The 57,671-nt window shown below is 70.4% G+C and carries 48 protein-coding genes, 2 tRNA genes and 1 pseudogene (2 of these 51 running past the window's edge); 44 read left to right on the top strand and 7 right to left on the bottom strand.

Translation table 11 applies throughout. The features are described from left to right. The 10 genes from IE277_RS03930 to IE277_RS03885 all read left to right on the top strand — a co-directional run. Positions 1–186, top strand: partial view of a DUF4233 domain-containing protein gene (locus IE277_RS03930; protein ID WP_189948489.1) — the 3' portion only. Its footprint begins 177 nt before the window's first position; the window shows 186 of its 363 coding nt (coding positions 178–363); the start codon falls outside the window, past its left edge; the stop codon is at positions 184–186. 67 nt (positions 187–253) lie between these two features. Continuing rightward, positions 254–667: a nucleoside-diphosphate kinase gene (gene ndk / locus IE277_RS03925; RefSeq protein ID WP_189948487.1), complete on the top strand. Its 414-nt coding sequence runs from the start codon at positions 254–256 to the stop codon at positions 665–667. Between the two features lie 323 nt (positions 668–990). Then, entirely contained in the window at positions 991–2,010 is a 1,020-nt protein-coding gene (locus tag IE277_RS03920) for a rod shape-determining protein (protein ID WP_014672705.1), read from the top strand. Positions 2,011–2,174: 164 nt separating this feature from the next. Beyond that, positions 2,175–3,116 carry a rod shape-determining protein MreC gene (mreC, locus tag IE277_RS03915; RefSeq protein ID WP_189948485.1) on the top strand — a complete coding sequence of 314 codons (942 nt, stop codon included), beginning with the start codon at positions 2,175–2,177 and terminating at the stop codon, positions 3,114–3,116. Positions 3,117–3,130: 14 nt separating this feature from the next. Continuing rightward, complete coding sequence (gene mreD, locus IE277_RS03910; RefSeq protein ID WP_189948484.1) at positions 3,131–3,808, top strand: rod shape-determining protein MreD; 678 nt, start codon at positions 3,131–3,133, stop codon at positions 3,806–3,808. A 167-nt stretch (positions 3,809–3,975) separates the two neighbouring features. Continuing rightward, positions 3,976–6,225, top strand: coding sequence for a penicillin-binding protein 2 (gene mrdA, locus IE277_RS03905; protein WP_189948482.1), 2,250 nt, complete (start codon positions 3,976–3,978; stop codon positions 6,223–6,225). Next, positions 6,222–7,421: a rod shape-determining protein RodA gene (gene rodA / locus IE277_RS03900; RefSeq protein WP_189948479.1), complete on the top strand. Its 1,200-nt coding sequence runs from the start codon at positions 6,222–6,224 to the stop codon at positions 7,419–7,421. Before mrdA ends, rodA begins: the two co-directional genes overlap by 4 nt. 103 nt (positions 7,422–7,524) lie before the next feature. After that, positions 7,525–9,033, top strand: a complete 1,509-nt coding sequence (locus tag IE277_RS03895; RefSeq protein WP_189948477.1) for a CYTH and CHAD domain-containing protein — start codon at positions 7,525–7,527, stop codon at positions 9,031–9,033. 70 nt (positions 9,034–9,103) lie between these two features. Then, the gene (locus tag IE277_RS03890) at positions 9,104–11,059 is read left to right on the top strand and encodes a TIGR03960 family B12-binding radical SAM protein (RefSeq protein WP_189948475.1); all 1,956 of its coding nucleotides are present in this window, start codon (positions 9,104–9,106) and stop codon (positions 11,057–11,059) included. Beyond that, positions 11,056–11,241 carry a hypothetical protein gene (locus tag IE277_RS03885; protein ID WP_189948474.1) on the top strand — a complete coding sequence of 62 codons (186 nt, stop codon included), beginning with the start codon at positions 11,056–11,058 and terminating at the stop codon, positions 11,239–11,241. The genes IE277_RS03890 and IE277_RS03885 overlap by 4 nt, the downstream gene beginning before the upstream one ends. Positions 11,242–11,315: 74 nt before the next feature. On the opposite strand, the gene IE277_RS03880 is transcribed toward IE277_RS03885, so the two are convergent. Then, complete coding sequence (locus IE277_RS03880; protein ID WP_189948473.1) at positions 11,316–12,470, bottom strand: helix-turn-helix domain-containing protein; 1,155 nt, start codon at positions 12,468–12,470, stop codon at positions 11,316–11,318. Positions 12,471–12,890: 420 nt separating this feature from the next. On the opposite strand from IE277_RS03880, the gene IE277_RS03875 reads away from it, so the two are divergent. Continuing rightward, entirely contained in the window at positions 12,891–13,172 is a 282-nt protein-coding gene (locus IE277_RS03875) for a hypothetical protein (RefSeq protein ID WP_189948472.1), read from the top strand. Between the two features lie 589 nt (positions 13,173–13,761). Here the strand turns inward: IE277_RS03875 and IE277_RS03870 are convergent. Then, a complete protein-coding gene (locus tag IE277_RS03870; RefSeq protein WP_189948471.1) occupies positions 13,762–14,235 on the bottom strand; it encodes a hypothetical protein in 474 nt (157 codons plus the stop codon). 252 nt (positions 14,236–14,487) lie between these two features. Between IE277_RS03870 and IE277_RS03865 the strand changes: the two genes are divergently transcribed. The 6 genes from IE277_RS03865 to IE277_RS03840 all read left to right on the top strand — a co-directional run bounded on the left by IE277_RS03865 (position 14,488) and on the right by IE277_RS03840 (position 19,875). Beyond that, positions 14,488–15,021 (top strand): hypothetical protein, encoded by a 534-nt coding sequence (locus IE277_RS03865; protein WP_189948470.1) that lies wholly within the window; start codon positions 14,488–14,490, stop codon positions 15,019–15,021. A gap of 182 nt (positions 15,022–15,203) precedes the next feature. Then, positions 15,204–15,692 carry a hypothetical protein gene (locus IE277_RS03860; RefSeq protein ID WP_189948468.1) on the top strand — a complete coding sequence of 163 codons (489 nt, stop codon included), beginning with the start codon at positions 15,204–15,206 and terminating at the stop codon, positions 15,690–15,692. Between the two features lie 24 nt (positions 15,693–15,716). Continuing rightward, positions 15,717–16,874, top strand: a complete 1,158-nt coding sequence (locus tag IE277_RS03855; RefSeq protein WP_189948466.1) for a DUF4331 family protein — start codon at positions 15,717–15,719, stop codon at positions 16,872–16,874. Next, positions 16,871–17,953: a hypothetical protein gene (locus IE277_RS03850; RefSeq protein WP_229880573.1), complete on the top strand. Its 1,083-nt coding sequence runs from the start codon at positions 16,871–16,873 to the stop codon at positions 17,951–17,953. Before IE277_RS03855 ends, IE277_RS03850 begins: the two co-directional genes overlap by 4 nt. A 38-nt stretch (positions 17,954–17,991) precedes the next feature. After that, positions 17,992–19,326, top strand: a complete 1,335-nt coding sequence (locus IE277_RS03845) for a Dyp-type peroxidase (RefSeq protein WP_189948464.1) — start codon at positions 17,992–17,994, stop codon at positions 19,324–19,326. Positions 19,327–19,353: 27 nt separating this feature from the next. Further along, complete coding sequence (locus tag IE277_RS03840; protein WP_189948462.1) at positions 19,354–19,875, top strand: hypothetical protein; 522 nt, start codon at positions 19,354–19,356, stop codon at positions 19,873–19,875. On the opposite strand, the pseudogene IE277_RS03835 reads toward IE277_RS03840, so the two are convergent. Further along, a pseudogene (locus tag IE277_RS03835) lies at positions 19,808–20,164 on the bottom strand (FAD-dependent oxidoreductase); the annotation flags it as partial. The gene IE277_RS03840 and the pseudogene IE277_RS03835 overlap by 68 nt on opposite strands. 381 nt (positions 20,165–20,545) lie before the next feature. On the opposite strand from IE277_RS03835, the gene IE277_RS03830 reads away from it, so the two are divergent. The 15 genes from IE277_RS03830 (at position 20,546) to IE277_RS03760 (ending at position 41,965) form a co-directional block, all read left to right on the top strand. After that, positions 20,546–21,604 carry a hypothetical protein gene (locus tag IE277_RS03830; protein WP_189948460.1) on the top strand — a complete coding sequence of 353 codons (1,059 nt, stop codon included), beginning with the start codon at positions 20,546–20,548 and terminating at the stop codon, positions 21,602–21,604. 46 nt (positions 21,605–21,650) lie between these two features. After that, a complete protein-coding gene (locus IE277_RS03825) occupies positions 21,651–22,427 on the top strand; it encodes a TIGR03936 family radical SAM-associated protein (RefSeq protein WP_189948458.1) in 777 nt (258 codons plus the stop codon). A gap of 262 nt (positions 22,428–22,689) precedes the next feature. Further along, entirely contained in the window at positions 22,690–27,099 is a 4,410-nt protein-coding gene (locus IE277_RS03820; RefSeq protein ID WP_189948457.1) for an Rne/Rng family ribonuclease, read from the top strand. Positions 27,100–27,331: 232 nt separating this feature from the next. Next, positions 27,332–27,652: a 50S ribosomal protein L21 gene (gene rplU, locus IE277_RS03815; protein WP_189948455.1), complete on the top strand. Its 321-nt coding sequence runs from the start codon at positions 27,332–27,334 to the stop codon at positions 27,650–27,652. A 14-nt stretch (positions 27,653–27,666) separates the two neighbouring features. Beyond that, a complete protein-coding gene (gene rpmA / locus IE277_RS03810; RefSeq protein ID WP_020940020.1) occupies positions 27,667–27,921 on the top strand; it encodes a 50S ribosomal protein L27 in 255 nt (84 codons plus the stop codon). 131 nt (positions 27,922–28,052) lie between these two features. Continuing rightward, positions 28,053–29,501 carry a GTPase ObgE gene (gene obgE / locus IE277_RS03805; RefSeq protein WP_189948453.1) on the top strand — a complete coding sequence of 483 codons (1,449 nt, stop codon included), beginning with the start codon at positions 28,053–28,055 and terminating at the stop codon, positions 29,499–29,501. A gap of 217 nt (positions 29,502–29,718) precedes the next feature. Further along, on the top strand, positions 29,719–31,266 hold the full coding sequence (locus IE277_RS03800; protein WP_189948451.1) for an alkaline phosphatase D family protein: 1,548 nt from the start codon (positions 29,719–29,721) through the stop codon (positions 31,264–31,266). A 408-nt stretch (positions 31,267–31,674) separates the two neighbouring features. Then, the gene (locus IE277_RS03795) at positions 31,675–33,171 is read left to right on the top strand and encodes a bifunctional cytidylyltransferase/SDR family oxidoreductase (protein ID WP_189948449.1); all 1,497 of its coding nucleotides are present in this window, start codon (positions 31,675–31,677) and stop codon (positions 33,169–33,171) included. 155 nt (positions 33,172–33,326) lie between these two features. Then, positions 33,327–35,450, top strand: coding sequence for a CDP-glycerol glycerophosphotransferase family protein (locus IE277_RS03790; RefSeq protein WP_229880569.1), 2,124 nt, complete (start codon positions 33,327–33,329; stop codon positions 35,448–35,450). A 220-nt stretch (positions 35,451–35,670) separates the two neighbouring features. Next, entirely contained in the window at positions 35,671–36,882 is a 1,212-nt protein-coding gene (locus IE277_RS03785) for a glycosyltransferase family 2 protein (RefSeq protein ID WP_189948447.1), read from the top strand. A 169-nt stretch (positions 36,883–37,051) separates the two neighbouring features. Next, a complete protein-coding gene (gene proB, locus IE277_RS03780) occupies positions 37,052–38,179 on the top strand; it encodes a glutamate 5-kinase (protein WP_189949200.1) in 1,128 nt (375 codons plus the stop codon). Positions 38,180–38,327: 148 nt separating this feature from the next. Further along, a complete protein-coding gene (locus IE277_RS03775) occupies positions 38,328–38,753 on the top strand; it encodes a DUF8830 family protein (RefSeq protein ID WP_189948445.1) in 426 nt (141 codons plus the stop codon). A 72-nt stretch (positions 38,754–38,825) separates the two neighbouring features. Next, positions 38,826–40,112 (top strand): glutamate-5-semialdehyde dehydrogenase, encoded by a 1,287-nt coding sequence (locus tag IE277_RS03770; RefSeq protein ID WP_189948442.1) that lies wholly within the window; start codon positions 38,826–38,828, stop codon positions 40,110–40,112. 120 nt (positions 40,113–40,232) lie between these two features. Beyond that, positions 40,233–40,802, top strand: coding sequence for an SCO2584 family spore wall biosynthesis protein (locus IE277_RS03765; RefSeq protein ID WP_444544837.1), 570 nt, complete (start codon positions 40,233–40,235; stop codon positions 40,800–40,802). 89 nt (positions 40,803–40,891) lie between these two features. After that, complete coding sequence (locus IE277_RS03760) at positions 40,892–41,965, top strand: SCO2583 family membrane protein (protein WP_189948438.1); 1,074 nt, start codon at positions 40,892–40,894, stop codon at positions 41,963–41,965. A 75-nt stretch (positions 41,966–42,040) separates the two neighbouring features. Here the strand turns inward: IE277_RS03760 and IE277_RS03755 are convergent, their stop codons facing one another. Further along, a complete protein-coding gene (locus tag IE277_RS03755) occupies positions 42,041–43,147 on the bottom strand; it encodes a M48 family metallopeptidase (RefSeq protein WP_189948436.1) in 1,107 nt (368 codons plus the stop codon). A gap of 102 nt (positions 43,148–43,249) precedes the next feature. Here IE277_RS03755 and IE277_RS03750 point away from each other — a divergent pair, with 102 nt between their 5' ends. The 8 genes from IE277_RS03750 (at position 43,250) to IE277_RS03715 (ending at position 48,400) form a co-directional block, all read left to right on the top strand. Then, positions 43,250–43,414 (top strand): hypothetical protein, encoded by a 165-nt coding sequence (locus IE277_RS03750; RefSeq protein WP_189948434.1) that lies wholly within the window; start codon positions 43,250–43,252, stop codon positions 43,412–43,414. Between the two features lie 121 nt (positions 43,415–43,535). Beyond that, positions 43,536–43,691, top strand: a complete 156-nt coding sequence (locus tag IE277_RS03745; RefSeq protein ID WP_189948432.1) for a hypothetical protein — start codon at positions 43,536–43,538, stop codon at positions 43,689–43,691. A gap of 55 nt (positions 43,692–43,746) precedes the next feature. After that, positions 43,747–44,433 carry a nicotinate-nucleotide adenylyltransferase gene (nadD, locus tag IE277_RS03740; RefSeq protein WP_189948430.1) on the top strand — a complete coding sequence of 229 codons (687 nt, stop codon included), beginning with the start codon at positions 43,747–43,749 and terminating at the stop codon, positions 44,431–44,433. Positions 44,434–44,449: 16 nt separating this feature from the next. Next, a complete protein-coding gene (locus IE277_RS03735; RefSeq protein WP_189948428.1) occupies positions 44,450–46,168 on the top strand; it encodes an LCP family protein in 1,719 nt (572 codons plus the stop codon). 102 nt (positions 46,169–46,270) lie between these two features. Next, the gene (gene rsfS / locus IE277_RS03730; RefSeq protein ID WP_189948426.1) at positions 46,271–46,714 is read left to right on the top strand and encodes a ribosome silencing factor; all 444 of its coding nucleotides are present in this window, start codon (positions 46,271–46,273) and stop codon (positions 46,712–46,714) included. Further along, entirely contained in the window at positions 46,714–47,382 is a 669-nt protein-coding gene (locus IE277_RS03725; protein WP_189948425.1) for a histidine phosphatase family protein, read from the top strand. Before rsfS ends, IE277_RS03725 begins: the two co-directional genes overlap by 1 nt. Before the next feature lie 117 nt (positions 47,383–47,499). Beyond that, positions 47,500–47,572 (top strand) — tRNA-Ala (locus tag IE277_RS03720). Positions 47,573–48,166: 594 nt separating this feature from the next. Then, a complete protein-coding gene (locus tag IE277_RS03715) occupies positions 48,167–48,400 on the top strand; it encodes a hypothetical protein (protein WP_004931461.1) in 234 nt (77 codons plus the stop codon). Here the strand turns inward: IE277_RS03715 and IE277_RS03710 are convergent. Then, entirely contained in the window at positions 48,369–49,565 is a 1,197-nt protein-coding gene (locus IE277_RS03710) for a glycosyltransferase 87 family protein (protein ID WP_229880566.1), read from the bottom strand. The genes IE277_RS03715 and IE277_RS03710 overlap by 32 nt on opposite strands. A gap of 151 nt (positions 49,566–49,716) precedes the next feature. Between IE277_RS03710 and IE277_RS03705 the strand changes: the two genes are divergently transcribed. Further along, positions 49,717–49,789: transfer RNA gene (locus tag IE277_RS03705), tRNA-Ala, on the top strand. A 130-nt stretch (positions 49,790–49,919) separates the two neighbouring features. On the opposite strand, the gene IE277_RS03700 is transcribed toward IE277_RS03705, so the two are convergent. Together IE277_RS03700 and IE277_RS03695 are read right to left on the bottom strand one after the other, a co-directional pair. After that, positions 49,920–51,530: an NADH-quinone oxidoreductase subunit NuoF family protein gene (locus tag IE277_RS03700; protein WP_189948421.1), complete on the bottom strand. Its 1,611-nt coding sequence runs from the start codon at positions 51,528–51,530 to the stop codon at positions 49,920–49,922. Continuing rightward, a complete protein-coding gene (locus IE277_RS03695; protein WP_189948419.1) occupies positions 51,527–52,819 on the bottom strand; it encodes a cytochrome b/b6 domain-containing protein in 1,293 nt (430 codons plus the stop codon). The genes IE277_RS03700 and IE277_RS03695 overlap by 4 nt, the downstream gene beginning before the upstream one ends. Positions 52,820–53,289: 470 nt before the next feature. Between IE277_RS03695 and leuS the strand changes: the two genes are divergently transcribed. The 3 genes from leuS to IE277_RS03680 form a co-directional block, all read left to right on the top strand. Next, positions 53,290–56,172, top strand: a complete 2,883-nt coding sequence (leuS, locus tag IE277_RS03690) for a leucine--tRNA ligase (RefSeq protein ID WP_189948416.1) — start codon at positions 53,290–53,292, stop codon at positions 56,170–56,172. A gap of 162 nt (positions 56,173–56,334) precedes the next feature. Further along, positions 56,335–57,072, top strand: coding sequence for a hypothetical protein (locus IE277_RS03685; protein WP_189948413.1), 738 nt, complete (start codon positions 56,335–56,337; stop codon positions 57,070–57,072). A gap of 71 nt (positions 57,073–57,143) precedes the next feature. Next, positions 57,144–57,671, top strand: the 5' portion of a protein-coding gene (locus IE277_RS03680) for a DegV family protein (RefSeq protein ID WP_189948412.1). The gene runs 318 nt beyond the window's last position; only the first 528 of its 846 coding nucleotides appear in the window; it begins with the start codon at positions 57,144–57,146; its stop codon lies beyond the right edge, outside the window.

The following is a 57,671-nucleotide window of genomic DNA, read 5'->3' as shown; positions in this document are numbered from 1 at the left end:
CTCGGCTGGGCCCTGCAGATCGCGCTGGTCGCCTCCGGGATCTTCGTCCCGACCATGTACTTCATGGGCGTGGTGTTCGCGGCGCTGTGGTGGGCGTCGGTGCACTTCGGCAGAAAGGTGGACGAGGCGAAGGCCCGCTTCGCGGCGCAGGCGGAGTCCGGCTCCTCCACAGCTGACGCTGCGTAACAACCGCGGGGCACGCTCTTGTAACCTCGTCCCACCACCGCAGACGTCCCCCAGAAGGAGTCCCCCCGTGAGCCAGCGCACCCTCGTCCTCCTCAAGCCCGACGCCGTCCGTCGGGGCCTGACCGGCGAGATCATCAGCCGTCTCGAGCACAAGGCCGGCTGGCGGATCAGCGCGCTGGAGCTGCGCACCCTGGACCGGGCCACGCTGGAGCAGCACTACGCCGAGCACGTCGGCAAGCCGTTCTACGAGCCGCTGGTGGAGTTCATGGCCTCCGGCCCGGTCGTGGTGCTGATCGTCGAGGGCGAGCGGGTCATCGAGGGCGTGCGCGCGCTCGCCGGCCCGACCGACCCGATCGCCGCCGCGCCGGGCTCCATCCGCGGTGACTACGGCGTGATCGTCCGCGAGAACCTGATCCACGCGTCCGACTCCGAGGAGTCCGCCGAGCGCGAGGTGAAGATCTTCTTCCCGGGCCGCGCCTGAACCGGGCGTGAGCCCCGCGCGGAGTTTTCGCTAATTTTTCTGAGTGGGCGTCAGCTCTGTCCGGTGGGGGTCTGACCAGGGACGGCCGCACATTTCCGGCCGTCCCTTGGCATATGCCTCGCCGATCGGGGGAACGCGTGCCTCCGTTGGACCGTCTCCACAAGCGGGGCGGGCCGCCATCTGGTGACAATGGCGGAGACCCTCGCGCAGTGTCCGTGCAGGCGCGTTTACGATGGAAGCCTTCACGTCACAGCACCCGCCTCGCCGACCTGATATGCCCTCAAAAGCTCAGGAAGGCCAGATGAATCCGGATGGGGAACTCAATGTCGTTCATCGGCCGTGACATGGCTGTCGACCTCGGGACCGCCAACACGCTGGTGTACGTCAGGGGCCGCGGAATCGTACTCAACGAACCGTCCGTCGTCGCGATCAACACCAATACGGGTGGGATCCTCGCGGTCGGTGCCGAAGCCAAGAAGATGATCGGCCGGACGCCGGGCAACATCGTCGCCGTCCGCCCGCTGAAGGACGGCGTGATCGCCGACTTCGAGATCACCGAGCGGATGCTCCGCTACTTCATCCTGAAGATCCACAAGCGGCGCTATCTCGCCCGGCCGCGGGTCGTCGTCTGTGTGCCCTCCGGCATCACGGGCGTCGAGCGCCGCGCCGTGATCGAGGCGTCCTCCCAGGCCGGCGCCCGTCAGGTGCACATCATCGAAGAGCCCATGGCGGCCGCGATCGGCTCCGGCCTGCCGGTCCACGAGGCCACGGGCAACATGGTGGTGGACATCGGCGGCGGCACGACGGAGGTCGCGGTCATCTCGCTCGGCGGCATCGTCACCGCCCAGTCCATCCGCGTCGCGGGCGACGAACTGGACAACGCGATCATCCAGTACATCAAGAAGGAGTACAGCCTTCTGCTGGGCGAGCGCACGGCCGAGCAGATCAAGATCACGATCGGTTCCGCGTACGACCTGGACACCGACGAGCACACCGAGGTCCGCGGCCGGGACCTGGTCTCGGGCCTGCCGAAGACCGTGGTCATCTCGGCCGCCGAGGTCCGCAAGGCGATCGAGGAGCCCGTCAACGCGATCGTGGACGCGGTCAAGACGACCCTCGACAAGTGCCCGCCGGAGCTGTCCGGCGACATCATGGACCGAGGAATCGTTCTGACCGGCGGTGGAGCCCTGCTGCGCGGGCTCGACGAGCGACTGCGCCGGGAGACCGGGATGCCGATCCACATCGCCGAGGATCCGCTGGACAGCGTCGCGCTCGGCTCCGGCAAGTGCGTCGAGGAGTTCGAGGCGCTGCAGCAGGTCCTGGACGCCCAGCCGCGCAGATGACATAAGTCCTCGATTCCGCCGTACGAGACGTTCTCCTCTCGTGCGGCGGATCGTTGATGAGAGGCATAAGCTCCCACAAATGGCCCCCTCGGGTTGCGTTTCGCGTATCGCGCCGGCGAAGGGGCTCCCGAATTCCTATTAGAGGAAGGGCACGGCCGCCGCACGTGAGGGACACGAAAGAGAGCCGGTTGCTCCTGGTCCTGCTGGTTGCCATCGCATTCGCGCTGATCACGGTGGACATCCGCGGGGGCAGGAACTCCCCGGTCGACGGCGCCCGGCAGGCCGCGGCCGCCGTGTTCGGCCCGGTCGAGAACGGACTGTCCTCAGCGGTCCAACCGGTCGGCAACGCCGTCTCCGCGATCCGTGACTCCGGCAGCCGGCACGACCGGCTCGCCGCGCTGGAGAAGGAGAACGCGGCTCTCAAGGCGAAGCTGGGCAGCGACGACCGCAACCGCAGCAGACTCAACCAGCTCGACAAGATGCTGAAGATCGCCGGCGAGGGCCAGTACGGCATCAAGGGCGCCCAGGTCGTCGCCATAGGGGCGGCGCAGGGCTTCTCCTGGACCATCACCATCGACGCCGGCGCCAACGACGGCATCAAGCGCGACATGACCGTCCTCAACGGCGACGGACTGGTCGGCCGGGTCACCACGGTCGGTCCCGACACCTCCACCGTGCTGCTCGCCAACGACCCCGACTTCACCGTCGGCACCCGCATGGAAGGCGGCGACGAACTCGGCTTCGCCTCCGGGCAGGGCGACCGCCCGCTGCGCGTGGAACTCCTCAACGGCAAGGCGGAGGTGAAGAAGGGCGACCGGCTCGTCACCTTCGGCTCGGAGGCCGACCGGCCGTTCGTCCCCGGCGTCCCGGTCGGCGTGGTCTCCCGCGTCGATCCCTCCAACGGCGGTCTGACCCGCACGATCTACGTCACCCCGTACGTCGGCTTCAGCAAGCTCGACATCGTCGGCGTGGTCGTCCAGGCCCCCAAGAAGGACCCGCGCGACGAAGTCCTGCCGGCCAAGCCCAAGCCGACCCCGACGCCGACGGTGACCGTCACGGTGACCCCCTCGGCGGACGCGAACGACACGACCGGCCAGCAGCAGTAGGAGCTGACTCTGCCATGCGCCCCAACCGGATCCTGCTCTCCACCGCGCTGGTCGTCGTGGCCCTGGTGATCCAGGTGAGCGTGCTCGCCCGCCTGCATCTGCCGGGCGCCGTGCCCGACCTGCTGCTGCTCACCGTCCTGGGCCTCGCCATGGTCTACGGCCATGTGGGCGGCGCCCTCGTCGGCTTCGGCGCCGGTCTGCTCGCCGACCTCGCCCCGCCCGCCGACCACGCGGCCGGCCGCTACGCACTCGTGCTGTGCGTCATCGGCTACTTCGCCGGGCTGATCAAGCCGGAGACCGGCCGCCTGAAGTCGGCGACCGGCCCGATGGCCGTCGTGGTCGCCGCCGCGATCGGCTCCACGCTGCTGTACGCGTGCGTCGGCGCCCTGGTCGGCGACACCGCCGCCCGCCATGTCGGCCTGCCCGGGCTGCTGTTCTCGGCGGCCCTGTACGACCTGCTGCTCGCCCCGTTCGTGGTGCCCGGCATCATGTGGCTGGCCCGCCGCGCGGACAACGACCCGCTCGCCGAGGCCGGCCCCGCCGCCAAGGCCGGCGACATCTCCACCGGCTGGCTCTCCTCCGGCACCGGGCTGCGCATCGGCAGCCAGCGCGGCGGTCTCGGCGCGCTGAAGGCCAAGGCCCGCACCCGCTCCGCCCGGGTCGGCCGGATCAAGGGGGTCAAGCGGCTGTGAGGCGAGGACAAGCGCCCGTGGGTCCCCGGGAGTTCACCCGAACGGGGCAGTCTTCGCGGAACGCGGGCTCACAGGCTGGTCGTTCATCATTCGTACGCACGCGGCCGCTTCGCACACCTGCGCCGCACGCGCAGAAGTCCGCGCACTGAGAGGGGGAGACAGCCGCAGTGACCAACATCCCCGAGACCGGTCGGACCCCACGGGTCCAGATCCGGCTCGTCGTGATCCAGATCCTTGTCCTCTCCCTCCTCGGCACGCTCGGCGGCCGGCTGTGGTACCTGCAGATCCGCCAGGGTGCCCAGTATCAGAAGGAGGCGTCCGGCAACCACGTCCAGCAGGTCGTCGACCCCGCCGTGCGCGGAGACATCCTGGACGCCCGCGGCGTGCCCCTCGCCGACAACGAGACGCGCCTGGTCGTCTCGGCCTCCCGCACCGACCTGCTCAAGCAGAAGGACGACGGCAAGGCCGTCCTGACCAAGCTGGCCGGCATCCTCGGCGCGAAGCCCGAGGACATCATCCAGAAGGTCCGGCTGTGCGACGCCAAGACCCCCCAGCCGTGCTGGAACGGCTCGCCGTACCAGCCGATCCCGATCACCGACAAGGCCACCCCGAAGCAGGCCCTGCAGATCCGCGAGCGCTCCGAGGACTTCCCCGGCATCACCGCCGAGCCCGAGGCCGTGCGCCGCTACCCCGGGCCGGGCAAGTCCAACACCGCGCAGGTGCTCGGCTATCTCTCGCCCGTCACCGACGACGAGATCCAGAAGGCCAAGGACACCGACTCGCCCTATCTGCGCTCCGACATGGTCGGCCGCTCCGGCCTGGAGCGGGAGTACGACAAGGAGCTGCGCGGCAAGGCCGGCGTCACCCGCTACGAGGTCGACAACCTCGGCCGGGTCATCGGCAAGGCCAAGGCAGACCCCGCCGAGTCCGGCTCCAACCTGGTCACCAGCATCGACTCCCGGGTGCAGCGCGTCGCGGAGTACGAACTGGACAAGGCGATGAAGGCCGCCCGCACGCAGGTCGACAAGAACACCGGCGAGAACTACAAGGCCGACTCCGGCGCCGTCATCGTCATGGAGGCCAAGACCGGCCGGATCGTCGCCATGGCCTCGGCCCCCAACTACGACCCGAATGTGTGGGTGGGCGGCATCTCCGCCAAGGACTACAAGGCCCTCACCGGCAAGGACTCCGACTACCCGCTGCTCAACCGGGCCATACAGGGTCAGGCGGCCCCCGGTTCGACGTTCAAGGTGGTCTCCACGGCCGCCGCGGTCCAGGCCGGCTACGTCTGGAACGGCGGCTACCCCTGCACCAGCTCCTACTCGGTGGGCGGCCAGGTCTTCAGGAACTTCGAGGGCGAGAACTTCGGCCCGATCTCCCTGGGCCGCGCCCTGGAGGTCTCCTGCGACACCGTCTTCTACGGCCTCGGTGACCGGGAGTGGAAGAAGGACGGCGGCATCAACCCCAAGAAGGGCCAGCCGAAGGACTGGTTCTTCAAGACGGCCCACCAGTTCGGCCTCGGCAAGGAGACCGGCATCGACCTGCCCAACGAGGTCACCGGCCGCGTCCCCGACCGCCAGTGGAAGCTGGACTACTGGAAGGCCAACAAGGACGCCTGGTGCAAGTCCGGCAAGAGGAACGGCAGCTACGTAGAGAAGATCGCCTACGAGAACTGCCTCGAAGGCAACAAGATGCGCGAGGGTGACGAGATCAACTACTCCATCGGCCAGGGCGACACGCTCGTCACGCCGATCCAGGAGGCGATGATCTACGGCGCCGTAGCCAACGGCGGCACCGAGTACGCCCCGACCATCGGCAAGGCGATCATCAGCCCCGACGGCAAGAGTGTCCAGGAGATCAAGCCCAGGGTGCAGCGCAAGCTGCCCGTCAGCCAGGCCACCCTCAAGGGCATGGACGACGCCTTCGCGGGTGTCATCACCCGCGGTACGGCGGCGTGGAAGTTCAACGGCTGGCCCCAGAACAAGATCACCCTGCACGGCAAGACCGGTACCGCCGAGGTCTACGGCAAGCAGACCACCGGCTGGCTGGCCACGTACTCCAAGGACTACTCGGTGATCATGACGATCGCCCAGGCCGGTACGGGTTCCGGCTCCTCCGGTGAGGCCGTGCGCAACATCTACAGCGCGCTCTACGGCGTCCAGGGCGACGGCTCCGTCGACAACAAGAAGGCGCTGCTGCCCCAGCCGCAGAAGGGCCTGCCCAAGGTCCGCACGGACGGCACGATCGACTCCCCGAAGGTCACCGGCGACCCGGCGAAGGACGCCGAGGCGTCCCAGAAGGACAACCCGAGCAACGGCGACAGCCAGCAGCCCGCCGCCACGGCGTCGCCCACCACGGGCAACCGCAACACCCGCAGGCGGCCTCGCAGGAGGGGAAGCCGGAGGATGCCCTCATGACCGGCGCGAACAGCTTCTCCGTCTCCGGGTACGGCCCGGAGCGGGCCGGCTGGACCAGGATCTTCGCCCGTGACTCGGTCGCCCGCAGGCTCGACTGGCCGATGCTGCTGGCCGCCCTCGTGCTGTCGCTGATCGGCTCGATGCTGGTGTACTCCGCGACCCGCAACCGCACCGAGATCAACCAGGGCGACCAGTACTACTTCCTGGTCCGCCATCTGATGAACCTCGGCATCGGGTTCGCCCTGATGATCGGCACGCTCTGGCTCGGCCACCGCGCCCTGCGCAACGCCGTGCCGATCCTCTACGGCGTCTCGCTGCTCGGGGTGCTGCTGGTGCTCACCCCGCTCGGCGCCACGATCAACGGCAGCCGCAACTGGATCGTGTTCGGCGGCGGATTCTCGCTCCAGCCCGCCGAGTTCGTGAAGGTCTCGATCATCCTGGGCATGGCGATGATACTGGCGGCCCGGGTCGACGCCGGGGACAAGCCGTACCCCGACCACCGCACCGTCGTGCAGGCGCTCGGCCTGGCCACCGTGCCGATCCTGATCGTGCTGCTCATGCCCGACCTCGGCACGGTCCTGGTCCTGGTGACCATCATCCTGGGGGTGCTGCTCGCCTCCGGCGCCTCCAACCGCTGGATCTTCGGCCTGCTCGTGGCCGGCGTGCTCGGCTGCGTCGCCATCTGGCAGCTGCACATCCTGGACGAGTACCAGATCAACCGCTTCGCCGCGTTCGCCAACCCGGCGCTGGACCCGGCGGGCGTCGGCTACAACACCAACCAGGCCCGTATCGCCATCGGCTCCGGCGGACTGACCGGCGCCGGCCTCTTCCACGGCTCGCAGACCACCGGCCAGTTCGTGCCCGAGCAGCAGACGGACTTCGTCTTCACGGTCGCGGGGGAGGAGCTGGGCTTCCTCGGCGCGGGCCTGATCATCTTCCTGCTGGGCGTGGTGCTGTGGCGCGCCTGCCGTATCGCCCGCGACTCCACGGAGCTGTACGGGACGATCGTGGCCGCCGGGATCGTCGCCTGGTTCTCCTTCCAGGCCTTCGAGAACATCGGCATGACACTCGGCATCATGCCGGTCACCGGTCTGCCCCTGCCGTTCGTGTCGTACGGCGGCTCGTCGATGTTCGCGGTCTGGATCGCCGTGGGACTGCTGCAGTCGATCAAGGTGCAGAGACCGATGTCGGCGTAGGCGGCCACGGAGGGGCGTTCAACGGGTGGATGTGTGGAATTTTCCTGCCATTCACCCAGGGCTGCCTCTGCCATGCCGCCCCGCGGGCCACTAGATTCAGTTCATGGCGGATGAGAAACGCGAGATCGAGCGCAAGTACGAGTCCGACGACAGCGGGCTGCCCGACCTGACGGGCGTCGGCGGGGTGGCCGCGGTCCTGGACAAGGGCCTGGTGGAACTCGACGCCACCTATTACGACACCGCCGACGAACGCCTGGCGGGCGCCGCCCTCACCCTGCGCCGCCGCACCGGGGGCTCGGACGAAGGCTGGCATCTGAAGTTCCCGGTCGGACCGGGCGTGCGCGATGAGATCCGGGCTCCGCTCTCCGACACCGTCCCGGCGGAGATCGCCGCCCTCGTCCGCTCCCGGGTCCGGGACGGCGAACTGATCCCGCTGGTCCGGCTGCGCTCCGCCCGCGATGTACGCCACCTGGTCGACGCCGACGGCGCCCTGCTGGCCGAGGCGAGCGTCGACACCGTCACCGCCGAGCGGATCGGCGGCGGGGGCGGGACCGTCCAGTGGACCGAGATCGAGGTGGAGCTGGCCGACGACGGCGACCCCGCCTTCCTCGACCAGGTGGACAAACGCCTGCGCAAGGCGGGCGTGCGCCCCTCGAAGTCGCCGTCGAAGCTGGCCCGCGCCCTGGAGCAGACAGGAGGGCGGCGCCGTAGGAGCCGCAAGAAGGACGGGCCCGCGCCGGCGGTGACGGCCGGCGACCACGTACTCGCCTATCTGCGGGTCCAGCGGGACGTGCTGGTCGAGCTCGATCCGGCCGTCCGCCGGGACGTGCCCGACTCCGTGCACCGGATGCGGGTCGCCACCCGCCGCGCCCGCAGCACCCTGCGCAGCTTCCGCTCCGTCCTCGACCGCACCGTCACGGACGCCATCGGCGTCGAGCTGAAGTGGCTCGCCGGTGAGCTGGGCCTCGACCGCGACCAGGAGGTGATGGCCGAACGCCTGACGGACGCCCTCGACGCCGTGCCGTCCGAGCTGGTCACCGGCCCGGTCCCGGAGCGTCTGGCGGCCTGGTCGAAGGCCCGGCACGGCGGCGCCCACGGCCATCTGACCGAGGTGCTGGACTCCCGCCGCTATCTGACGCTGCTGGACACCCTGGACGGCCTCCTCACCGACCCGCCGCTGCGGCAGGCCGCCGGGAAACAGCCGGGCAAGGTGCTCACCAAGGCCGTGGACAAGGACCTGGCGACGCTGTCCGCCCTGGTCGAGCAGGCGCTCGCGGTGCCGCCCGGCGAGGAGCGCGATGTCGCCGTGCACGAGGCCCGCAAGAAGGCAAAGCGCACCCGGTACGCGGCCGAGGCGGCCACCTCCGCCCTCGGCAGGCCGGCCCGGTCCCTGACCAAGGCCATGAAGTCCCTGACCACCCTCCTCGGCGAGCACCAGGACAGCGTCATGACCCGGCTGACCCTGCGCGAGCTGTCCACGGCGGCGCACACGGCGGGGGAGAGCGCGTTCACATACGGGCTGCTGTACGGGCGCGAGGAGGCGCGGGCGGCGCGTGCGGAGGCGGAGCTGCCCGGACTGTGGAAGGAGATCAAGTCCACGGCGGCCGGCTGAGCGTACGGGGGACGCCGCCGGGCGGGTTACGCTTGATGGTCACCCCTGTCAGCTCATGAAGGTTCGCGAGATGCCTGTCGAGTCGGTTTTCCCGCAGCTCGAAGCTCTGCTCCCCCACGTGCAGAAGCCGATCCAGTACGTCGGCGGAGAGCTCAACTCCACCGTCAAGGACTGGGACGAGTGCGACGTCCGCTGGGCGCTCATGTACCCGGACGCCTATGAGGTGGGTCTGCCCAACCAGGGCGTCATGATCCTCTACGAGGTCCTCAACGAGCAGGAGGGCGTCCTCGCCGAGCGCACGTACAGCGTGTGGCCGGACCTGGAGGCGCTGATGCGCGAGCATCGCGTCCCGCAGTTCACGGTCGACAGCCACCGCCCGGTGAAGGCCTTCGACGTGTTCGGCCTGTCCTTCTCCACGGAGCTGGGCTACACGAACATGCTGACGGCGCTGGACCTGGCCGGCATCCCCCTGGAGTCCAAGGACCGCACGGTCGACGACCCGATCGTCCTGGCCGGCGGCCACGCGGCCTTCAACCCGGAGCCGATCGCCGACTTCATCGACGCCGCGGTCATCGGCGACGGCGAGCAGGCCGTGCTCGACATGACGCGGATCATCCGCGAGTGGAAGGCCGAGGGCCGCCCCGGCGGCCGCGAGGAGGTCCTCTTCCGCCTGGCGAGGACGGGCGCGGTGTACATCCCGGCGTTCTACGACGTCGAGTACCTCCCGGACGGCCGCATCGCCCGTGTCGTGCCGAACAAGTCGGGTGTCCCGTGGCGCGTGTCCAAGCACACGGTCATGGACCTGGACGAGTGGCCGTACCCCAAGCAGCCCCTGGTCCCGCTGGCCGAGACGGTCCACGAGCGCATGTCGGTGGAGATCTTCCGCGGCTGCACCCGCGGCTGCCGCTTCTGCCAGGCGGGCATGATCACCCGCCCGGTGCGCGAGCGCTCGATCACCGGCATCGGCGAGATGGTCGACAAGGGCCTGAAGGCGACGGGCTTCGAGGAGGTCGGCCTGCTCTCCCTCTCCTCGGCGGACCACTCCGAGATCGGCGACATCGCCAAGGGCCTGGCGGACCGCTACACGGACGACAAGATCGGCCTGTCGCTCCCCTCCACCCGCGTCGACGCGTTCAACATCGACCTGGCGAACGAGCTGACGAGGAATGGCCGCCGGTCCGGCCTCACCTTCGCCCCGGAAGGCGGCTCCGAGCGCATCCGCAAGGTCATCAACAAGATGGTCTCGGAAGAGGACCTGATCAGGACCGTCGCGACGGCCTACGGCAATGGCTGGCGTCAGGTGAAGCTGTACTTCATGTGCGGCCTGCCGACGGAGACCGACGACGACGTTCTGCAGATCGCCGACATGGCGACGCACGTCATCCAGAAGGGCCGCGAGGTCTCGGGCTCGAACGACATCCGCTGCACGGTCTCGATCGGCGGCTTCGTCCCCAAGCCTCACACCCCGTTCCAGTGGGCGCCCCAGCTCTCCGCCGAGGAGACGGACCGGCGCCTGGAGAAGCTCCGCGACAAGATCCGAGGCGACAAGAAGTACGGCCGCTCGATCGGCTTCCGCTACCACGACGGCAAGCCGGGCATCGTCGAGGGCCTGCTGTCCCGCGGTGACCGCCGTATCGGCGCGGTCATCCGCGCGGTGTACGACGACGGCGGCCGCTTCGACGGCTGGCGCGAACACTTCTCCTACGACCGCTGGATGGCCTGCGCCGACAAGGCCCTCGTCCCCTTCGGCGTGGACGTCGACTGGTACACCACCCGCGAGCGCACCTACGAGGAGGTCCTGCCCTGGGACCACCTCGACTCCGGCCTGGACAAGGACTGGCTGTGGGAGGACTGGCAGGACTCCCTCGACGAGACGGAGGTCGAGGACTGCCGCTGGACCCCGTGCTTCGACTGCGGCGTCTGTCCTCAGATGGATACGGCCATCCAAATCGGCCCGACCGGCAAGAAGTTGCTGCCTCTGACGGTCAAGAAGCCTGCGACCAGCGGAAACGCGAGCCAGTCATGAGCGAGGCGTTACGGCGCATCGCCGATGCTGTGACGGATGTCACTGAAGGTGAAGTGGATGCGCTGCTGAGCGCACTGGGTCTCGCGGGCAGGAAGCAACAGCCTGTCCGCGAGGTGCGCCGGACGCCGCTGCCGTCGCCCAGGAGCGCGCCGGATATTCACTCGGAGGTTGAGTGGGTATGACGACGCGGTCGTCGCCGTACGAAGCTGCCCCCGGTTCCTGTCGAACCGGGGGCAGCTTCGTCTCTGTGCGCGATTCAGACGGCGATACCGGCTCGCTTGGCCAACTTGGTGAGCCGCTCGTTGCTCCGCTTGTGCTTGGATACCAGGACGCGCGTCAGCTCCAGACTGGTCGGGTGAACCGCAGCCATCTCCGGGGCGACAGACCAAGCCTTCTCCAGGCTTTCCAAGGTCCCGTCCTGGTCCCCGAGCGCGAGTTGGGAACGGCCAAGATTCATGTACAGGGGTCCCACGCGGGTCGCCGGGAGAGACATTCCGGCCTTGATTAGGTCGTCCGCCGTGACGATGGCTTGGCGGTGCTGATCCATATCGGACGCGGTGGAGATCACATGAGTGGCCGTATTTTCGGGGCCAAAATGAATCCCGTGCTCGGCGATGTCTTCCGGGAATTCCTCGGCTGCCCGCCATGCCGCTTCAATGTGCCGACCAGTCGTTTGCTTGTCCCTGAGTCGTCCGGCGAGGGTCAAGCCTCTTAGGTGCAGAATGCCGAGACCGTAGGCGCGGTCTCGGCCGGTGAGGGTCGACTCGGCTTCAACGACGGCACGGTCAATGATGGCCAGTCCACCCGCGAAGTCACCCGAGTTGAGGAAGGTGCCTGCGTCGTCCCGTGCGGCGACGATGGCCGCGATGGGGTCTGCTCGCTCTGCTGCTACGCGCTGCTTCATGGTGGCCAACTCGGCAAGGTGCATCCACCTGTGGCGTGCGGCTAGCCAGTAGGCGACGCCGTACACGTCGGCTACCAGAGTCCAAGCCGTGGGCTCTCCGGTCAGGTGGGCATGGTTGGTCACCCGAGTGAGAAGGCTTGGAAGCCGTAGAAGAACCTTGGACAGCTCCGTATTCCATCGGAGCTGGTTCAGCTCGTCTACTTCCCGTTGTAGCGTCTCGGGGTGTTCCGGTGGGTCTCCGGGGACATTGAATCGACGGATAGCCCAATCGAGATCATTGAGGTTCTGCTCAGGTGCGCTTCCCAAGAGTTCATCAAGGGTGAGATTCATAGCCTGGGCGAGAGCGGCGCCTACGCCCTGGGAGAGCGCTCGGTCTCCCACCTCAATCTTGCTGAGAAGGGATACCGACACACCCGCCCTACGGGCAAGGGCCACCTGGCTCAGTCCGAGTTCCTTCCGGCGTGCCGCGACGTTGGAGCCGGGTCCGGGTACCTGTGCAGCGCTCATGCCTAGCGTCTTCCCTGCTCGGTGACGTCCTCACAACCCATAGTGGCAAAGCGACCGTGCAAGCGCCCGGCAACTGTGCAAGCAGTGTGCAAGTCAGCTGGTCATGTAGGGCGTTGACTCATAAGGACAGAGACCCCCGCGACGGTGCGAACGTCCGGGGGCGTGGTCACCAACCCGTAGGAGGTTGACGACAGTGCCCAAAGCTACAACCAGACTCGGCAGGGTGCGACAGGGGACACTGGACACCGACGCGCGCCAGTGGGAGTACACGACCTATGCCCCCGCTGGTGAGACTTGCCCGGCGTGCGGGAGGCTGATCAAGAGCCTTGAGAGCTGTCGTCGGGGGATGCTGGCGCGCCGGGACTCGTCTCCGGTCGTGGCCTACTGGCACACGGCTTGCGTGCCGAAGGGGGCGGGGCAGTGATTCCCAGGGATGTCTACAAGAGCAGCAAGACGGCCGCTGTTGACGCGCATGAGGCGCTGCGGGCGGCGCTGCTGGCCATCGGGATTCCGAAGCGGGACCTTGGCTGGCTGGCGCCGCGTGTAGCGCCGGACGGCCGTCCGATGGTGGCCATGGGGACGTGGAACGCCGACGTGGTGCAGAAGGTGGCGGCGCATCTGATGGCGTCACCCGCGTACGTCAAGACGTTGCCGGACGGCCGTGTCGTAGCCGATCACGCCAACGTGACGCGAGACGAGTAGCCCCCCCGGCGCGCTGACTGGCGGCGAATCAGGAATCAGCGCGTCGGCTGCCCCGTCTGTGACTCTGCCCCCCGGCGGGTCATGGACGGGGCTCTTTGCTGTTTGAGCCTGTGGTGCCGTGATGTCGCGCCTGGGCACGCCGCCGGCTGTAGAGGCTTTTGGGCGGGAGCTGCCATGGGGCGAGTGAACAGGGGGCCGTACGCTCGCCGGCGGATCGGGCAGTCTTTGGGACCTGCTGAGCTGCTGGAGGCGGTGAGCCTCGGGCCACGGTCCTCGGGGTCGGGGTGGGCAAGGTGGGCCGTGCTGGATCTGGTGTACGTCTTCGGGGTTGCCTGGTGTGCGCCGGGGCGCGGCAAGCCGTCCCGGCGGCGCGCCGAGGCGCGCCCTGGAAGAAGTAAATCCAGATTCCGCCACGCCCCGAACCACTGACCGCTCCCGGCTCCCGATGGGCACATGGCACGTTGCACAACCGGCCCGACAGACCTGCTCCGGGTCGGGGTGGCACGGGCTGGTGTGACGCCTTGGCAGTTTCCCAAGCTGATGGCCCCGGGCTGACTTACCCGCTGCACGGCGGCAAGGACGGACGGCCCTATCCTGCTGTCCCGTTTCCGGGGTCCCAAGCGGACTCCACGCCGTGCCAGGCTGACGGTCCGCCCAGTGCGTGGACGAGATGTTCCTGAGTCGGATCGAGCGAGCGACGGGCCGCGTTGACGAACCTCAGGTGCGCCTCGTACAACCCGCCGTGAATCGGCCGGAGCTCTTCCAGATCCGACGGTTGCCCGCCATGGAACAGGATCGTGAACTCTTCGATGAAGTAGCAGATCCGCTCGGCCGCCGTCATGGCCTCCTGGCTTGCCACCAGGGACATCGACTGCAGGGCGGCATTGAACGGTCCCCAGGCGACGGCGGGTGTGCGTCTGTCGACGAATGCCTCGCGAAGCTCCATCTCCACGGCGCCGAACGCCTGGAGGAACTTCTCGTAGGCAGCGGTTCGCGACTCCTGGAGCCACTGGCGGGTCTGGCTGCGCCTTCCCACGACGCCACCCGCGATCACACCGACCACGGTGGCGGCGATGCCTCCGGCGGTGGATATCAGGAGTCCCCAGGGGACAGCCACGCTACGTCTCCCTCCAGTCCGGTCCGGTCAGAATCCCGCATGCGGACCGGCAAGATCAACGAGTAGATCGGTCCGTTCCGGTGCGCCGTGTGCGTGTGGTGGGGGCGACGTGCCGGTGCGGTGGTTGCGCCCTTGGCGGGTGATGGCCACGGTGAACGGGTGATTCTCGTTCCGGGCTGGATGTGGCACCGTGGGCCGGTGAGCCGGGCTGTGGGCGCCGGCCTCGCCGCCGGCGTCTTCTTCGGGGCTTTCGTTCTCGTCGAGGCGAACTCATGGGCGGCCGCCGGGGTGGTCTTCGTGGTGCTGAGCCTGTTCTACGGGACCCGGGTGCCGCGCCGCATGGACAGGATCTGGCCCGCGGCCAAGGACATGAACCGCGCCGACCGCGCGACCGTGGTACGCGCCACCCGGAGCGGCGAGGCCATCGGTGATCCTCGGCTGGCGCCCTCGGTCGTCGCGTACGCCGGCGCCCTGCGCCGCGCCGCCGAGGAGGACCGGCTGCGCCGCTGGGTCGTCCTGCTCGTCACCGCGTTCGCTCTCGCTCTCGCCGTGTACGACACCGTGCTGGGCTCCACCGGCGAGAGCGTCGCCTCGTGGCTGGTGGCCGTGCTCCTCCTGGCCGACCTGATGTGGTGGCCCCGCAGCCGAGCCCGCCTGCTGGTCCGAGCCGATCGGGCAGAGGCGTCGGCCCGCCGTGTGATGGACGCGGGCTGCGCGACGGGCGACTCCTGACCACGTACGACAGGTCCGGCATGGGTGATCGTCTTGCCGATGCCCTGCGGGGCGACAAAGCTGGCCTTGAGAAGAATTCGAACAACCCTGGAACAGAGAAGGAGTCCGCAGACCGGCCCATACGAAGATCAGAGGGAGAGGCAGTCATGACGACGCAGAGGTCCGAGACGTCGGGGACTGCGATGGACGCCGCACCGACCGTGTCCAGGCAGCCGGACGGTCTCGGGAAGCGGGTCGGGGAGGTGGCGGAGATCACGGTTCTCCTCGATGCGAAGCCGGGCGGGGCGGAGAGGTTCCGCCAGAATGCCGCCAAGATCCAGGAAGATGCCTTTCACTACGAAAAGCTCGTCGGTACTGTCCACGACTTCCGTGTCACGTTCATCAACAATGACACCCAGGTCGTGGGCGCGGTCACCTATGACGGTGATTTCAAGCCGTACATGGCCGACATCTTCGCCAATGCCGGGCCGTGGTTCGACGAGATGTTCGACGGGGTCATCGAGGGCTACCCCGGCGCCGGCGATCCCGGCATCGTCGACTGGCTGGCGCCGAAGATCGTGGAGGCCGACATGTGGTACGCCTCCAACCCGAGCATGACGGTCGAGGACACCACCAAGGCGCAGAAGGTGTCGGAGGCGTTCAACTCGTTGCTGGACGCGGCGGCCGGCTAGCGGCCTGGCTCCCTGGCACCCGTCATGTCCGACCATCTCTCCGGCAGCCGTGCCGAGGTCGATCCGGCCATTGACCTCGCCGACCTCTACGCCTTTCCCAGCCCCTCCACGGCGGGCCGGCTCGTCCTCGTCATGGATGTCTTTCCCAATGCCCGCCCAGGGGCCCTGTTCTCCGACGCCGCCAGCTATCGGTTTCGTGCCCGCCCTGCGGCCGTCGCGGTGGGTCACCCGGGTTCGTTCTTCGAAGTGGGCGCCGATGAGTATGCGTTCACGTGCACGTTCTCAGGCCCGGTCGAGTCGGACACCGGCGGGGAGGTGACGCAGTGGGGAACGTGCGCGCTCCCGGACGGGGAGGCGGTCGCGTTCCAGGTGGACGACGAGCGGGGCGGCGAGGGCCATGGCGTACGCGTCTACGCCGGGTTGCGGCTGGATCCCTTCTTCATGGACGTCGGCAAGGAGGTGGAGACGCGGGCGCAGCGGCGGCTCGCCTTCCTCCCGGACGGCACCAACACGCTGCAGGATGTCGACGTACTCAGCATCGTCGTCGAGTTCGACGCTGCCGGGCTGTCCGGGCCGGCCCCGGGCGCCGTGTTCGCCGTTGCCGCGGAGACCGTCACGGCCGGGCCCTATCCGATACGCCTTGAGAGGCTCGGCCGCCCGGAGGTGAAGAACGTTCTGATGTCGCAGAACGGGGTCGACACCGCGAACACGGTCGTGGATCTGCGCGATCTCTACAACGAGGAAGACCCCTTCCGGCCGGGGCCGCGCCACATGGGCGCCTATCGCTCGCGGCTGAACGCCAACCTGGCCTTCTTCGACGGTCTGGACGGCAGGCTCGACTGGCGGACCAGCCCGGACGGGACGCATCCGCTCACCGAGCTGCTGCTCGCCGACTTCCTGGTCGTGGACGCGGCGAAGCCTTACGCCGAGGACAGCTACTTCGAGATCGAGCGCGCCCTGTTGGAGGGCCGGTCGCCCGCGACCTGCGGCGGCCGCTCGCTCAACGATGATGTCATCGACACGCTGTACACGCTGATCGTCAACGGCTTCCACGGCCCGCGGGTCAGCGACGGCGTCGATCGGGCGACCGAGCCGGCCTCTCGGGAGTTCCCGTATCTGGCGCCTCCCAACCCCAGCCCGCCTGGACCCGTTTCCGTTCCGACGGCCTCGGCCAGCCGATGAGGAGCAGCTCCACGACGGCCGGCCAGGTGGGCGAGGGACGGCGGCTCGATCTTGCCCACGGTCCGGTGACAACGGCCGGCGTGATCGCGATGGGCAACCTCGACGCGCGCATCGAAGGGCTCACAGGCCAGGCGGCCCGGGGAAGCCTGACCGGTGACGGGTGGGGCGAGCTGGTGGAGCTGACTGCCCTGCGCGGGCATGTGCGGGGGCGTATCGACGAGGCCGAGCGCGCCGCGTCGCTGGCCGAGGTGTTCGTCGGCCAGGCACCGGGCGATCCGCGGTCCCGTGTGGCCCGCGCCAGGCTGGCTGCCCATTTCCACCGGTTCCCGGCGGCGCTGGCCGATCTCGACGCGGCGGCCGCGCTGGGGCTCGATGGGCGAAGCCTGGACGAGGAGCGGGCCGCCGTCCATCAGGCGGTCGGGCGGTACGACGAGGCGCTCGTCCTCCATCGGCACGCGCTGTCGCGGCGGCACGACTTCACCGCCCTGAGCGCTTTGGGCGCCTGCCACGCCGAGCGCGGCGAGGCGGCCGCGGCCGAGAGATGGTTTCTCGCGGCGAGACGCTGCTACCGCGGGGTCAGTCCGTTCCCGCTCGCCGTACTCGAATTCCAGTGCGGGCAGGCATGGCTGGCCCATGACAACCTCGCACGCGCGCGCCTCTGGCTGGAGTCGGCGACACGCAGACTGCCCCCCTATGTGCCCGCGCAGGGCCGTCTCGTCGGTATCGACGCCGCCCAGGGCAGGGCCGCCGCGGCGATCGCGCACATGCGCCGGCTCGCGCTCGACAGTGACGATCCGCAATACGAGGCCCAGCTCGCCGGCATCCTGGGCGAGAGGCAGGCGTGGGACGAGGCGCGGTTCTGGCGCGCCCGGGCCGCCGCTCATTACGAGAGGCTGATGGCGCGCCACCCTGAGGCGTACGCCGATCATGCGGCGGAGTTCTGGCTGACAGCCGGCGGCGATCCTCAGCGGGCCCTTCGGCTGTCGCTGCAGAACCTCGCGCTTCGGCCGACTCCGCGGGCCCGCGCACTCGTGGATCGCGCGAGGCGCCGTGTCGGAGAGTGTCAGGAGTACCGGTAATTGGTACAAATCGGCCGAAGCCTCACCGAGGGGACGACATGGCGACGGCTGAAGGCCCGGCTCTGCAGCTTGAGGACATTCAAGGCATCGTGCTGCGTACGCGGCCGTCACCGTACGTCGGCACCTACATCCTGCTCCGGGTGGACGACCCCGGTGCCGGCCGTGAGTTGATGGGCCGCCTGGCCGGACTCGTCGACTCCGCCGCGAACTGGTGGCAGCCGCCCCTGCCCGCGCTCCTCAACGTCGCGGTGACGTACCGGGGGCTCGAAGCGCTCCAGGTGCCGCAGACCGCTCTGAACAGCTTTCCCGAGGAGTTCCGGCAGGGCATGGCGGCACGGGCCGAGTTCCTGGGTGACACCGGAGAGAGCGCGCCCGCGCACTGGGAGCCGCCCTTCGGTACCGGCCAGGTGCACGTCGTGCTGTCCCTTCTCGCCGCCGACCAGGAGTCGCTGGCCGTCGTCCTCGAACGGGCGCGGCAGGCGCGCGCGCAGCTCCCCGGCGTGCAGGTGGTGTACCGGCAGGAGCTGTACCAACTGGCCTCGGGACGCACCAGCTTCGGCTACAAGGACGGCATCAGCAACCCCGCGGTGGAGGGCAGTGGTGCGCAGTACCCGCCGGGTGGCGGTCCCACGCTCAAGGCGGGCGAGTTCGTGCTGGGCTATCCCGACCAGACGGGCAACCTGCCGCCGATGCCGGAGCCGGAGGTGCTGGGCCGTAACGGCACGTTCGTCGTCTGGCGGAAGCTGCACACGCGCGTCGCCGCCTTCCGGCGGTATCTCCGCGACAATGCCGGCGGCCCGGAGAAGGAGTCGCTGCTCGCCGCGAAGATCGTGGGCCGCTGGCCGAGCGGAGCCCCCTTGATCCTGGCGCCCGAGCACGACGATCCGGATCTGGGGGCGGACGAGCGGCGCAACAACGACTTCCTCTACGCGTCCGATCCGCAGGGCACGGTCTGCCCCCACGGTGCCCATGCCAGGCGCGCCAATCCGCGCGACTCGGAGATCATCGGTGACGTCGACCTCCACCGCCTGATCCGGCGGAGCACCAGCTACGGGCCGCCGCTGCCGGTCGGCACCCTGGACGACGACGGTGCCGACCGCGGCATCGTGTTCATCGCCGTCAACGCACACCTCGACCGGCAGTTTGAGTTCGTGAAGTCGCAGTGGTTCAACGACGGCAACTTCACCGGCCTCGACGTGGAGAAGGACCTGCTCACGGGCGACAACGACGGCTCGGGCATCTTCACGATCCCGCAGCACCCCGTCCGGCACCGCCTGCACGGCGTCGAGCGCTTCGTCACCACGCGCGGCGGCGAATACTTCTTCCTGCCGAGCCTCACCGCCCTGCGCTGGCTCGCCGACCTCGGCTCCTGAAGCCCGTTGATCTCGAGGGTTGCCGCGGTGTGGGATGAACTGATGGTGCTGGCGGCCGTGCCCGGGAGCATGCTGCGGGTCGGCATCGCGGACGGACGGGTGGAGACCCTGGCCGAGGACGCGGGTCCCTTTCCGGACGGGATCGTGATCGAGTCCTCGGCCGTGTACTGGACGACCATGGGCACGCCGACCCTCGATCCCGCCAAGGGCACCGGGGAGGCGGCGGAGGACTTCTCCCCGTGCGACGGCGGCGTGCACGCGATGAACCTGGACGGCACCGGCCGGCGCGACCTGGTCCGGCCCGGCACGGTCACCACCGGCAAGCAGCTGGTGTCGGACGGCGACGGATCCCTGTACTGGAGCGACCGGGAGGGCCGCCGGGTCAGCCGGGTGCGGACGGACGGCAGCGGCCTGACCGACCTGGTGGTCAACCCGCCCGGCGACATCTCGCAGGAGTGCGTGGGCGTCGCGGTCGATCCGGGCCGCGTTCGGCGACCGTCACGTCGTGGCCCAGCTCCCGGCAGGCCGAGGCCACTTCGGAGCCAGTGAAACCGGCGCCGATCACCAGCACCTGGGACACAGCGCCGGTCAGCTTGCGACGCAGGCGTGCCGAGTCGTCACGGGTGCGCAGCACGAACACCCCGTCCAGCGCGGCCTCTTCCGGGTGGATCCAGGGCCGCGACCGGGTCCCGGTGGTGATCAGCAGCCGGTCGTAGGGGACGCTGTCGCCGTTCGCCAGGCGTACCCGCTTGGCGTCCCGGTCCAGGCCCTCGGCGGCGACGCCCAGCCGCCATTCGGCGTCGATGTCGCGTCGCCGCGGCAGCGCGGTGTCCTCGGGCGGCCCTGGCGCCGCAGCACCGCGACGTCCGTGTCAGCCGACATGGGGCTCGACCCGCTTCGTCGGCTCGTCGGAGTAATCGACCAGGATGGCCTGGACCGGGCAGGCCCTGGCACCGGTTGAGATCGACGACAAGCCTCATCTGGAACACGCTCTCTGAGCAGGCCGCGGTCCACCGGCGCACCGACGGCCGGCGCCGCGAACTCCGCGGCCCTTACGCTCGGTCCACACGATCGGTTGGCATGCCCTCCTTCAGCAGCGGCTTCTCCGAAGCCGCTGGCAAACCGAGTTCCAGCCGGGCGGAGCGGGCGCTCGCGTGAACCGGGACCGGCAGGGATCCGGACGGGGATCCGGACGGGCGGTACCGGCGTCTACCCCGTCATGGAACCGCACAAGCCGCCTCCCCCGTCCCGGCAGTCCGAAGGGTGCCTCACCGTCGCGATCCGCGTCCCGCTGCGGATCGTCGTCCTGGTGCTGGTGGTGCCCGTGCGGATGGTGTGGGACGCGCTCGTCGCCGCCGGCAGGCTGGTGCGGGACACCGTGCTCAGGCCGCTCGGCCGGGCGCTGCTGTGGCTCGGAAAGGCCCTGTTCGTCTGGCCGTTCGTGGGCCTGTGGCGGTATGTCCTGGTCCCCGTCGGCAAGGCGCTCGCCTGGCTCGGCACCGTCCTCGTCCTGGTACCGGCCGGGTGGCTCCACCGGTACGTCCTCGCCCCCGTCGGGCACGCGGTCGCCTGGCTCGCGCACGGGGCGGGCGCCGGCCTCGCCTGGGTGTACGCGCGCGTGCTCCGCCCGATCGGACGCGCCGTCGGACGCGCCGTCGTCTGGCTGCTGCGCTGTCTGTTCGTCGTCCCCGCGCGCTGGCTGTACACCTGGATCCTCGCGCCCGTCGGACGTGCCCTCGCCTGGTGCGCGAGAGGGCTGGGGCGGCTGCTGGAGCGGACCGCCACCGGCATCGGGCTCGCCCTGTACTGGACCCTGCGCGTCCTCCTCGTCCTGCCCGCCCTCGCGCTGTGGCGCTGGGTCCTCGCGCCCGTCGGCCGGCTCCTCGCCGTCGTGGTGCACGAGGTGGGGGACGCCCTCGGGCACGCGTGGCGGATCGCCGGACGGATCTCGCGGGCCGTCGGCCGGGCGCTCGGGACCCTCTTCCGGTGGATCTTCGTGGAGCCGGTGCGCTGGGTCTACCGGAGCGTCCTCACTCCGGTCGGCCATGCCGTCCGTGCCGCCGTCCTGCGGCCCGTCGCCCAGGGCGCGCGTGTGATCGGCCTGGCGGTACGGGAGGCGCTGGCCGGGGCCCGCGACTCCGTACGGCAGGCCCGGGCCGACGTCCGGCGGATGCTGTTCGGTGAGCCCGCGCGGCCGGCCGCGGTGGACCGGCGGGAACCTCAGGGCCCCGCGGCACGTACTCTTGGTAGCAGTACGACCGCACTCACGAAGGACTAGAACACTGGGCAAGCGACAGCCCGAAGGCCCGCCGCCCGCACCCGCGGTGCAGCGCATCCGACTGCGCTACACCAAGCGCGGCCGCCTGAGGTTCACCAGCCACCGAGACTTCCAGCGCGCTTTCGAGCGGGCGCTGCGCCGCGCCGAGGTGCCCATGGCGTACTCGGCCGGGTTCACGCCGCACCCGAAGGTGTCGTACGCCAATGCCGCACCCACCGGCACGGGCAGTGAGGCGGAGTATCTGGAGATCGCGCTCACCGCATCGCGCGACCCGGAGACGCTGCGCGTCCTCCTCGACGAGTCGCTGCCCACCGGGCTGGACATCGTCGACGCGGTCGAGGCACGGACCTCGGGTCTCGCCGACCGGCTGACGGCCTCCGTCTGGGAGTTGCGGCTGGACGGGGTCGCCCCGGCCGACGCCGAGCGCGCGGCCCGGGCCTTCAATGCGGCCGAGTCCGTCGAGGTCCAGCGGATGACCAAGAACGGCGTCCGCACCTTCGACGCCCGCCCGGCCGTGGTGAGCCTGGAAACGCACGGTTCACCGGCTGATAGGCCGACCGACCAGCCCTGTGCGATACTGCGGCTGGTTGTTCGGCACGTGACGCCTGCCGTACGACCCGACGACGTCCTGTCCGGTCTCCGCGCCGTGGCCGACCTGGCGCCGCCGGTCCCCGCAGCGGTGACCAGGCTGGCGCAGGGGCTGTTCGATGAAGAGACCGGCACGGTGACCGACCCGCTCGCGCCCGACCGCGAGGCAGCCGGGGCCCTGACGGCCACGCCGGCCGCCGCCGCGACTGCGCCGACGCCGGAAGGTCCCGCGTAGGGACGGACGTCGTAGCGCCGCCCTTGTACTCGGGAGCCACCTGGGTCGGGCAGCGCACCGACCAGAAGACTTTCGCCAGGCCGTACCGACAAGGCGTACGGAACCGGCGAGACAGGACACAGAGTGCTCCCGTGCGGCGCCCGCGCCCCGGACGGCGGCCATCGCGGATCACGCGGGCCGTGGACGTCAACGGCGGTCGGTCTTTGCGGACCGACGCCGGACCAGGCGCGGCGCCCGGGAGCCTGACGGGAGAAACGCCCGCATGCTCGAACCGACAGAGCCCGCCGAGGGTTCCGAACTGAACACTCCGAGCGACACCCTGCCGCCGCGCAGGCGTCGCCGTGCCGCCTCCCGCCCGGCCGGCCCCCCGGCCGCGGGCGAGGCTCATGCCGAGGTGACCGTGCCGGCCATACCGGCCGCGGAGTCCGACGAGGTCATCGAGACCGCCGAGGCCGAAGAGGCCGAAGCGACGGTCGAGACCGAAGAGAGCGTCCAGGCCGTCCCGGCGCCTGCCGCCGAGGAGGCCGCCGCCACCGGCCGTCCGCGCCGCCGGGCCACGCGTCGCGCCTCCGCGCCCGCGGGCTCGCCGTCGGCCGCCGAGCCCGCCGAGACCGTCGTACCGGCCGCGTCCGCCGCCGAGACCGCGCAGCCCGCTGCCCAAGCCGAGGGCGGCGAGGTCGTCGTCGGCGAGGAGGCCGCGCCGCGCCGCACCCGCCGTCGCGCCACACGCAGCGTCTCCGCGCCGTCCGCCGAAGCTTCCGCTGCGGCCCCCGCCGGGGCTGCCGGTGCCGTTGAGGCCCCCGTGACCGAGGAGGCCGCTGTGACCGAGGAGCCCGCCGAGGCCGCACCCGCCGCGCGTCCGCGCCGTCGGGCCACCCGCCGGGCGTCCGCGCCGGCCGGTACGCCGGCCGCCGCCTCCGCTACGGCCGCTGCCGCCGGCGCCGACAAGAGCGCTGGCAAGAGCGCCGACGAGACCGCCGACAAGACCCAGGAGCAGGCGGCCGCCGAGCCGCTCGCCGCCGCGGTCGCGGAGGAAGCCGCGCCCGCCGCGCGTCCGCGCCGTCGGGCGACCCGCCGCGCCTCCGCGCCGGCCGGAGCGCCGAACGCCGCGGAGTCCGCCGCCGCGCAGACCCCGGCCGTCGCCGCCGAGGCTCCCGCCGCCGAGGCCCCCGTGGCCGAGGCCGCCGCTTCCGCCGAGGCGAGCGGTGACGGCGAGGAGGCCGCGCCGCGTCGTACCCGCCGTCGCGCCACGCGCCGGGCGTCCGCGCCCACCGGTGCGCCGGAGGCCGCGGAAGCCGCGCCCGTCGCCGAACAGCCCGCCGAGGCCGCCGCCCGGGCGACCACCCCGGAGGTCATCGTGAGCACGCCCGCCGACGAGCCCGCCACCGCCGCCCAGGAGCCGCAGGACACGGCCGCGCAGGCGCCCGCCGAGGAGCCCGCGCCGCGCCGTGCCCGGCGCCGGGCCGCGCGTCCGGCGTTCGGGTTCTCCGAGCCCTCGCGGCAGTCGGCGCGGTCCGCGCAGCCCGAGCAGGCTGCCGAGACCGAGGCCGCCGAGGCCGAGTCCCCGCGTCGGCCGGCCCGCCCCGCCGTCGCCGTCTTCCAGGCGCCGGTGTTCGCCGAGCCGAAGTTCCAGACCCCGGAGCGCGCCGCCGCCGAGGCCGCCGCGGAGGCCGCCGAGGCCGAGGAGCCCGAGGAACTCGGCCAGGAGCCCGCCGAGCCCGCCGAGGCCGGCGCGCGCCGCCGCCGTCGCCGCCGGGGTGCCGAGGAGCCGCAGGCCGTCGAGACCGCCGCCGTGGCCGAGGAGCCGGAGGCCGAGGAGGCCGCCGAGGACCTCGCCGAGGACGAGGAGACCGAGGAGGCGGAGGGCGCCGAGGGCTTCGAGGAGTCCGGCTCCCGTCGCCGCCGCCGGCGTGGCGGCCGCCGCCGCCGTCGCGGTGAGGCCGCCGACGGCGAGGCCGGGGACGAGGGCGAGGCCGAGGAACTGGCGGCCGAGCAGGTCGCTCAGGACGCCGAGGACACCGCCGAGCAGGAGGAAGAGGACGCCGAGGACGCGCGCGACGACGACTCCGCCGGGTCCAGCTCCAGCAGCCGTCGCCGCCGTCGCCGTCGTCGTCGCGCCGGGGACACCGGCCCGGAAACCGAGCCCGGCGAGGGCGACCCGGAGCGTACGGTCGTCAAGGTCCGCGAGCCGCGCAAGCCCAGCGAGCCGTCCGACGAGGTGCAGTCCATCAAGGGCTCCACGCGTCTGGAGGCCAAGAAGCAGCGCCGTCGGGAAGGCCGTGAGCAGGGCCGCCGCCGCGTCCCGATCATCACCGAGGCCGAGTTCCTGGCCCGCCGCGAGGCCGTCGAGCGGGTGATGGTCGTGCGCCAGCACGGCGAGCGCACCCAGATCGGCGTCCTGGAGGACGGCGTGCTTGTCGAGCACTACGTCAACAAGGAGCAGTCGACGTCGTACGTCGGCAACGTCTACCTGGGCAAGGTCCAGAACGTGCTGCCGTCGATGGAGGCCGCCTTCATCGACATCGGCAAGGGCCGCAACGCCGTCCTGTACGCCGGTGAGGTCAACTTCGAGGCCCTGGGCATGGCCAACGGCCCGCGCCGTATCGAGTCCGCGCTGAAGTCCGGTCAGTCCGTCCTCGTCCAGGTGACGAAGGACCCGATCGGGCACAAGGGCGCCCGTCTGACCAGCCAGGTCTCCCTCCCGGGCCGCTACCTCGTGTACGTCCCCGAGGGCTCGATGACCGGCATCAGCCGCAAGCTGCCCGACACCGAGCGGGCCCGGCTGAAGACCATCCTCAAGAAGATCGTCCCCGAGGACGCGGGCGTCATCGTGCGCACCGCCGCCGAGGGCGCGAGCGAGGACGAGCTGCGCCGCGACGTCGAGCGGCTGCAGGCGCAGTGGGAGGACATCCAGAAGAAGTCGAAGAACGGCAACGCCCCGACGCTGCTGTACGGCGAGCCGGACATGACCGTCCGGGTCGTGCGCGACATCTTCAACGAGGACTTCTCCAAGGTCATCGTCAGCGGTGACGAGGCCTGGGAGACGGTGCACGGGTATGTCTCCCATGTGGCCCCGGACCTCGCCGGCCGGCTGCAGAAGTGGACGTCCGACGTCGACGTCTTCGCCACGTACCGGATCGACGAGCAGCTCGCCAAGGCGCTGGACCGCAAGGTCTGGCTGCCCAGCGGCGGTTCGCTGGTGATCGACAAGACCGAGGCGATGGTCGTGGTCGATGTCAACACCGGCAAGTTCACCGGCCAGGGCGGCAACCTCGAAGAGACCGTGACCAGGAACAACCTGGAGGCGGCCGAGGAGATCGTGCGTCAGCTGCGGCTGCGCGACCTGGGCGGCATCGTCGTCATCGACTTCATCGACATGGTCCTGGAGTCCAACCGCGACCTGGTGCTGCGGCGCCTACTGGAGTGCCTGGGCCGCGACCGTACGAAGCACCAGGTGGCCGAGGTGACCTCGCTGGGCCTGGTGCAGATGACGCGCAAGCGGGTCGGCCAGGGTCTGCTGGAGTCCTTCTCCGAGACCTGTGTCCACTGCAACGGCCGCGGTGTCATCGTGCACATGGAGCAGCCGACGTCGGTCGGCGGCGGTGGCGGCGGCAAGCGCAAGAAGCGCGGCCGGGGCGGCGAGGCGCACGAGCATGTGCACGAGACCGCGGCCGTGGCCGTCGAGACGGGTGAGGCCGTCGAGCCCGAGGCGGAGACCGTCGCCGAGGTGGCGGCCGAGGTCGCCGAGCCGGTCGCCCTCACGGCGCCGGAGTTCACGCCGGACGAGGAGCTGTACAGCAGCGTCGCCGAGGCGGAGGCGGCCGCCGGCCGTGGCCGTACGCGGCGCCGGGCGAGCCGTCGGGCCTCGGCTCCGGCGGGCGCGCCGAAGACGGAGAAGGCCCCCAGGGCCCCCAGGGGCGCCAAGGCCTCCACGGCGGAGAAGGCCGGGACCGCGGCTGTCACGGTGGCCGAGCAGGCTGCCGAGGCGCCGCAGGAAGCGGCGGTCGTGCCGCCGGGCGTCCCGGTGACCGCCCCCGGGGAAGCGGTCTCCTATGTGGTCGTCGAGCCCGAGGCGGCCGCCGCCGCGCAGGCCGAGGCCGCTCCGCAGGCCGAGCCCGCCGCGGAGGCCCCCGCGGAGGCCGCGCCCAAGGGCCGTACGCGCCGTCGTGCGACCCGGAAGGTGTCGGCGCCGGCCGGTTCCCCCGCGGGTGCCGAGGCGACCGTGGTGACGGTGTCCGAGACCGCGCCCGCGGCCGAGGCGCCGGTGGCCGAGCCCGAGGCCGTGGCTCCGGTCGAGGAGGCGGCCGCCGAGGCCGCCGCCCCGGCCCGCCCGCGCCGTCGTGCCGTGCGCAAGGTCAGCGCGCCGGCCACGTCCGAGGACACGGCCGTGGTGGTCGTGCCGTCGGCCGTGACGGAGGAGGCTCCGGTCGTCGCCGAGGCACCCGAGGTGCCTGCCGAGGAGGCCGCTCCGGCCAAGAAGGCGGCCCGCAAGACCGCCAAGAAGGCCACGGCGAAGAAGGCCGCCGCCAAGAAGACGACGACGGCGAAGAAGACGGCTGCCAAGAAGACGGCCGCGAAGAAGACGACGGCCAAGAAGGCGACCAAGACGGCCGCCGCGAAGTCGACGGCGAAGAAGACCACCACGGTCTCCGCCACCGGCGACGAGGGCTGACGCCCAGGGTGTGCGGCCGGTCCCGAGTGACCGGCCGCACACCCCCGGGGCCCGGTTTGACCCCCTCGGCCCGGCCCCGTAACCTTGACCGTCGGCGTGTCACTGAGCGCGCCACATCCCCGTAAACCTTTTCCTCCCGGACGCAAGGCGGGCCGGGAGAGGTCGCCCATGCTTCAAGGGCTGGCTGGCCTGCGGGGGTGCCGGTTCTTAAGCGAGCGAAAGAGAGATCCGCGTGTACGCCATCGTGCGCAGCGGTGGTCGCCAGCACAAGGTTGCTGTCGGCGACATCGTTGAGGTTGACAAGATTTCCACCGCCAATGTTGGCGACACGGTCGAGCTCTCGACCCTGCTCGTTGTCGACGGCGACGCTGTGACCAGCGACCCGTGGGTGCTGGCCGGCATCAAGGTCCAGGCCGAGGTCGTGGACCACCACAAGGGCCAGAAGATCGACATTCTGCGCTACAAGAACAAGACCGGCTACCGCCGTCGGCAGGGCCACCGCCAGCAGTACACGGCGATCAAGGTCACGTCGATCCCCACGGCTGCGAAGTAAGGGACTGAGGAGACATGGCACACAAGAAGGGCGCATCGTCCACCCGGAACGGTCGCGACTCCAATGCCCAGCGGCTCGGCGTGAAGCGCTTCGGCGGTCAGGTCGTGAACGCTGGTGAGATCCTGGTCCGCCAGCGCGGCACCCACTTCCACCCCGGCGCCGGTGTCGGCCGTGGCGGCGACGACACGCTGTTCGCCCTGCAGCCCGGTGCGGTGGAGTTCGGTACCCACCGCGGCCGCAAGGTCGTGAACATCGTTCCGGTCGCCTGAATCGCCTGATCAAGGCCTGATTCAGCACCGAACGCTTCGCGAGGCGGACCTCACTTCCCGGTCGGGAAGGCGGGTCCGCCTTTCGCGTGTTATTAGCTAGACATACCCGTATCTTCTGGAGGCACTGAACCATGACCACCTTCGTGGACCGCGTCGATCTGCATGTCGCCGCGGGTAACGGAGGCCACGGCTGTGCCTCCGTACATCGCGAGAAGTTCAAGCCGCTCGGCGGCCCGGACGGCGGCAACGGCGGCCGCGGCGGCGATGTCATCCTCACCGTCGACCAGTCGGTGACGACCCTGCTCGACTACCACCACTCGCCGCACCGCAAGGCCACCAACGGCAAGCCCGGTGAGGGCGGCTTCCGGTCGGGGAAGGACGGGCAGGACCTCGTCCTGCTTGTGCCGGACGGGACCGTGGTCCTCGACAAGGCCGGCAACGTCCTCGCGGACCTGGTCGGGCACGGGACGTCGTACATCGCCGCGCAGGGCGGTCGCGGCGGCCTCGGCAACGCGGCGCTGGCCTCCGCCCGCCGCAAGGCGCCCGGTTTCGCGCTGCTCGGCGAGCCCGGTGACCTGCAGGATGTCGTCCTGGAGCTGAAGACCGTCGCCGATGTGGCCCTCGTCGGCTACCCGAGCGCCGGCAAGTCCTCGCTGATCTCCGTGCTCAGCGCGGCCAAGCCGAAGATCGCCGACTACCCCTTCACCACCCTGGTGCCGAACCTGGGCGTCGTCACCGCCGGGTCCACGGTGTACACCATCGCCGATGTGCCGGGTCTGATCCCGGGCGCCAGCCAGGGCAGGGGCCTCGGCCTGGAGTTCCTGCGGCATGTGGAGCGGTGCAGTGTGCTGGTGCATGTGCTGGACACCGCGACCCTGGAGTCCGACCGTGACCCGCTCTCCGACCTCGACATCATCGAGGAGGAGCTGCGCCAGTACGGCGGCCTCGACAACCGGCCCCGGATCGTCGTCCTGAACAAGGTCGACGTGCCCGACGGCAAGGACCTGGCGGAGATGGTCCGCCCCGACCTGGAAGCCCGCGGCTACCGCGTCTTCGAGGTGTCGGCCGTCGCCCACATCGGGCTGCGCGAGCTGTCGTTCGGGCTCGCTGATCTGGTCGCCAAGGCGCGTGCCGCGAGGCCGAAGGAGGAGGCGACCCGGATCGTCATCCGGCCCAAGGCCGTGGACGACGCCGGTTTCACCGTCACCCGCGAGGAGTTCGACGGCGAGCCGCTGTTCCGGGTGCGCGGCGAGAAGCCCGAGCGCTGGGTGCGCCAGACCGACTTCAACAACGACGAGGCCGTCGGCTATCTGGCCGACCGGCTCAACCGCCTCGGTGTGGAGGACCGGCTGATGAAGGCGGGCGCCCGGACGGGCGACGGCGTCGCCATCGGCCCCGAGGACAACGCGGTCGTCTTCGACTGGGAGCCGACGGCCATGGCCGGCGCGGAGATGCTCGGTCGCCGTGGCGAGGACCACCGCTTCGAAGCACCGCGCCCCGCGGCACAGCGCCGGCGGGACAAGCAGGCGGAGCGGGACGAATCGCTGCGCGAGTACGACGAGTTCGACCCGTTCGAATAGGACGCGGTCTGCTGTCGCGGTCCGCTGTCGCGGGTGACTGATGCCGGGGCCGCTGTCGCCGGGGCCCGGGGGCTGTTGCTCCCGGGCCCCGGCCTTTTTGGGCTTCCACCTGCTCCCCTTTGTCATGCTCGCGACTGGTGTCGTTCAGTGGGCGGGCCCTGCGGTCATGGGAGTTTCCTCCTGTCCGCCGAGGCCACCGTGGCAGGGGAGTCAGCGTATGACCGCACCATCGCCCGATCGCCGCCGCCTTCTGACCACCGGGGCCGCCGTGCTCGGCGCCGCCGCCTCCGCCCAGCTGTGGCTGCCGAGTCCGGCCCGCGCCGTCGGCACCCCGCTGCCGGACGGGGTGTTCACCCTCGGTGTCACCTCCGGCGACCCGCTGCCCGACGGCATCGTGCTGTGGACCAGACTCGCGCCCGACCCGCTGAACGGCGGGGGCATGCCCGACGCGGTCTTCGCCGTGCAGTGGGAACTCGCCGAGGACGAGCGGTTCCACCGGACCGTCCGCCGGGGGACCGCCGTGGCCCGGCCCGAACTCGGCCACAGCGTCCATGTCGATGTGCGCGGGCTGCGCCCGGACCGCCCGTACTGGTACCGCTTCCGGGCCGGCGGCCGGCTCTCGCCGGCCGGCCGCACCCGTACCGCGCCGCACGCGCACCGGCGGGGCGGCGCGCTGCGCGTCGCCCTCGCCTCGTGCCAGAACTGGCAGCACGGCTATTTCACGCCGTACGCCGACATGCTGGCCCAGGATCCGGACGTCGTGCTCTTCGTCGGCGACTACATCTACGAGTCCGCGCCCTCCGCGACGGCGGTGCGGCGGCACGAGGGCAAGGGGGAGCCGTACACCCTGGAGCAGTACCGCAACCGGTACGCCCAGTACCGCACCGACCCCGACCTCGCCGCGATGCACGCGGGCGCCCCCTGGGTGGTCACCTTCGACGACCACGAGGTCGACAACAACTGGGCCGGCGAGGTCCCGCAGGATCCGGACAAGCAGCCGCACGACGCGTTCGTGGCCCGGCTGACCGCGGCCTTCCAGGCGTACTACGAGCACATGCCGGTGCGCGCCACCGCCGTCCCGCACGGCCCGCACATCCAGATGTACCGTCGGCTGGAGTTCGGCCGGCTGGCGCGGCTGGACGTCCTGGACACCCGGCAGTTCCGCACCGACCAGGCGACCACGCGGGAGGGCGCCGAGTCGCCGGCGATGACCATGCTCGGCGCCGAGCAGAAGCGGTGGCTGCTGGACGGGCTGCGCGAGTCCCCGGCCCGCTGGAATCTGATCGCCTCTCAGATCATGATGGCCGAGACCGATCTGCTGCCCGGCGAGGGCAAGCTCTGGTCCTACGACGCCTGGGACGGCTACCAGGCCGAACGGAACGCCCTGCTCCGGGAGTTCGCCGGCATCCGCAACCCGGTCGTGCTCAGTGGTGACCGGCATCTGACCATGGTCAGCGACCTCAGGGAGGACTACGCCGACCCCGGCTCGGACGTCGTCGGCGCCGAGTTCGTCGGCACGTCGATCTCCAGCAACGGCGACCAGGACGAGGCCGCCTTCCATGCCCGGTGGGACCCGCTGAGGGCGGACAACCCGCACTGGAAGGTGATCGACTGCCATCGCGGCTACCACCTGTTCGACATCCGGCGCGACGGCATCGACGCGGCCGTACGCGTCGTCGACACCGTCGTCCGGCCGCAGGCCACGGCGAGCACGCTGGCCCGGCTGCGGGTGAAGTGCGACGAACCGGGCGTCCAGGTGGTCTGAGGGCAGAAGAGAAGAGGCCGCCAGTAACCGGTCTCTTACCCTCGCCGAGACCGAAATGCTGCGGAATCTTGATGTGGAATTCCGGGACAATGGACGCCCCCCCGAGTTGTATTTCCGACTTGTCTCCGAGATGAGGATCCGTTTGTCCCCGAGGGGAGGATTCGTGCCGGGCGGCCCGTCCGCACCCCTGTGACCAGGCTGTGGAAGACCCTTGTGCGACCCTGTGGCGGACCTGTGGAGTTACTCACAGCAAATTCACGGAAGCGCGCGGCCCCGACCCAATCACCAGGTGTACAAGGTGAATGACAGGTAGCGCCCACATATGCATGGGATGTCGCTCGCCTTGCACTGCGCTTACCTAAAGTGGGACCCTCTCACGGTTCCCTGTCGCACCGAGGTAGGTCACCTGTGTCCCAGCGCATAGCCAAGCCCCGCACCACCGCAGTGATCCTGGCCGGTGGCACCGGTCAGCGGGTGGGTCTGTCGATCCCCAAGCAGCTGCTGAAGATCGCCGGCAAGGCAGTCATAGAGCACACGCTGACCACCTTCGAGAAGGCCGAGTCGATCGACGACGTCATCGTGCTCATGGCGCCGGGCTATGTGCCGGACATCGAGAAGATCGTCGCCAAGGCCGGCTTCACCAAGGTGAAGAAGATCATCGAGGGCGGCTCGACGCGGAACGAGACCACCGAGCGCGCCATCTCCGCGCTCGGCGAGGGCCTGGCCGAGGGCGAGGACCGCAACGTCCTCTTCCACGACGCCGTACGCCCGCTGCTCTCGCGGCGCGTCATCGACGACTGCGTGGCCGCGCTGGAGCGTTACCAGGCCGTCGACGTCGCCATCCCGTCCGCGGACACCATCATCGTCACGCGTACGCACGGCGAGGACGGCGAGTTCATCACCGAGATCCCGGACCGCTCCCGGCTGCGCCGCGGCCAGACCCCGCAGGCCTTCAAGCTGTCCACGATCCGGCGCGCCTACGAGGTCGCCGCGGGCGACCCCAACTTCCAGGCCACGGACGACTGCTCGGTGGTCCTCAAGTACCTGCCGGACGTGCCGATCCACGTCGTCGCGGGCGACGAGTACAACATGAAGGTGACGCAGCCGGTCGACGTCTTCATCGCCGACAAGCTGTTCCAGCTCGCCTCCACCGCCGCGCCCGCGCAGCAGGGCGAGGACGCCTACCGCGAACTCCTCACCGGCAAGACCGTCGTCATCTTCGGCGGGTCGTACGGCATCGGCAAGGACATCGCCGAACTCGCCGAGTCCTACGGCGCGAACGTGTACGCGCTCGGCCGCTCCACCACCGGCACCCACGTGGAGAACCCGGAGGAGGTCGACGACGCGCTGTCCAAGGCGTACGCGGAGACCGGCCGGATCGACCACGTCGTCAACACCGCGGGTGTGCTGCGCATCGGCAGGCTCGCCGAGACCGACAACGCCACCATCGAGGAGGCGCTGAAGGTCAACTACCTGGCCCCGGTGCAGATCGCCCGGTCGAGCTACAAGTACCTGGCCGAGACCCAGGGTCAGCTGCTGCTCTACACCTCCAGCAGCTACACCCGCGGCCGCGCCGAGTACTCCCTGTACTCCTCCACCAAGGCCGCCATGGTGAACCTCACCCAGGCGCTGTCCGACGAGTGGGCCGGTGACGGCATCCGCGTCAACTGCATCAACCCCGAGCGCACCGCCACCCCGATGCGCACCAAGGCCTTCGGCCAGGAACCCACCGGCTCGCTGCTCTCCTCCGAGGCCGTGGCCCGCACCTCGCTGGACGTGCTGCTGTCGGAGCTGACCGGGCATGTCATCGACGTCCGCCAGCAGGACCCGACGGCCGGCGCGGCCGAGGCTTCCGACGTCGAGCAGGCGTTGGCCACGGTTCTGGACCGCCAGGACGGCATGTAATAATTCGTCAATAGCTTTTTGTGAATTCAGGCCTTTGTTGTCGCTCTTTCACCGGGCGTTAACAGAGGCCTGAATCCGTACATCTCTCCTTGCCTCTTTACATCTCCGTACATCTCTTGCGAACCGGCACTCTCCCTCCCAGAGCAGGTTTCTCCGTGATATCCACCGCTATTCGCGTCGCCCGGGTGGGCAGCGCGGCCGAGCTGGCCGCGGCGGCCCTCATGATCCTGGGCTTCCCGGCGCTCATGCTGGCCGCGCTCGTCCCGAGCGTTCCCGCCTTCGCGGCCCTGGCCGCCGTGACGTACCTGGCGGACCACTATCTGCACCGCAAGGGCAGCTATCTGATCAACCGCCTCAGCAAGATCCGGGCGGGTGTGTCGATCCGCTTCCTGATCCGACAGCTGCTGCTGGTCATGCTGCTGGCCCGTCTGTCGCACGCGGACGACCTGATCTTCTACGGCGCGATCGGCTGCTTCATCGCGTTCTACGGCCTCCAGGCCCCGCACGGCGCGCTGGTCACCCTGATCCGCAACCGCCGCAAGATGCCGGTCGCCACCCGCAACATCGACCTGAAGTCCCGCATCCGCATCCCGGACGCCCCGCCGCGCCGCCTGCTGCACCGCAGCACGGAGAAGATGCTCCACCTCGACCTGTTCGCCATGGCCGGCATCCTGGTCTCGGCCGAACTGGACTCCTCGGCCGCCGCCGGCTTCACCGGTATCGGTCTCACCCTCGGCCTCGGCCTGCTGTACGTCCTCGTGCTCGTGCCGAACATCCGGGCCGGGAAGGTCCCGCCGAAGGCCGACGCCGTGCTCGCCGCCGTCGACGACTGGCTGGCCGGCTACCAGCCCGAGACGGTGCTGTACTTCTCCGGCTCCAGGGACTCCGTGTACCAGGTCAACATGTGGCTGGAGACGATGGAGCAGCTCCGGACCCGGCCGCTGATCATCCTGCGCGAGCGGGCGATCCTGAACAACCTCGCGCCGACCACGGTCCCCGTCATCTGCGTGCCCGGAGGGGTGCACCTGATGAACCTGGACCTGTCGGCCGTGCGCGTCGCGCTGTACGCGGCCAACGTCGGCAAGAACATCCACCTGCTGCGCGTGCCCACCATGAAGCACGTCTTCATCGGCCACGGCGACAGCGACAAGCTCGCCAGCGTCAACCCGTACAGCAAGGTCTACGACGAGGTGTGGACCGCCGGCCGGGCCGGCCGCGACCGCTACGCCATCGCCGACGTCGGCGTCCGCGACGACGACATCGTCGAGGTCGGCCGCCCGCAGCTCGCCCCCATCCAGCGCTGGCTGGGCGTGCCCGAGGACCGTATGCCGACGGTTCTCTACGCGCCGACCTGGGAGGGCTGGGACGGCAACCCGGGCAACACCTCGGTCGTCCTCGCCGGCGAGAACATCGTGAACCAGCTGATCGCGGCCGACCCGCCGGTCCGCGTCCTGTACAAGCCGCACCCGTTCACCGGCACCGTCAGCAAGGAGGCGGCCGCTGCGCACAAGCGGATCACCGCCCTGGTCGAGAAGGCCGCCGCCGAGCGCGCCGCCGATCCGCGCTTCACCGCCGACAAGGGCGCCGAGGCCGCGGCGAAGTCGGACCTGGCCCGGATCGAGGCCCGGATCGCCGAACTGACCGGCAAGGGTGGCGCCAAGGGCGACGAGGCCGAGGCCACCCGCGACGGCATCACCGACGTGGCCAGGCACACGGAGATCGCCCGGCTGCGCGCCGAGTGGAACACCGCCCACTGGCGTGCCTTCCCGTCGTACGAGCACCGTGTCATCACGGGCGCCCAGCCGCGCCTGTACGACTGCTTCAACGTCTCCGACGCGATGGTCTCCGACATCTCCTCCGTGGTCTCCGACTTCATCGCGAGCGGCAAGCCGTACGCGGTCACCGACTCCGGCGAGCTGGGGCACGAGGAGTTCAAGCGGCAGAACACGGCTGTGCGTGCCGCGGTGATCCTCTCCAACGACGCGGGGGAGCTGGGCGGTCTGCTGGACGCCGTGCGTCACCCGGCCGCCGACCCGATGCTGGACGCCCGCAAGGAGCTCAAGCGCTATCTGCTGGGCCCGGACGAGCCGAAGTCCATCGACCAGTTCAACGGCGCGGTGGCCGGTCTGGCCCTCAAGGCCGAGGCCCGTAACGTCGGTCAGGAGTCCCGGCTGGCCGCCGCGGGCCTGGACCTCGCGCAAGCCGCCCCGCTGACCAACGCGGTGCCCGGCCAGCGGGGCGCGTCCGCCGGCGAGACGGACGCCGTCACCGCGGGCTGAGCCGCCGTACGCGCGTGAGAGGGGGCCCGGTCCGGGGAGCGATCCCGAGGCCGGGCCCCTCTTACGCGCGTACGGTTTTCTTACCGCGCCGCTCCGTAACCTGTGCGTGTGATGTGAGCCACTGTGAGTACACGGTAAGGCAACCTTTCCAAATGGTTACCCGTCTAACGCTTTGCTATAGCGGATACGGGGGAAATGTTCCTTTTATCGAGGGGGAAGAGTGACCGTCGCGACGCAGCCTGATGTGAGCGTGATCATCGGGGCGTACGAAGCGATGCCGTACCTGGTCGAGTGTCTGGCGTCCGTCGAGGCCCAGACCATCGACCCGGCGCGCCTGGAGATCATCGCGGTCGACGACGGCTCGACGGACGGCTCGGGGGAGTGCCTGGAGGAGTTCGCCGCCCGCGTCCCCATGGCCGTCACCGTCATCCGCCAGAAGAACTCCGGCGGCCCCAGCGGCCCCCGCAACGTCGGCCTCGGCAGGGCGAGCGGGCGCTACGTCTTCTTCCTCGACGCCGACGACCGGCTCGGCCCCGAGGCCCTTGAGCGCATGGTCGCCATGGGCGACGAGAACGGCACCGACGTGGTGCTCGGCAAGGTCGAGGGCATCAACCGGACCCCGCCGAAGTCCATGTGGGGCAAGACCCTCGGCCGTACCGACGTCTTCTCCTCCAACATCAAGTTCACGCTGAGCGCGCAGAAGCTGTTCCGCCGCGAACTGCTGGCCGAGCACGGCATGCGGTTCGACGAGTCGCTGTTCACCGGCGAGGACGCCCTGTTCACGATGGAGGCGTATCTGCGCGCGAACGGCGTCTCCGTCCTCGCCGACTACCCCTGCTACTACCTGGTCGGCCGCGACGACGGCAAGCACGTCACCAAGTCCGGCAGCTACACCCTGCGCTTCGACTCCGCGCGGGCCCTGATGAAGCTGATCGCCGACATGGTCCCGGCCGGCGACAAGCGCGACCTCCTCATGATCCGGCCCTTCCTCATCACCCTGCTGCCGCAGTTCGGGCCGAAGTTCCTCAAGGACAGCGAGGAGGTCCGCCGGCACAAGCTGGAGCTGGCCAAGCCGCTGACGGAGGCCTACTGGACGCCCGGCGTGGCCCGTCGCCTCAAGGTCCACGAGCGGCTGCGGCTGCACCTGGTCGCCATGCAGCGGCCCGAACTGCTCGTCGACGTCGTCGAGTTCGTCAAGGCGAAGAAGCAGGCCGGCGCGCTCCTGGAGAGGCGCGGCACCCGCGTCTACTTCGTCTACCCGCACTTCCGCTCCAAGGCGGCGGGCGTCCCGGACGACATCTACCTCGCCGAGGCCCGCGAGGCCCGCGCCATCCACGGCTACCGTGCAGTGGCCGCCAACTCCTTCCTGCGCCGGGCGCTGCGCAAGGTGCGGCGGATGCTGTCGGCGAAGGACTTCAAGCCGGCTGCCTGACCGGCCTGACCACCCCTCTGTGCCGTACACACATCGTGAGTCCCCGGACACGCTCCGCGTGTCCGGGGGCTGGACCGGTGAGCGTGGGGCGTTCCGCTTCGCGTAGATTGCCGCACAGGCAGCCGCAACAAGGGGAACAGAGGACAAGGTGGCAAGCGCTAGGCAGGCCGTGGGCGAGGCCCGCAGGATCGTCGTCAAGGTGGGCTCCTCGTCGCTGACCACCGCCACCGGCGGCCTGGACGCCGACCGCGTCGACGCGCTGGTGGACGTGCTGGCCAGGAGCCGCAGCGGCGGAGAGCGGGAGGTCGTCCTCGTCTCCTCCGGTGCCATCGCCGCCGGGCTCGCGCCGCTCGGACTGCGCCGCCGGCCGAAGGACCTCGCCCGCCAGCAGGCCGCCGCCAGCGTCGGCCAGGGCCTGCTCGTCGCCCGCTACACCGCCTCCTTCGCCCGCTACGGCGTCCGCGTCGGCCAAGTCCTGCTCACCTCGGACGACATGAGCCGCCGCGCCCATCACCGCAACGCCTCCCGCACCCTCGACAAGCTCCTCGCGATGGGCGCCTTCCCGATCGTCAACGAGAACGACACGGTCGCCACGGACGAGATCCGATTCGGCGACAACGACCGCCTCGCCGCCCTCGTCGCCCACCTCGTCCACGCCGACCTGCTCGTCCTCCTCTCCGACGTCGACGGTGTCTACGACGGCGACCCCGGCAGACCCGGCACGTCACGGATAGCGGAAGTGAAGGGCCCCGAGGATCTCGCGGGCGTCGAGATCGGCAGCGCGGGCAAGGCCGGCGTCGGCACCGGCGGGATGGTCACCAAGGTCGAGGCCGCCCGGATCGCGGCCGGCGCCGGCATCCCCGTGGTCCTCACCAGCGCCGTGCACGCGGCGGACGCGCTGAGCGGCGGCGACACCGGAACCTACTTCCACCCCACCGGCAAGCGCTCCGCCGACCGGCTCCTGTGGCTCCAGCACGCCTCCACCCCGCAGGGCGCGCTGGCCCTGGACGACGGCGCGGTGGACGCCGTGGTGAAGCGCCGCACCTCACTGCTGCCCGCCGGAATCGCCGCCGTGGAGGGCGAGTTCAGCGCCGGCGACCCCGTCGAACTGCGTGACACGGCCGGCCGCGCGGTGGCCCGGGGGCTCGTGAACTTCGACGCCAAGGAGATCCCGCGGCTGCTCGGACGTTCGACCCGCGAGCTGGCCCGCGAGCTGGGCCCGGCGTACGAACGCGAGGTCGTACACAGGGACGACCTGGTGCTCCTGCATCCGTCACACTCGCAAAACCGCTCGTAAAACGGGGCGTATGGACGGCCCCCGGTGGGGGACGTTCCGTAAAACCACCACGCGGAGCCCTGCGGCCTGCTCAACTTTGTGTCTGGGACATGTTGCAGGAACACGTTCCAGCAAGGGGCCATGAGAGCCAAGCGTGAAGGAGGCCGTCGTGAGACGAGCGCGCCCTGGGGCGACGTCGCGCGGTGCTCTGACGAGCGTCGCGGCCGGGGACGCCTACGAGGAGCCCAAGGACCTGCCCCGGCTGTGGCACGTCACCCTCAGTGTCTCCGGGAAGCAGGTCGCCCTGCCCGAGCTGCGGCGGGCCCTGGAACAGCTCGCCCATGACCACCCCTTCCTGCTCACCAGCAGATACGCGACCGACCACGCCGAGATCCGCTACTGGGAAGAGGCCCGCGACCTGCACGACGCCGCCGCCGTGGCCCTGCGCCTGTGGGGCGAGCGCCGGCAGAGCGCCGGCCTGCCGGCCTGGGAGATCGTCGGCCTGGAGGTCATCGACCGCGAGACCTACCACCACCGCATCGCCGAGGGATACGGCCCGGCGCCGGCCACCCCGGTGGGCGTACATCCCTTCTGAGGGGCCCTGAGGGCTTGTCTCGGGGTGTGGGATGAGCGGTGGGTGACCCGCGCCGCGCACTACCCTTCCCTCATGACCTCGCTCTCGCCGTACGACTCCATGACCCCGGTCACCCGGGCCGCCTACCGGGCCAAGGCCGCCGCCGCCGACCTCGCGCCGCTCCCGCGGGCCGTGAAGGACGACGCGCTGCTCGCCATCGCCGACGCCCTGGAGGTCCGGACCAGCGAGATCGTCGAGGCCAACGCCAAGGACGTCGCCAAGGCCCGGGAGAACGGCACCAGCGAGGCCATCGTCGACCGGCTCACCCTCACCCCGGAGCGGGTCCGCGCCATCGCCTCCGACGTCCGTGACGTCGCGGGGCTGCCCGACCCGGTCGGCGAGGTCGTCCGCGGCTCCACCCTGCCCAACGGCATCGACCTGCGCCAGGTCCGCGTCCCGCTCGGCGTCGTCGGCATCATCTACGAGGCCCGCCCGAACGTCACCGTGGACGCCGCCGCCCTCTGCCTGAAGTCCGGCAACGCGGTGCTGCTGCGCGGCTCGGCCTCCGCCTACGAGTCGAACACCGCGCTGGTGCGGGTGCTGCGCGACGCCGTCGGGGGCGCCGGGCTGCCGGCCGACGCCGTCCAGCTGGTGCCCGGCGAGAGCCGCGACTCGGTGCGCGAGCTGATGCGCGCCCGCGGCCTGGTCGACGTCCTGATCCCGCGCGGCGGCGCCTCCCTGATCCAGACCGTGGTGAACGAGTCGACCGTCCCGGTGATCGAGACCGGCACCGGCAACTGCCACGTCTACGTCGACGGGGCGGCCGACATCGACATGGCGATCGACATCCTGATCAACTCCAAGGCCCAGCGGGTCAGCGTCTGCAACGCCGCCGAGACCCTCCTCGTCCACCAGGACATCGCCGACGCCTTCCTGCCGCGCGCCCTGGACGCCCTCGCCGAGGCCGGCGTCACCGTGCACGCCGACGAACGCGTCATGACCTACGCCAAGGACTCCAAGGCGACCGTCGTGGAGGCCGTGGCCGAGGACTGGGAGACCGAGTACCTCTCGTACGACATCGCCGCCGCCGTCGTCGACTCACTCGACAAGGCCGTCGAGCACATCCGGCTGTGGACCTCCGGCCACACCGAGGCGATCGTCACGACCTCCCAGCAGGCCGCCCGCCGCTTCACCCAGCTGGTCGACTCCACCACCGTCGCCGTGAACGCCTCCACCCGCTTCACCGACGGCGGCCAGTTCGGCTTCGGCGCCGAGATCGGCATCTCCACCCAGAAGCTGCACGCCCGCGGCCCCATGGGCCTGCCGGAGCTGACCAGCACGAAGTACATCGTCACCGGCGACGGCCACGTCCGCCCCTGACCATCACCCGTTCGGCCGTGCGCCCCGGGAGCCGGGCGGGCGGCCGGAACGGTGTCTCATCAGTCAGACGAATTTCCATACCGTCTGCCCAAATTGACCCCTCAGGTCTACTCTGGATCCGTGCCGGAGGACGTGGGGGGCACGCCGTTCCCTGACGGCTGGGAGCCCGACGACGACCACGACCACGGGGTGTCGGACGAAGAGTTCGCCTCCGTGGTCTTCGACGAGGCCTTCGTACGGGCGGCCACGGTCCATGAGCCGACCGCCGTCGAACGCCTCCTGGCCGCCGCGCAGGCCAGAGCCGAGGCCTCCGAGGCGGAGGCCCGCCGCGCTCACGCCCGAGGCGAGCGCTACGACGAGAAGTACTCCGCCGAGGGAACCGATCTCGGCCAAGATCTCGACGACGAGCTGGACGACACCTACGTCCTGCACGAACGCCACGGTCCCTTCGGGCACTACGGCAGACAGGTCCGCTGGCACCGTCCCGTGGCCTGGGTGCTCGCCGTCGTCATGGGCATCGGCATGGTCGCCCTGGCCTTCGCCGCCGTCTACCGAGGCGGCTCCGCGGGCACCCGCGACCGGGTCCCCGCGCCTGCCTCGACCCCCCTGGAACAGGGCAGCGCCGCGGCGCCCTCCGCGGCCGCCGACTCCTCCCAGCCGGCGGCCTCCGCCGTCCCGCGTTCCCCCTGAGCGACCGCCTCCACTCTTGGTGAGCACCTGTCAGAAGTTGTCGTGTAGCAGGGCGTTTACCTGAGGCCCACGAGACCTACTCTGAAGGTATGGGCGGGCCTGGAGAGCCACCGGAGGGCGCAGCCGAGGGCGGCCCCGGAGGTGGAGAGGACGAGTACCGATCCGTTGTGTTCGACGAGTCGTTCGTCCGCGCTGCCCGTCTTCAGGAGTACTCCGCCGAGGAGCGGATGGCCGACCACGCGCCCGCCGTCCGCCGCCGTCCGCCGCTGCACCGCGCGCTGACCCGGCAGGTCCTGGTCCTCGTCGTGCTGATCGCCATTGCCTTCGGCACCGCGATCTACATGGGCGTCCGCCAACCCTACGGCTCCCCGCAGGCCCGGCGCCCCGCCGAGCCGCTGCGGATGACGGTGATCCCGCTCGCCCCGACGGGCAAGGTGCCCGGCGCCGCCGAAGCGAGCGAGCTGTACGCGCACAGCCCGGCCGCCCCCTACGACATCGGCGCCGCGGGCATACCGCTGCCGGCCGCCCGCAACACCGCCCACTTCTCCGACAGCGAGGTCGTGACCGCGCTCACCACCGCCAAGGACTACATAGTCCGCTCCTCGCTCTACCCCGAGGTGCTGACCGGCCGGCAGGCCAATCCGGTCCGGGCCCTCATCGACGCCGATCAGCTCGACCAGTTCGACCAGAGCTTCGATCACCCGGCGGCGGACGGCCGGCACGCCGCCACCGGCTGGGCGGTCCGGTTCGACCCCGCCCGCGTCCAGCTCGCCGACGACGGCGCGATCCACGTCCAGGGCGATCTGCAGGCCGCCGAGAGCGACGCCGGCACGCTGGAGGTCACCGCCGACCACACCTTCGTCTACGCCCTGCGCCCCACCGGCGCCGCGCACGACGCCCTCACGTCCCTGTTCACGGTCCGCCGCGAGGTGACCTTCCGCTTCACCCGCGACGATCTGCGCACCCACCAGGTCCAGCTGGTTACGTCCTACGTCCAGGCGGGCCCGCTCGCCTGCGCCGAGGACTCCGCCGCCTACCTCCGCCCCCTCCTGGCCGGCCAGACGGCCCGGACCGGCGGCCCCGCGGGCACCGACCCGTACGAGACGGACAGTCCTGCGGCCCTGTGCGGGACGCTGGCCGCGGGGGCCCAGCCGAAGGTGTAGAGCGGCGTCACCCGGCCGCTTGGCCGCTTGTCGCTTGGCCACGGGGCCACGGGGTCACGGATGCCATGGGACGCCCTACCCCTCCTGCGGAGCGCCCGGGGTGTCCGGACCGTCCGCCGGGCCCTCCTGCGACGGGGGCGGGGTGCGGAAGCCGTCGAAGCCGCGGCGGACCCGGCCGCCCAGGTCGCCCGCGCCGCCCGCGAGGTCGCTGACCAGCTTCATCAGCGGATCCTTGGAGCTCTTCACATCGCTCGCGTAGCTGGCCGCCGACTCACGGAAGGAGTCGCTGACCGAGGTGTCCTTGTCCTCGTCGCGCCGCGGGTAGTGCCCGTCCATGATCCGCTGGAAGTCCCGGGACTCGGCCCACTTCTTCAGCTCGGCCGCCCGCACGGTGGTGAACGGGTGCGAGCGGGGCAGTACGTTCAGGATCTTCAGCACCGAGTCGCGCAGATCGCCGCCGGAGTCGTACTCCTCGGCCTGCTCCAGGAACGCGTCCACGTTCATCTCGTGCAGGTGGTTACCACCCGCGATCTTCATCAGGCCCCGCATCGAGGCCTGGACGTCCTGGCCCACCAGCAGACCCGCGCGGTCCGCGGACAGCTCCGACTTGCGGAACCACTCCCTCAGCGCCGTGATGATCGCCATGATCGCGAGGTTGCCCAGCGGGATCCAGGCCACCTTCAGCGCGATGTTGGTCAGGAACAGCAGGATCGTGCGGTACACCGCGTGCCCGGACAGGGCGTGTCCCGCCTCGTGTCCGACGACCGCCCGCATCTCCTCCTCGTCGAGGAGTTCCACCAGACCGGTGGTGACGACGATGATCGGCTCGTCCAGGCCGATGCACATCGCGTTCGGCTGCGGGTCCTGTGTGACATACATCGGCGGGACCTTCTCCAGGTCCAGGATGTAACAGGCGTCCAGCAGCATGTCGTGCAGATGCTGGAACTGCCGCTCGGAGACGCGCACCGAGTCGGACAGGAACAGCAGTCTCAGGCTCCGCTCGGGCAGCAGCCCGCTGAGCGCCTTGAAGACGGTGTCGAATCCGCTCAGCTTGCGCAGCGCGACCAGGGCGGAGCGGTCCGCCGGATGCTCGTAGGCACGCGAGGAGATCCCCGGGAAGCGCCTGCGCTGCCTGCTCGGCACGCGCTCGTGCCCCGTCTGCTGCGGGCCGTCGTCGGACATGTCTTCCCCCATGTGCGTGTGAGTGCTCACTGTGCCCCCGAGGCAGGGCCCAGCCTAGGCGGAGATACCGTGGACGGGCAGTACAGCCGAAGGAGTCCACTCATGGAGCAGCACCCCGCAGCCGCCTGGCTGACCGAGGCCGCCACGAGCGCCGTCCAGCAGCACGGGGCGGGGAATCTGCTCCGCATCGTCCTGATCGTGATGATCGTCGGCTGTGTACTGACCGCCTGGTTCCTGCTGCGCGGCTACAAGCGGAAAGACGACTGAGGGCCGGCGAAAGTTCCGTCGCGCGCCCCCAACGGCGGAGTCGGCGTGATCGCCGCCGGGCCGCCCGCATACGATGAGCCGACATCTTTATCCCGCCCACACGCGATAGGTCCTGCCGAAGATGAGCCTTCACAGCGCAGCAGCCCCGTTGGTCACCCTCGCCGAAGCCGAGGGCGGCCACCACAACAGCCTCAACCCGGCCGTCACCGGTGGCAGCGCCTTCGTCATCCTGCTGCTCCTGCTGTGGATCACCACCCGCTTCAACCGCGACCGCTGAGCCGGGACCCGTCCCCGGCCGGACGCCAGAGGCCGGGCCGGTAGGGTCTGCACGCATGGGAGAGCAGGACATGCCTACCGGTCCGGCGTACGAGAGTGCCGATGACTCGGTGAAGCACCCGCAGTACCGGCCGGACGAGGGCCCCGCGCACACGGGCAAGCGCCGTCTGGGCGTCATGGGCGGAACGTTCGACCCGATCCACCACGGGCACCTCGTGGCGGCCAGCGAGGTCGCCGCGCAGTTCCACCTGGACGAGGTGGTGTTCGTGCCCACGGGAGAGCCGTGGCAGAAGTCCCACCGCAAGGTCTCCCCGGCCGAGGACCGCTATCTGATGACGGTCATCGCGACCGCCGAGAACCCGCAGTTCTCCGTCAGCCGCATCGACATCGACCGCGGCGGCCCCACCTACACCGTGGACACCCTGCGCGATCTGCGCGCCCTCAACCCCGACACCGACCTGTTCTTCATCACCGGCGCCGATGCCCTCGCCCAGTTGCTGACCTGGCGGGACAGCGAGGAACTGTTCTCCCTCGCCCACTTCATCGGGGTCACCAGACCCGGTCACCACCTGACCGATCCGGGCCTGCCGGAGGGCGGAGTCTCGCTGGTGGAGGTGCCGGCGCTCGCCATCTCCTCCACAGACTGCCGTGCGAGAGTCGCCAAGGGAGACCCCATCTGGTACATGGTGCCGGACGGAGTCGTGCGCTACATCGACAAGCGCGAGCTGTACCGCGGCGAGTGAGCCGAGAGGGGCACCGGTGAACAACCGATACAACACGGGAGACGCGGGCTACGGCGCGGGCCCGTACGAACTCGTCGGCTACGACGAGTACGGCCAGCCCGTGTACCGGCAGATCCCGGCACAGCAGGCTCAGCAGGCCCAGCAGGCCACCTACGACCCGTACGCCCGGCAGCAGGGCTACGGCTACGACCCCTACGCCACCGGCCAGCAGCCGGCGGCGCCCTATGACTCCGGCCGGGCTCCCGGGTACGACTCCTACGGCTCCCAGGCCCCGTACGACCCCTATGGCACCGGCACCCAGTCCACCGCCGGCTACGACCCCTACGGGCAGGCCGCGAGCAGCGGGCAGCAGCCCCGGGTCACCGAGCAGACCGCCTACATCCCGCAGCAGGCCGGCCCGGCGGAGGACCCGCACCCCCCGGCGCGGCACGAGGAACCGCGGGAGGAGGGCGAACGGGACTACCACACCGAGCAGTTCGCGTTCGTCGAGGAGCCGGACGGCGACTCCGAGGACGTCATCGACTGGCTGAAGTTCACCGAGAACCGCACCGAGCGCCGCGAGGAGGCCCGCCGCCGCGCCCGCAGCCGGATCATCGCCCTGCTGGTCGTCCTCGCCCTCGTCGCCGTCGGCGGCGTCGGCTATCTCTGGTACGCCGGAAAGCTGCCCGGTCTGTCCTCCTCCGGTGCCAAGGCCGGCGCGGCCACCCCGGCCGGCGCCCAGAAACGCGATGTGATCGTCCTCCACCTGCACAACACCGCCAAGGGCGGCACCTCCACGGCGCTGCTGGTCGACAACACGACCACCAAGCAGGGCAGTACCGTGCTGCTGCCCAACTCCCTCGCCCTGAGCGACGACACCGGCTCCACCACGACCCTCGCCAAGTCGGTGGACGACGACGGCAGCTCGGGCACCCGAGACCAGCTCGACACCGTCCTCGGCACCAACATCCAGGGCACCTGGCGCCTCGACACCCCCTATCTGCAGAACCTCGTCGACCTCGTCGGCAACATCGAGCTCGACACCAACACCGACGTGCCCGACCCGGACGCCAGGAAGAAGGGCGCCGAGCCGCTCGTCCACAAGGGCAGCCAGCAGACCCTCAGCGGCAAGATGGCCGTCGCCTACGCCACCTACCGCGCCCCCGGCGAGTCCGAGGACGCCCAGCTGGAGCGGTTCGGCCAGGTCATGCAGGGCGTGCTGCGCAAGCTGTCCTCCGACCCGTCGGCGGCCGTCACCACCGTGCAGACCCTGGCGCAGATCCTGGACCCGCCGCTCACCGACAAGGACCTCGGCACCTTCCTCGCCAGGCTCTCCGACCTCGCCAAGAGCGGCGCCTACAAGACCGCCCTGCTGCCCGTGCAGGCCGACGGCACGCTGAGCGCGAAGACCAGCGACAGTGTGGTGAAGGACATCCTCGGCGGCACCGCCAAGAGCCCCGACGCCGGCTCCGCGGTCCGGGTCTCGGTGCAGAACGCCACCGGTGTGAAGGACGACACCGAGAAGGCCCGCGTGGTGCTGCTCAACGGCGGATTCACCTTCCTCGAAGGCGGCACCGCCTCCGGCGCCCAGACCACCTCGAAGGTGGTCTACTCGGACGCCTCCCACAAGGCCGACGCCACCGAGGTCGCCAAGACCCTCGGCCTGCCCGCCGGCTCCGTGGCGAAGGGAACGGTCTCCTCGGGCGCCGACGTCTCGGTCGTCCTCGGCCAGGACTACAAGCCCGCCGACTCCTGACCCGGTCCCGGGCACCCCACGCGGCCTCGTTTATCGCGTGGGGTGTGCCGGACGGTCCGTGAGACCCTTGAGGTCCAGTGACCGCCGACCGAAAGCTTCGCAGTGACCGCCACAGACCGTTCCCTTGAGCTCATCAACACCGCCGCCCAGGCGGCGGCCGACAAGCTCGCCCACGACGTCATCGCCTACGACGTGAGCGACGTACTGTCGATCACGGATGCCTTCCTGCTGGCCTCCGCGCCGAACGACCGCCAGGTCAGGGCCATCGTCGACGAGATCGAGGAGCGCCTGCTGAAGGAACTCGGCGCCAAGCCCGTGCGCCGTGAGGGAGACCGCGAGTCCCGCTGGATCCTGCTCGACTACGTCGACATCGTCGTCCATGTCCAGCACAGCGAGGAGCGCGTCTTCTACGCCCTGGAGCGGCTGTGGAAGGACTGCCCGGAGCTGGAGCTGCCCGCCGAGGCCAAGGCCACCCGCGGCAAGGCCGCGGAGCACGCCAGGCTGCAGGCCGCCGAGGCCGAGCAGGAGCAGGACGGGGAGTGGTGATGAGCTCCACCGGCGAGGTCACCGACCGAAAGGACCGCGGCCGCCGCATCATCCTGTGGCGGCACGGCCAGACCGCCTGGAACGTCGAGCGTCGCTTCCAGGGCAGCACGGACGTCGCGCTGACCGGGACCGGCGTCGGCCAGGCCCGCCGCGCCGCCCGGCTGCTGGCCTCCCTCAAGCCCGACGCGATCATCTCCTCGGACCTGCAGCGGGCGGCGGACACGGCCGCAGAGCTGGCCGCGCTCACCGGCCTCGACGTCACCCGTGAGGAGGCCCTGCGCGAGACCTACGCGGGCGCCTGGCAGGGGCTGACGCACGAGGAGATCATCGCCCGCTACGGCGAGGAGTACGCCGCCTGGAAGCGTGGCGAGGCGGTCCGCCGCGGCGGCGGCGAACTGGAGACCGAGGTCGCCGACCGCGCCGCACCCGTCGTCCTGCGGCATACCGAGAAGCTGCCCGGGGAGGGCACCCTCGTCGTCGTCAGCCACGGCGGCACCATCCGCACCACCATCGGCCGGCTCCTCGGCCTTCAGGCCCAGCACTGGGAGAGCCTCGGCGGGCTCTCCAACTGCTGCTGGTCCGTGCTCGGCGAGGGCGCGCGCGGCTGGCGTCTGCTGGAACACAACGCGGGCACCCTCCCGGAGCCCGTCCTCGGCGACGACGACTGAGCCGCCGCGGGCTCCCGGACCCCGGATTTCACTTTCTGGCAGGTCACAGGCTAAAGTTCTTCTTGTTCGCCGCGCAGAGCGGGGCGAGACACCATGCGGCCCCGCCGCGTGGCGCGAGGGGCTATAGCTCAGTTGGTAGAGCGCCTGCATGGCATGCAGGAGGTCAGGAGTTCAATTCTCCTTAGCTCCACTGATCGGCACTCTGTGGAGTTGTCAAAGATCGGTGATGAAGGTCCCGCCCCCATCCGGGGGTGGGATTTTCTGCATTCCGGCACAGGACGACCCCGCTCTCCCGGCCGCTCGCGGCCCGGGATCATCCGTCACCGACAGTGAACCACCCGGCACTGACAACCGGCCCCGGCCGCCGCTCGCGCCGCGACTCCGCCGCCCGGCCGTGCCGGCCATTCGGTTCGGTCGGCTGATCCGGGCCGCGTCTTTCGGCACACTGTCCCTGAACCGGCTTGAGTCACTCGGGGCTTTGGGCTCGTATACCTGTGCGGCGGGGGCCGTGTCCGGACTGGTACTGAGGCGTCGCTGACCGTATTGCTCCGGCCGTGGCAGAATCAAACGGCCGGAAGGGGGCGCGGCCCGACGGGAGGGAGTAGCGATGCCTGCGAGCATCCTTGAGGGGGGCGGCCACCTCCTCGGTGCAGCGTTGATACGGGACACTGCGACCCGGCTGAGCTGCCCTTCCTGTGGTTCCGCGCATGTCGCCCAAGTGCTGGGTGACAACGGCGGAATCTCCTACGTGTGCACGGCCTGCGGCCACAGCTGGAGCTGATCGATGGGTGCACACAGGCGAAAGTGCGACTGGTGCGGGAGCGGTACCCCGATCGTCCGTGACATGGAGCCGATCAACCCCGAATACCAGTACTGGTGCGAGGAATGCGCGCGGGCGCTGATCATAAAAGGCGACCCGATCGAGACGTACCGGGAATTGGAAGGCGAGCCGATCTACGGCCGTCTCCTGGAAGAGCACTGCACACTCAAGCGGTTCTACTCCTTCGTGACGGCTTGACTCGCGCCGCACCACCGAGGCGCCGTGGCAACGATGTCCGGGCCACGGCGAGGTAGAGGGCGCCGGCTCCCGCGTAGAGGGCCGAGAGCGGCAACTCCCAGGTCGTCTGGTGCAGTTCGGGCCGCCCGGTTCCGTGCGGCACCCACCACGGGGCGTACGAGCAGAAGACCAGCAGCGTGACCAGGGCCGCTGCCCGGTGCCCGCCGGTCCACAGGGACAGCACCAGCGGCAGGCACCAGACCCAGTGGTGCGTCCACGACACCGGGCTGATCAGCAGCGCGGTGACCGCGCAGACGCACACCGCTCGCTCCCGCCGCCCGGACAACTCCGCCGCCACGGCGGCCGCGAGGCCCACGACGGCCACGACGGCCGCCGAGACGATCCAGAGGGAGCCCGGGGCGGGCGTGTGCAGAACGCGCGCCAGAACGCCACGCAGGGCCTGATTGGCGGTGTCCTCGGCATGCCCGGCCCGGTTCGTGCGGAACACCGTGCCGGACCAGAACCGCCATGAGTCGTACGGCAGGACAGCCGCCGCCAGCAGCGTCGCCCCGGCGAACGCGACGCCCGCCCCGCGCGCGTGCCGCAGCCACGGCCCTGCGTCCCCGCCCCGCAGACGCGCCACGACACCCGCCGTGAGCAGAAACACAGGGAACAGCGCGGGCGTCAGCTTGACCGCCGCGGCGAGCCCCAGCCCCGCGCCGGTCCAGCGGTCGTACCCGCCGGTGGGGCGGCGGTTCAGGTCCCACAGCACCAGGACGGCCAGCAGCAGGTTGACCTGGCCGTAGCGCAGGGTCGTCCACACCGGCTCGCACCACACGGCCGCCGCCGCGACCCACCAGACGGCGTCCACGCGCGCGTGGCCGACGAGTTTCAGCGACAGCCGTACGAAGACCACGAGCAGTGCGAGGTTCCCGGCCGTGGCCAGCGTGCGCACAGTCGCGGCGGCCGGCAGGGCCAGCGGGGTGAAGAGCAGGGCGGCGAACGGCGGGTAGGTGGTGGGCAGGTGCGCGGCCGTCGCCCGCAGCGCGTACAGGTCGCCGCCGGCGCGCACGGTGGCGCCCTCGGCCCGGTACACCATCAGATCGATCATCGACACGTGCGCGGACCGCTGTGCGGCCCAGAACGCCGTGAAGGACACCAGGCAGACGCCCAGTGCAACGGGCATCCGGTGGCGGGCTGCTGACGACGCGATCACGGTCACAAAGGCCGACATTAGTGGCTGGATCGGGGCGAACCCGAAACCGATTTGGCGCTGTGTCCGCAGGCCTGTAATGTTTACTTCGTCGCCGGGGGAACCGGGCGAAACAGCAAAACAAGGGGCTATAGCTCAGTTGGTAGAGCGCCTGCATGGCATGCAGGAGGTCAGGAGTTCAATTCTCCTTAGCTCCACAGAAGTCGAAGGCGGACCTCCGATGGGTGGTCCGCCTTCGGCGTGTTGCATAAGACGGGCCGTACACGAAAAGACGGGCCATATGAAGGGGGGCGGTCACCCGACTCGGGTGACCGCCCCCCTTCGCGTTCAGCGGCCGAGGGCGCGCCTGCCGCGGCCCTGGGAGACGACCGGCAGATTGGGCGACGGGGCCTGTCCGCGCGTGTCCTCCTCGATGCGCAGGGCGAGTGCGGGGCAGCGGCGCACCGCGCGCAGCGCCTTCGCCTCCGCGTACCGCGGCACCTGCGCCTGGGCGACGGTCGGGAAGCCGTCGGCGCCGAGTTCGAACACCTCGGGGAGGATGTCGGCGCACAGTCCGTGGCCCCGGCACAGCGTCCAGTCGACGTAGATCTTCTGGCGGCTGGCGCCGGTCTCCTCGGCCTCCGAGCCCCCCGGGATGCCCGCCGGGGCCCTGCCTCCCTCGAAGAGCGGCAGAACGCCCTCCACGGGCCGTCCGCAGCCGTTTCCGAGGACATGGGCGGCCAGGTCGTCGGTGAAGGCCTTCACGGTCGACTCCAGGAACATCGCCGAGCCGTCCGGATGCGAACACGCCCCGCGCCGCTTCACGTTCTTCGCGACCTGCTTGAGCGCCTCCAGGGCGGCCGGGCCGCCGCCGTTGAGTATGTCCTCCATGCCGCGCGCGGCCGCCGGCAGCCCGAGGTAGCAGGGGCCGCACTGGCCGGCGCTCTCCTCGGCCAGCCACTGCGCCACCCGCAGCGACTCGCCCAGCGGGCAGGTGTCCTGGCTGATCGGCAGGATCGCGCCCGCGCCCAGCGAACCGCCCACCGCGTCCAGGGAGTTGCGGGAGACGATCGCCTCGTTGACGGTCGCCGCGTCGATCCACTTGCCGTGGTAGCCGCCGGTCAGCACGCCCTGCGGCACCGGCGGGGCGCCCGCCAGCTGCAGCACGTACCGCAGCGGCACACCCGTGGGGACCTCGATCACCATCGGGCGGGCCACCGCGCCGGACACGGTGAGCATGACGGTGCCCGGCTCGTCGTACAGGCCGGTGTTGCCGTAGCGCTCGGGGCCGATGCGCGCGGCGATGGCCAGCTGCGCGAACGTCTCCGCGTTCGACAGCAGCGTGGGCGCGCCCCCGACGCCGCTCTGCGAGGCGCTGATCTTGCGGCCGGGCGGGATCGCCGGGCCGCCGTCGATCGAGCGGACCAGTGAGGCGGCCGCGCCGGTGACCATGCGCACCGGGTTGCGCTGCACCCACGCGCGTAGCGCCGATCTACGGCTGTTGCTCAGCCCGCGTTCGGCGAGTGCGGCCTCCATGGAACGCTGCGTGGACTCGCGCGTGACACCGATCACGAGCGTCCGCGCGCCGAGCGCCTCCGCGCACAGCAGCGCGCCGTCCAGGATGAGGTGCGGGGCGCGGTTGATCAGCACCGTGTCCTTGCGGCAGGCCGGTTCGTCCTCGCTGCCGTTGACCACGACGACCGGCCGCACACCGCGCTTGATCGCCGACTCGGCGACCGAGCGCAGCTTCTTGTGGAAGGGAAAGCCCGCGCCGCCGCGGCCCTTCAGGCTGATGCGTTCGGCGAGCTGTGCGAGCTGCTCGCCGCCGAGCGGGTCGAGCGGCCCGTGCACCTTCAGGTGCATGGGCAGATCGAGTCGTTCCACAAGGTCGAAGCCCGACGTGAGTTGCGGAAGGCCGACCACGCGGACTTCGGGGACGTCGGGCAGGGCCTCGTTCACTTAAAGCCTCCGGACGGCGTGTTCCAAGGTTCGCCGGAACCCGGTGTGTCGTAGGACGCGCCGGGCAGCGTTTCGGTAGCGGGACCGGTGTTGTACGTGTCACTGGCGTTGTACGTGCCGTAGAAGCCGTTTGTCTCACCGTTGTCGTACATGTCACTGTCGTACATGTCACGTCCGCCGTATCCGGCGGTGCCCGGACTGCCGTAGGCCGGGATGGTGTGCCCCGTGTCCTGGAGCGGGTCGTACGCGGACGGCGGGGCCTCGCCGACCGGCGGCGGGGACGGGACCGGCCAGCTGCCCGAGGCGCCGGCGGGACCGTCCACACGCGGGACGGCCTCCGTGGCCTGCAGATCCATCGGCAGGTCCATGCGGGCCGTCTGGCCGGCCCCGTACGGCTGCTGGGTGCGGCCCGGCGCGGAGACGGCGCGGTAGGCGGCCGCGAAGCCCGACGCGGGCTCCGCGGCGGGGGCGGCGGGGGTCTGGTACAGCGGCGCGGAGGGAGCGTCCGCGCCCCGGCGCTCGCGCCGGCTCTCGAAGTCCGCCGAGGGCGCCTCGGTCATCCGGGAACGGCTCGCGTCCAGCTCCTCGATCCCCGGCCGCTCCGAGGTGCCGAACAGCGCCACCAGCCGGTCGGCGACCTTGCGCTTGACCGGGCGCGGGGCCGCGCGCAGCGCGAGGGCGCCCATCACACCGAGCAGCGACAGGCTGTAGAGGATCACGAAGATCGGCTTGGCCGCGCGGCCCGCGTACAGGCCGTGGACCAGCGCCGCGCACCAGGCCGGGTAGGCCAGCATGTGCATGGCACGCCAGCGGGCGGCGACGGGGGCCGGGGTGGCGAAATTGCTGCGCAGGGCACCGGTGATACCCACGAAGATCATCAGTAGGCCGGCCAGCGAGCCCAGCCCGATCAGGCCGCCGATCCCGGTGACGCCGAGCGAGAACGGAATGATCGCGGCGATCACCTGGGTGTGGCCGAGCGCGATCTTCGTGGTGATGTGCAGCAGCAAAAACGCGATCGAGGCGACCGCGGTGGTCCGGTGCACCGCCTGGCCGACGATCCGCTGCCGGGTGTTCAGGAAGATCCGGTCCTGCGCGAACAGGCCCCAGATCACCGAGCAACTGAGCGAGACCAGGGACAGCACGCCCGCGCCGAAGTTCAAGAAGTCGCGGAACTGGTTGCCTCCGACCAGCACGACCACGGGTATGAGCAGCAGAACGACAGCCGAGGCCACCCCATAGGCCGAACGGCCCGGTTTGGGGAGGGAGCGGGTACTACGACGAGGGTTCATGGGGGCAACTCCGAGCAGTTTCGGGAAAGCGGTCCCGCTGCCGAACTCTAAGTGGCGCCAATACTGATCAGTATGGGGTTTGCGTTATTCCGTCGTTATCAACGGACAATCTGATTGCGGGGTGTCCCATAGGGCACGGTACGCGAAGTAATTGTTGACCTTGGTTCAGCTTCCCCCTTCGTTCTGGCATGTCCACAAGGGATACGGAAGCGCGTCGCTGCTTGCTCAAGGTCGCTGCCGGCTCGGGGTCGCGGCTCGCTCAAGTCCGTCGCGGCCCGCTCGGGGGCTGCGGTACCCTGACGCCATGCGTGCCGTACGCCTTCTGCTTAGCGGGCCGCGCTGATCAGTACCGACCCTGGTCGAACCACGAGGTCGGCATCGGCGCGGCGTCCCCTCCTGTGCGAGGGGATTTTTCGTTTCTTTGAATGTCGCAGCCGCAGGCAGAGACGATCGATGGAGCTTTGAGGATCATGAGCGAGACGAACCCCGCTGCGACCGCCGCCACGTCGGCGGAGGCCGCGCCGCACCGCTACACGGCCGCCATGGCTGCCGAGATCGAGGCCCGCTGGCAGGACTTCTGGGACGCCGACGGCACCTATGCGGCGCCGAACCCCAAGGGCGACCTGGCGGGCGACCCCGAGCTGGTCGCCAAACCCAAGAAGTTCATCATGGACATGTTCCCGTACCCCTCGGGCGCCGGCCTGCACGTCGGCCACCCGCTGGGCTACATCGCCACCGACGTCTTCGCCCGGTTCCAGCGCATGACCGGCCACAACGTCCTGCACACCCTGGGCTTCGACGCCTTCGGCCTGCCCGCCGAGCAGTACGCCGTGCAGACCGGCACGCACCCGCGCGTGTCCACCGAGGCCAATATCGCGAACATGAAGGCGCAGCTGCGCCGACTGGGCCTGGGCCACGACAAGCGCCGGTCCTTCGCCACGATCGACCCGGACTACTACAGGTGGACCCAGTGGATCTTCCTGCAGATCTTCAACTCCTGGTACGACGGCGAGGCGCGCAAGGCCCGCCCGATCTCCGAGCTGGTCGCCGGGTTCGAGTCCGGTGAGCGTGCGATTCCGGGCACCACGCGCGCGTGGAGCGAGCTGAGCGGCCATGAGCGCGCCGACGTCCTGAGCGGGTACCGGCTGGCCTACGCCTCCGACGCGCCGGTCAACTGGTGCCCGGGTCTGGGCACGGTGCTGGCCAACGAGGAGGTCACCGCCGACGGCCGTTCCGAGCGCGGCAACTACCCGGTCTTCAAGGCAAAGCTGCGCCAGTGGAACATGCGTATCACCGCCTATGCCGACCGGCTGCTGGAGGACCTGGAGGAGCTGGACTGGCCCGAGGCCGTCAAGCTGCAGCAGCGCAACTGGATCGGCCGCAGCGAGGGTGCCCGCGTCGACTTCCCGATCGACGGCGAGCACATCACGGTCTTCACCACCCGCCAGGACACCCTGTTCGGCGCGTCCTACATGGTGCTGGCGCCCGAGCACCCGCTGGTCGAGAAGTTCACGCCCGCCGCCTGGCCCGAGGGCACGCACGACGTGTGGACCGGCGGCCACGCGACCCCGGCCGAGGCCGTCGCCGCGTACCGCGCCCAGGCCGCCGCCAAGTCCGACGTCGAGCGGCAGGCCGAGGCCAAGGACAAGACCGGCGTCTTCATCGGCGCCTACGCCACCAACCCGGTCAACGGCGAGCAGGTCCCCGTCTTCATCGCCGACTACGTCCTGATGGGCTACGGCACCGGCGCGATCATGGCCGTACCCTGCGGCGACCAGCGCGACTTCGAGTTCGCGCGGGCCTTCGAGCTGCCGATCAAGTGCATCGTCGAGCCGACCGACGGCCGGGGCACCGACACCTCCACGTGGGAGGACGCCTTCGGGTCGTACGACGCGAAGATCATCAACTCGTCCAACGGCGAGATCAGCCTGGACGGCCTGGGCGTCGTCGAGGCCAAGGCCCGCATCACCGACTGGCTGCAGGACAAGGGCGTCGGCGAGGGCACCGTCAACTTCCGCCTGCGCGACTGGCTGTTCAGCCGCCAGCGCTACTGGGGCGAGCCCTTCCCGATCGTCTACGACGAGGACGGCATCGCCCACCCGCTGCCCGAGTCGATGCTGCCGCTGGAGCTGCCCGAGGTCGAGGACTACAGCCCGCGCACCTTCGACCCGGACGACGCCGACACCCAGCCCGAGACCCCGCTGTCGCGCAACGAGGACTGGGTCAACGTCACCCTGGACCTGGGCGACGGGCCGAAGAAGTACCGCCGCGAGACCAACACGATGCCCAACTGGGCCGGTTCCTGCTGGTACGAGTTCCGCTACCTGGACCCGCACAACGACCGGCAGCTGGTCGACCGCGAGATCGAGCAGTACTGGATGGGCCCGCGCGAGGGCCTGCCGCACGGCGGTGTCGACCTGTACGTCGGCGGCGCCGAGCACGCCGTGCTGCACCTGCTGTACGCGCGCTTCTGGTCCAAGGTGCTGTACGACCTGGGGCACGTCTCCTCCGCGGAGCCGTTCCACAAGCTGTTCAACCAGGGCATGATCCAGGCCTACGTCTACCGCGACGCCCGTGGCATCGCGGTGCCGGCCGCCGAGGTCGAGGAACTGGACGGCGCGTACTACTACCAGGGCGAGAAGGTCAGCCGCCTGCTGGGCAAGATGGGCAAGTCCCTGAAGAACGCGGTGACCCCGGACGAGATGTGCGCCGAGTACGGCGCCGACACCCTGCGTCTGTACGAGATGGCCATGGGTCCGCTGGACGTCTCCCGGCCGTGGGACACGCGCGCGGTCGTCGGCCAGTTCCGGCTGCTGCAGCGGCTGTGGCGCAACATCGTCGACGAGAACACCGGCGAGGTGACGGTGGTGGAGGCGGCGCCCGACGAGGACACGCTGCGCGCGCTGCACAAGGCCATCGACGGTGTGCGCCAGGACCTGGAGGGCCTGCGCTTCAACACCGCCATCGCCAAGGTCACCGAGCTGAACAACCACCTGACCAAGGCCGGTGGCGCGCTGCCGCGTGCGGTCGCCGAGCCGCTGGTGCTGATGGCGGCCCCGCTGGCCCCGCACATCGCCGAGGAGCTGTGGCGCAAGCTGGGCCACACCGACTCGGTCGTCCACCGGGACTTCCCGGTCGCCGACCCGAACTACGTCGTGGACGAGACCGTCACCTGCGTCGTGCAGATCAAGGGCAAGGTCAAGGCCCGCCTGGAGGTGCCGCCGGCCATCTCCGAGGAGGAGCTGGAGAAGGTGGCCCTGTCCGACGAGAAGGTCGTCGCGGCGCTGGACGGCGCGGGCATCCGCAAGGTGATCGTCCGGGCGCCGAAGCTGGTGAACATCGTTCCGGCCTGACGACCGGTGCGTTCGGATGTGACGACCGGACGCCGGCCGCGACCGGCATCGGGGTAGTCCCCTACGGGCAGGTTCGGGGTTCTTCTGGAACTCCGGGCCTGCTCTTTGCGTTTACCGTGGAGAGCGCAGCGGCGTGTGCCGCACCGCCGGAGGAGGAGCGCCGTGGAAGCCGTGATCGCCGTGTTCGCCCTGCTCTTCGTGCTCTTCGTCGGCCTCGGTGTGTACGCCACGGTCAAGGCGGTCGGCGCCGCCAAGCGCGGAGTGGACCGGACGATCGAGCAGGCCCGGCGCACGGTTGAGGACCACACGCTGCGCGCCAAGTCCTTCGTCCAGGTCGGCCCGGCCGCCGAGATCGCCGAGCTGCGGCTCACGCTGCGCACCTCGATGCGCGCCACCCAGGACGCACTGCGCGCGGGTGTGGCCGAGGACGAGTCGCTGAGGGAGTCCCTCGGCCTCTTCCAGCGGCTCAGCGCGCACGGGCATGAGCTGGAGGCCGAGCTCAGGCGGCTGGAGGCGGAGCCGGACCGGGCCGAAGTCACCGCCCGCCTGCCCGGGCTGCGCAGCCGCACCGAGCGCATCACCAAGTCCGCGCACTCGTTGCGCCGGGCCGTCCGCGACCGGGCGCGCCGCTTCGTCGAGGACGATCTGGGCGCGCTCAGCGACCAGATAGACATCGAGGCCGACGCCTTGCGTCACTGGACCCCGGCCGAACCCGGGGCGGCGCCGGGACAGTGGCCCGACCCGTCCACTTCCACCGCGGCCGACGGCCCGGACGCACCGCACACCCGCCCCCGGACGTCCCGCCCCGCCGAGGAACAGCCGCCCCAGGCGATCACCCCGCCGTCGCCGCGCCTCGCCTACCCCTGGCAGAAGAAGCCCCGGCCCGAGAGCACCACCTGAGCGGACCGCCCCGGTCCGCAGCACAGGGGCCGGGCTGCCGCGCGAGCGCTACGGCAGGTAACCTCCAGCTCATGTCCCGCCATGTCGCGATCGTCACCGATTCAACGGCCTACCTGCCGCCGCGGACGATGGAGCGTCACGGCATCACCGCGGTACCCCTGACCGTGGTCCTCGGCGACCAGGCGCTCGAAGAGGGCACCGAGATCTCGACCCGCTCACTGGCCCAGGCACTGCAGAAACGACGTCCCGTCACGACCTCGCGCCCGAGCCCCGAGATGTTCGCGGAAACCTACCGCCAGGTCGCCGAGTCCGGCGCGAGCGGAATCGTGTCCCTGCATCTGTCCGCCGAACTGTCCGGCACCTACGACGCGGCGGTCCTCGCGGCGCGCGAGGCGCCGGTGCCGGTACGGGTGGTGGACACCGGGATGGTGGCGATGGCCCTCGGCTTCTGCGCACTCGCCGCGGCAGAAGCCGCGGAGGCCGGCGGCACGGCGGACGAAGCCGTCACGGCTGCCGAGAAGCGGGCCGCGGGCACGTCCGCCTACTTCTACGTCGACACCCTCGACTATCTGCGCCGTGGTGGCCGCATCGGAGCCGCA

It is taken from the genome of Streptomyces alanosinicus, assembly GCF_014650595.1.
Classification (GTDB): Bacteria; Actinomycetota; Actinomycetes; order Streptomycetales; family Streptomycetaceae; genus Streptomyces; species Streptomyces alanosinicus.
Note: the sequence above shows the minus strand (reverse complement) of the source record. Positions and strands in the feature narration are given on the sequence as shown.

Excerpts from the sequence above, each read along its gene's own strand:
- IE277_RS03755 (WP_189948436.1), bottom strand. The coding sequence starts at position 43,147 with ATGTCCGACGACGGCCCGCAGCAGACGGGGCACGAGCGCGTGCCGAGC.
- IE277_RS03920 (WP_014672705.1), top strand. The coding sequence starts at position 991 with ATGTCGTTCATCGGCCGTGACATGGCTGTCGACCTCGGGACCGCCAAC.
- IE277_RS03760 (WP_189948438.1), top strand. The coding sequence starts at position 40,892 with ATGGGCGGGCCTGGAGAGCCACCGGAGGGCGCAGCCGAGGGCGGCCCC.
- IE277_RS03895 (WP_189948477.1), top strand. The coding sequence starts at position 7,525 with ATGGCGGATGAGAAACGCGAGATCGAGCGCAAGTACGAGTCCGACGAC.
- IE277_RS03715 (WP_004931461.1), top strand. The coding sequence starts at position 48,167 with ATGGGTGCACACAGGCGAAAGTGCGACTGGTGCGGGAGCGGTACCCCG.
- rpmA (WP_020940020.1), top strand. The coding sequence starts at position 27,667 with ATGGCACACAAGAAGGGCGCATCGTCCACCCGGAACGGTCGCGACTCC.
- IE277_RS03800 (WP_189948451.1), top strand. The coding sequence starts at position 29,719 with ATGACCGCACCATCGCCCGATCGCCGCCGCCTTCTGACCACCGGGGCC.
- IE277_RS03880 (WP_189948473.1), bottom strand. The coding sequence starts at position 12,470 with ATGAGCGCTGCACAGGTACCCGGACCCGGCTCCAACGTCGCGGCACGC.
- IE277_RS03770 (WP_189948442.1), top strand. The coding sequence starts at position 38,826 with ATGACCTCGCTCTCGCCGTACGACTCCATGACCCCGGTCACCCGGGCC.
- obgE (WP_189948453.1), top strand. The coding sequence starts at position 28,053 with ATGACCACCTTCGTGGACCGCGTCGATCTGCATGTCGCCGCGGGTAAC.
- IE277_RS03885 (WP_189948474.1), top strand. The coding sequence starts at position 11,056 with ATGAGCGAGGCGTTACGGCGCATCGCCGATGCTGTGACGGATGTCACT.
- mreD (WP_189948484.1), top strand. The coding sequence starts at position 3,131 with ATGCGCCCCAACCGGATCCTGCTCTCCACCGCGCTGGTCGTCGTGGCC.
- rodA (WP_189948479.1), top strand. The coding sequence starts at position 6,222 with ATGACCGGCGCGAACAGCTTCTCCGTCTCCGGGTACGGCCCGGAGCGG.
- IE277_RS03830 (WP_189948460.1), top strand. The coding sequence starts at position 20,546 with ATGGAACCGCACAAGCCGCCTCCCCCGTCCCGGCAGTCCGAAGGGTGC.
- IE277_RS03745 (WP_189948432.1), top strand. The coding sequence starts at position 43,536 with ATGAGCCTTCACAGCGCAGCAGCCCCGTTGGTCACCCTCGCCGAAGCC.
- IE277_RS03725 (WP_189948425.1), top strand. The coding sequence starts at position 46,714 with ATGAGCTCCACCGGCGAGGTCACCGACCGAAAGGACCGCGGCCGCCGC.
- IE277_RS03820 (WP_189948457.1), top strand. The coding sequence starts at position 22,690 with ATGCTCGAACCGACAGAGCCCGCCGAGGGTTCCGAACTGAACACTCCG.
- IE277_RS03710 (WP_229880566.1), bottom strand. The coding sequence starts at position 49,565 with ATGCCCGTTGCACTGGGCGTCTGCCTGGTGTCCTTCACGGCGTTCTGG.
- nadD (WP_189948430.1), top strand. The coding sequence starts at position 43,747 with ATGGGAGAGCAGGACATGCCTACCGGTCCGGCGTACGAGAGTGCCGAT.
- leuS (WP_189948416.1), top strand. The coding sequence starts at position 53,290 with ATGAGCGAGACGAACCCCGCTGCGACCGCCGCCACGTCGGCGGAGGCC.
- IE277_RS03750 (WP_189948434.1), top strand. The coding sequence starts at position 43,250 with ATGGAGCAGCACCCCGCAGCCGCCTGGCTGACCGAGGCCGCCACGAGC.
- IE277_RS03855 (WP_189948466.1), top strand. The coding sequence starts at position 15,717 with ATGTCCGACCATCTCTCCGGCAGCCGTGCCGAGGTCGATCCGGCCATT.
- IE277_RS03850 (WP_229880573.1), top strand. The coding sequence starts at position 16,871 with ATGAGGAGCAGCTCCACGACGGCCGGCCAGGTGGGCGAGGGACGGCGG.
- IE277_RS03845 (WP_189948464.1), top strand. The coding sequence starts at position 17,992 with ATGGCGACGGCTGAAGGCCCGGCTCTGCAGCTTGAGGACATTCAAGGC.
- IE277_RS03890 (WP_189948475.1), top strand. The coding sequence starts at position 9,104 with ATGCCTGTCGAGTCGGTTTTCCCGCAGCTCGAAGCTCTGCTCCCCCAC.
- IE277_RS03860 (WP_189948468.1), top strand. The coding sequence starts at position 15,204 with ATGGACGCCGCACCGACCGTGTCCAGGCAGCCGGACGGTCTCGGGAAG.
- IE277_RS03695 (WP_189948419.1), bottom strand. The coding sequence starts at position 52,819 with ATGAACCCTCGTCGTAGTACCCGCTCCCTCCCCAAACCGGGCCGTTCG.